Below are 56371 nucleotides of genomic sequence, written 5' to 3' on the forward strand. Positions count from 1 at the left end.
AGGACACGGAGGACTCCAAGGACGGCACGTACATCGTCGGCGAGGACGGCAAGGGCGACGACAAGGACCCCGAGGACCACGCGAACCGGAGCGACGGCGCCGCCCGGCACCTCGCGCGGGACGGCAAGCAGTACGCGAACAAGCTGCGGCAGGGCGGCCCGCCGGCCGGGGCCTACGCCCCCAAGGGCACCCCCGCCCCGGCGAGCGCGGCGACCAAGGTGCTGGCCAAGAACGGCAAGGCGCTGGCACTGCGGTTCGTGCTGCCGTCGGGCCCGGGCTCCGAGACCCTGCGGACCGTGGCCGGCCGGATCTCCTCGATGCTCGCGAAGATCGGCATCCGCACCGAGATCTCCAAGGTGTCCGACGAGAGCTACTTCAAGGACCACATCGCGTCCGGCCAGTACGACCTGGCGCTGTACTCCTGGCCCGCCTCCGCGTTCCCCGCGACCGACGCCCGGCCCATCTTCGCCAAGCCGGTGCCGGCCGCCGACGGATCGCTGAACGTGGAGCAGAACTACACCCGGGTCGGCACCGACCAGGTGGACCAGCTCTTCGACCAGGCCGTCACCACCCTGGACGCTGCGGAGAGCCGGAGCCTGATCCGCAAGGCCGACTCCCGGATCTGGGCGGCCGCCGGGTCCATCCCGCTGTACCAGCGGCCGCAGCTGACCGCCGCGAAGAAGAACCTGGTGAACGCCGGTGCCTTCGGCTTCCAGACGCCGGTCTACGAGGACATGGGCTTCCTGAGGAAGGGCGCGAAGCCCGCCTCCGGACCGTCCGGGAACTGAGCCCGGCGAGCCCCGACCCGGCGGGCACCGTACGATGGGGTGAGGCCGTGGCGTGTTCAGCCCGGCAGGGTCCGCGTAACACAGACGTACGCGTCGGCCTTCCTCACACTCCAGGAGTACGCCTTCATGGCCACGCGCCACGACATCCGCAACGTCGCCATCGTCGCCCACGTCGACCACGGCAAGACGACCATCGTCGACGGAATGCTGAAGCAGGCCGGTGCCTTCGCCGCCCATCAGCTCGACTCGGTCGACGACCGCATGATGGACTCGAACGACCTGGAGCGTGAGAAGGGCATCACGATCCTCGCCAAGAACACGGCGGTGAAGTACCACCCCAAGGACGGGGGGGACGTCATCACCATCAACATCATCGACACCCCCGGTCACGCCGACTTCGGCGGCGAGGTCGAGCGCGGTCTGTCGATGGTGGACGGTGTCGTCCTCCTCGTCGACGCCTCCGAGGGCCCGCTGCCGCAGACCCGCTTCGTGCTGCGCAAGGCCCTCCAGCAGCGGCTGCCCGTCATCCTGTGCATCAACAAGACGGACCGCCCCGACTCCCGCATCGACGAGGTCGTCAACGAGACCTACGACCTCTTCCTGGACCTGGACGCGGACGAGGAGCAGATCGAGTTCCCGATCGTCTACGCCTGCGGCCGGGACGGCATCGCCTCGCTGACCAAGCCGGAGAACGGCACGGTCCCCGCGGACTCCACCAGCCTGGAGCCGTTCTTCTCCACGATCCTCCAGCACATCCCGGCCCCGACGTACGACGAGGAGGCCCCGCTCCAGGCGCACGTCACCAACCTGGACGCCGACAACTTCCTCGGCCGTATCGCGCTGCTCCGCGTCGAGCAGGGCGAGCTGCGCAAGGGCCAGACGGTCGCCTGGATCAAGCGCGACGGCTCGATCAGCAACGTCCGCATCTCCGAGCTGATGATGACCGAGGCGCTGACCCGCAAGCCCGCCGAGAAGGCCGGCCCGGGTGACATCTGCGCCGTCGCCGGTATCCCCGACATCATGATCGGCGAGACCCTCGCGGACACCGAGAACCCGATCCCGCTGCCGCTGATCACGGTCGACGAGCCCGCGATCTCGATGACCATCGGCACCAACACCTCCCCGCTGGTGGGCCGTGGCGGCACCGGCAAGGGCGCCGACGCCAAGTCGGCCGTCAAGGACCGCAAGGTGACCGCCCGTCAGGTCAAGGACCGCCTCGACCGCGAGCTCATCGGCAACGTCTCGCTGCGCGTCCTGGACACCGACCGCCCGGACGCCTGGGAGGTCCAGGGCCGTGGTGAGCTCGCGCTCGCCATCCTGGTCGAGACCATGCGCCGGGAGGGCTTCGAGCTGACCATCGGCAAGCCCCAGGTCGTCACCAAGGACGTCGACGGCAAGGTGTACGAGCCCGTCGAGCGCATGACGATCGACGTGCCCGAGGAGCACATGGGCGCGGTCACGCAGCTCATGGGTGTCCGCAAGGGCCGTATGGACAACATGTCGAACCACGGCTCCGGCTGGGTGCGCATGGAGTTCGTGGTGCCGTCCCGCGGTCTCATCGGCTTCCGGACCGAGTTCCTGACGCAGACCCGCGGCACCGGCATCGGGCACTCCATCCACGAGGGCTTCGAGCCCTGGTTCGGCACCCTGCAGACCCGCAACAACGGCTCCCTGGTCGCCGACCGCTCCGGTGCCGTCACCGCCTTCGCGATGACGAACCTTCAGGAGCGCGGTGTGCTCTTCGTGGAGCCCGGCACCGAGGTGTACGAGGGCATGATCGTCGGCGAGAACTCCCGCTCCGACGACATGGACGTCAACATCACCAAGGAGAAGAAGCTCACCAACATGCGGTCGTCCACGGCCGACGTGTCCGAGTCGATCGTCCCGCCGCGCAAGCTCTCCCTGGAGCAGTCCCTGGAGTTCTGCCGCGACGACGAGTGCGTCGAGGTGACCCCGGAGGCGGTCCGCATCCGCAAGGTCAACCTGGACGCCCGCGAGCGCGCCCGCGCCGCGAGCCGCGCCAAGCACGGCTGATCCGATCGCAGCTGAGCCCGGTTCTCCGAGTGGCGGGGAACCGGGCCTTCGGCATGCCGTCGAGCCGGGCTCTGGAACGCGGGTAAGAAGCCTGTCCGTGACCTATGCGATACCGTCCGGTAATCGGTAATCCGTCCATCGTGTTTCGGACATGTGAACAGAAATCCATTGCGGTATGTCCGTTTTGACGGTCTGTCGGTTCACGCGTCAAGCGCGCGCAGGTGTCAATCTTTGCAATTTTTCCTCAAAATATGGTCGGTAGGGAGATCCCTATGCCTTCCGCCCTTGACGCGCGTTGAACACTTTGGCGAAAGTTCCCCCAAACCACAGAACCTGCCGGTATCTGTGCTGCGCTCAACTCTCCAACCCCCCGGGGGAAGTACACACATGACCAGTCCAGTCGCCTTGGACCCCGAGCTCGAGTCGAACGCCGAGCCTGTCAAGGCCGAGCAGAAGCTCGAGGGTCGTTCTCCCGGCCAGTTGATGTGGCAGCGCTTCAAGCGTGACCGTACCGGTGTCATCTGCGCCGTGGTAGTGATTTTGTACTTCGTGATCTCGCTGGCCGCGCCCCTGCTGACCAAGATCAGCGGCACCGACCCGTACACGCTGTACGGACAGGACCCGACCTACGCCGACCAGCCCGTCCTGGACCAGTTCGGACTGCCCCTCGGCTACTTCGGCGGTGTCTCGGCCGACCACTGGTTCGGTGTGGAGCCGCAGTACGGCCGCGACCTGTTCGCCATGCTCGTGTACGGCATGCGGACCTCGCTGTTCATGGCCCTCGGCGTGACCGTCCTGCTGATGGCCACCGGCGTCGTCATCGGCCTCATCGGCGGCTACTTCGGCGGTCGTACGGACTACTGGATCGGCCGGGTCACCGACTTCTTCCTGTCCTTCCCCCAGCAGCTGTTCTTCATCGCCTTCATGCCCGTGGTCACCGCGTTCTTCGTCGACCCGCGGGAGGAGACCCCCACGTACTTCCGCGCACTGGCGATGCTGATCGTGCTGTGGCTGCTGGGCTGGATGGGTATGGCACGACTGGTCCGCTCCACCGTGCTGTCCCTGCGTGAGCGGGAGTTCGTCGAGGCCGCCAAGGTCTCCGGCGCCTCCCCCTGGCGGATCGTCCGCAAGGAGATCCTGCCGAACGTGGTGACGCCGATCCTGGTGCAGTTCACGTTCCAGCTGCCCAGCACCATCCTCACCATCGCCTTCCTCTCGTTCGCCGGTGTCGGTTTCGTCGAGCCGACTCCGGACTGGGGACGACTGTTCGCCGCCGCTGCCAACTACACCGAGCAGGACCCGGCGTTCCTCTTCTTCCCCGGCCTGGCGCTGGTGATGTTCGTTCTGGCCTTCAACCTCCTCGGAGACTCGGTCCGGGACGCTTTCGACCCCAAGTCCGGGCGGTAACTCGTCCATTGGTGGGGGGTGGCTGCCGCCCCCGCGTCGGCCTACCAGCCGCGTCAGGCAGTACTCATGGATAACAACCGACAGGTAGGTAATCGCCTCATGAAGCCCATCAGCTCGCGCAGAGCGCGCGCGATCGTCGTCGCCCTCGCGGCCGGTTCCCTGGCTCTCACGGCCTGCTCCAAGAACGAGGGCGGCGACTCCGGCGCCGACTCGAAGAAGGACCAGAAGGAGGCCTCCGTCCAGTCGAAGGCGGTCACCTACGCCGACGCCGCGGGCTCGACGGGTCCTGCCGAGGAAGTTCCGGGCGCCAAGCCCGGCGGCACGATCAACGTGTACCAGGAGGCGGGCCTCTCGCACCTGGACCCGGGCCAGATCTACGTCTCCGACGCCGGCCAGGTCGCCAACCTGCTCTTCCGTCGCCTGACCCAGTTCAAGGAGGACGGCAAGGGCGGCGTCTCGGTCGTCGGTGACCTCGCCACCGACGCCGGCAAGTCCTCGGACGGCGGCAAGACCTGGACCTTCACGCTGAAGGACGGCATCAAGGACCAGAACGGCAGCCCCATCACGTCCGCCGACGTCCGCCACACCGTCGAGCGCCAGTACGCGAAGTTCATCTTCGACGGCCCGACCTACCTGCAGACCTGGCTGAGCGGCGCGGACTACCGCAAGGCGCTCCCGGACGGCGGCTTCGGCAGCAAGCACCTGCCCGACTCGGTCCTGGCCACGCCGGACGACAAGACGGTCGTCTTCCACTTCGACACCGCGCGCCCGGACCTGCCGCAGACCCTGGCCATGGCCGGCTACGCCATCGTCCCGGAGAAGACGGACACCAAGGAGAAGTACGACAAGGCCCCGGTCGCCACGGGCCCGTACAAGATCGCCTCCAACAAGGTCGGCAAGGAACTCGTTCTCACGAAGAACACCAACTGGGACCCGAAGACCGACTCCGTGCGCCACCAGTACGCGGACAGCTTCGACATCCAGTTCGGCATCACCGAGTCGACCCAGACCAAGCGTCTGATCGCCGACCAGGGCGCCGACAAGAACGCCATCCAGCTCACCGGCAGCGTCGAGTCCACGCAGATCCAGGACGTCGTCGGCAACGCGGCGGTCAACAAGCGCACGGTCAAGGGCTACCAGCCCTACGTCATGCAGCTGTCGTTCAACCTGGACCGGGTCAAGGACATCAAGGTCCGCCAGGCCATCACCTACGCGGTCAACTCCAAGTCGCTCATCGCCGGTGAGGGCGGTGCCTACGGCGGCGACGTGGCGCCGAACTACTTCGCCCCGACCCTGCCGGGCTACGAGGCGAACTACGACCCGTACGGCCGTCTGAAGGCGCCGCAGGGCAACATCGCGAAGGCCAAGGAGATCCTCAAGACGGTCCCGGCCGCCGAGAAGAAGGTCGTCTTCGCCTACTCCAACAGCGAGCAGGGCCAGAAGCGCAAGGTCGCCATCGAGGACGCCCTGACCAAGGTCGGCTTCGACGTGGTGTCCAAGGAGGTCGACTCCGCGAGCTACTACGAGCAGATCGGCAAGCTCGACAACCCGTACGACATGTACATCTCCGGCTGGGGCCAGGACTGGCCGTCGCCGGGCACGGTCGTCACGCCCGTCTACGACGGCACGCAGGTCGCCGACGGTTCGCCGAACTACTCGCACGTGAAGGACCCGAAGGTCGACGCCCTCATCAAGAAGGCGCTGTCCGAGGACCCGACCGCGGCTGCCGCGACCTGGAAGGAAGCCCACCACTACCTTCTGGAGAAGATCATCCCGGCCGCCCCGCTCTGGTACACCAAGCAGTTCCAGCTCTCCGGCTCGAACATCGGTGGTGCCCGCTACGGCTCGGTGTCCAGCCTCATCGACATCAACCGTCTGTTCGTGAAGTCGTAACTCTCTACGGCTGATCGCGGGGGTGCGCACCAGGCGGAGCGCACCCCCGCACCTCCGTGAAACCTCCCACCGTCTCCGCAGAGAGCAGCCCTCCCGCCATGTTTCAGTTCATCATCCGGCGCACAGTCGGTGCCCTCGTCACCCTGATCCTCATCGGCGCCGCCACGTTCTTCCTGTTCGTCGCCGCGCCCTCCGACTACGCCTCCCTGGCCTGTGGCAAGGACTGCTCGCCCGCGAGACTCGAGGACATCCGTCAGGCGCTCGGCCTCAACCTGCCGATCCACCAGCAGTTCTGGGACTTCATGTCCGGCATCGTGATGGGCCGTGACTTCCCGACCGGACACTGCAGCGCCCCGTGCCTCGGCCAGTCGTTCTACTCGGGCGACATGGTCTGGTCGACGATCATGGACCGCTTCCCGACGACCCTCACGCTCACCGCGGGCGGTGCGGTCGTCTTCATCATCGTCGGCGTCGGCGCCGGCATGATCGCCGCCTACCGTCGCGGCACCCTGGTCGACAAGGTCGCCACCGGTGTGTCGATGGTGCTCAGTTCGTTCCAGATCTACGTGCTCGGCCCGATCGTCCTGCTGATCTTCGTCTACAGCACGGGCTGGATGGACAACCCGGCGTACCACCCGATCACCGAGGACCCGTGGAAGTGGTTCACCGGCCTGCTGCTGCCGGTGCTGGTGATGGCCACCATCTTCACCGCGCAGTACACGCGTATGGCGCGCTCTTCGATGATCGAGCAGCTCGCGGAGGAGCACGTCCGCACCGCACGCGCCAAGGGCATGTCGAACAGGTACGTGTTCTTCCGCTACGCCTGGCGCGGTTCGATGATCCCGATCGTCACCGTCCTCGGCATCGACATCAGCTCGATGCTCGGCGGCGCCGTGGTCACCGAGCTGACCTTCTCGCTCCAGGGGATCGGCCGTCTCGCCGTGGACGGCGCGGTCCACAAGGACCTGCCGCTCACCATGGGTGTCATGCTGTTCGGTGCCTTCTTCATCCTGATCGTCAACATCCTCACCGACATCGCGTACGCCTACATCGACCCGCGCGTCCGGCTCTCCTAGGAAGAACGAACCACCGTGACCACACTGACCAAGACCGAGGACGCGCCGGCCCCGACCGGTCCGGAGAGCTTCCTCTCGGTGCGTGATCTGAAGGTGCAGTTCTCCACCGAGGACGGCATCGTCAAGGCGGTCGACGGCCTCTCCTTCGACGTCGAGCGCGGCAAGACCCTGGGCATCGTCGGCGAGTCCGGCTCCGGGAAGTCCGTCACCAACCTGACGATCCTGGGCCTGCACAACCCCCGCAGCTCCTCCATCGACGGCGAGATCGTCCTCGACGGCAAGGAACTCGTCACCGCCACCGAGCGCGAGCTCGAGCAGCTCCGCGGCAACAAGATGGCGATGATCTTCCAGGACCCGCTGACCGCCCTGTCGCCGTTCTACACGGTGGGCCGGCAGCTGTCCGAGCCGTTCATGAAGCACCGCGGCGCCTCCAAGAAGGACGCCAAGGACCGGGCCGTCCAGATGCTGGAGAAGGTCGGCATCCCGCAGCCCAAGGCGCGCTTCGACGATTACCCGCACCAGTTCTCCGGCGGTATGCGCCAGCGCGCGATGATCGCCATGGCGCTGATGTGCGACCCCGAGCTGCTGATCGCCGACGAGCCGACCACCGCGCTGGACGTCACCGTGCAGGCCCAGATCCTGGACCTGCTCAAGGACCTCCAGCAGGAGTTCGGCTCCGCGATCATCTTCATCACGCACGACCTCGGCGTCATCTCCAACATGGCCGACGACCTGCTGGTGATGTACGCCGGCCGGGCCGTGGAGCGCGGTTCCGTCCGGGAGGTCCTGGGCGCGCCCAAGCACCCCTACACCTGGGGCCTGCTGAGCTCCATGCCCCGCCTGGACGGCGACATCAACGAGGCGCTCGAGCCGATCCCCGGCTCGCCGCCCTCGCTGCTCAACCCGCCCTCCGGCTGCCCGTTCCACCCGCGGTGCGCCTTCAAGGACGAGGTGCCGGGCACGCTGTGCACCGACTCGCGTCCGCCGCTCGGCGAGGGACGCGCCTCCGCGTGCCACCTGACGGCCGAGCAGAAGCAGACCATCTTCATCGACAAGATCCAGCCCCGGCTGCGCTAGGGAGATCCGAGACATGAGCGACAACCTCACCCTCCCCGCCCAGCAGGGTTCGACCGGCACCTCGACCGAGGAACTCCTCAAGGTCGAGGGCCTGACGAAGCACTTCCCGATCTACGGCGGCTTCCCGATCAAACGCAAAGTCGGCGCCGTCCAGGCCGTCGACGGGGTCGACCTGACGGTCGGCGTCGGCGAGAGCGTCGGCCTGGTCGGCGAGTCCGGCTGCGGCAAGTCGACGACGGGCCGGCTGATCACGCGGCTCCTGGAGCCCACCGCCGGCAAGATCACGTACTCCGGTCAGGACATCACGCACGCCTCACGCCGTCAGCTGGCGCCGGTGCGGTCCGAGATCCAGATGATCTTCCAGGACCCGTACTCCTCGCTGAACCCGCGCCAGACCGTCGGCTCGATCATCAAGTCGCCGATGGAGGTCAACGGGATCGAGCCGGAGGGCGGCCGGGAGAACAAGGTCCGCGAGCTCCTCGAGCTGGTCGGCCTCAACCCCGAGCACTACAACCGCTTCCCGCACGAGTTCTCCGGCGGTCAGCGTCAGCGCATCGGCGTGGCCCGGGCGCTGGCCCTCCAGCCGAAGCTGATCGTGGCGGACGAGCCGGTGTCCGCACTGGACGTGTCGATCCAGGCGCAGGTCGTCAACCTGCTCAAGAAGGTCCAGGACGAGCTGGGCATCGCGTTCCTGTTCATCGCCCACGACCTGGCCGTCGTACGGCACTTCTCGCAGCGGGTCGCGGTCATGTACCTCGGCAAGGTGGTCGAGGTCGGCGACCGGGACTCGATCTACAACCGGCCCCGGCACCCGTACACGCACGCGCTGCTGTCGGCGGTGCCGGAGGTCGACATCGACGGCACGGGCCCGAGCCGGGAGCGGATCCGGCTCTCCGGTGACGTGCCCTCGCCGATCCTGCCGCCGTCGGGCTGCCGCTTCCGTACGCGGTGCTGGAAGGCGCAGGACAAGTGCGCCACCGACGAGCCGCCGCTGGTCCAGATCTCCGGCAACAAGGTCGGCCACCTCACGGCCTGTCACTTCCCGGAGGACCCGACCACCGAGGCCCGCGACGAGGACGTCATCATGGATCCGGCGCTGAAGGCGCTGGAGGACGCGGCGGAGCCCGAGGACGCGCCGACGAAGGACTGACGGCCCCCTGTACGGCCCTGTACGACCCCTCGGCCGGGAACGGAGACACCAACTCCGCTCCCGGCCGTCGGCGTTCGGGGCGGTGAGTGAAGGGGCCGGCCGGTAATGCCGAGGCCCCCCTCCCCCAAAGGCCTACCAAGGCGTGCGGAATGCCCTTCAAGATCCGATATTGGCCGGTAACGGATCTTGTCTTGAGGAGGCACTCCATGCGGGGAGTCACGCACGCCAGATGGGTCGCATGCGCGGCGGCGACAGCGTTCGCGGTGACGGGCTGCGGGGGTGGGGACAGCGGCGGCGGCAGCGGCAGCAGTGACGGCGGCGCCGTGCTCAGCTCCTCCTGGGGCGACCCACAGAACCCGCTGGAGCCCGCCAACACCAACGAGGTGCAGGGCGGCAAGGTCCTCGACATGATCTTCCGCAGCCTCAAGAAGTACAACCCGGAGACCGGCAAGGCCGAGGACATGCTCGCCGAGAAGATCGACACGAGCGACTCGCAGAACTTCACGATCACCGTCAAGGACGGCTGGACCTTCAGCAACGGCGAGAAGGTCACCGCCAAGTCCTTCGTGGACGCCTGGAACTACGGCGCCTCCCTCAAGAACAACCAGAAGAACGCCTACTTCTTCGGCTACATCGACGGCTACGACAAGACGCACCCCGAGGACGGCAGCAAGCAGACCGCCGACACCCTCTCCGGCCTGAAGGTCACCGGCACCAACACCTTCACCGTCAGGCTCAACCAGAAGTTCTCGACCTTCCCCGACACCCTCGGCTACCCCGCCTACGCCCCGCTCCCGCAGGCCTTCTTCACCGACCACGCGGCCTGGGTGCAGAAGCCGATCGGGAACGGGCCGTACACCATCGACTCGTACACCAAGGGCTCCCAGATGGCCCTGAAGAAGTGGGACGGCTACAACGGCCCCGACAAGGCGCAGAACGGCGGCGTGACCCTCAAGGTCTACACCGACAACAACACCGCCTACACCGACCTCATGGCCGGCAACCTCGACCTGGTCGACGACGTCCCGGCCGCCCAGCTCAAGAACGTCAAGACCGACCTCGGTGGTCGATACATCAACACTCCCGCCGGCATCATCCAGACCCTCGCGTTCCCGTTCTACGACAAGAACTGGAACAAGGCCGGCATGGAGAAGGTCCGCACCGGCCTGTCCCGGGCCATCAACCGCGACCAGATCACCGAGACCATCTTCCAGAAGACCCGCACCCCCGCCACCGACTGGACCTCCCCGGTCCTCGGCAAGGAGGGCGGCTTCCAGGACGGCCTGTGCGGGGACGCCTGCGACTACGACCCCGCCGCCGCCAAGAAGCTCATCAAGGAGGGCGGCGGCCTCCCCGGCGGCGCGATCAAGATCACGTACAACGCGGACACCGGCTCCCACAAGCAGTGGGTCGACGCCGTCTGCAACTCCATCAACAACGCGCTCGACAACGACAAGGCCTGCGTCGGCAACCCCGTCGGCACCTTCGCCGACTTCCGCAGCCAGATCACCGCGAAGAAGATGAGCGGCCCCTTCCGCGCCGGCTGGCAGATGGACTACCCGCTCATCCAGAACTTCCTCCAGCCGCTCTACTACACCAACGCGTCCTCCAACGACGGCAAGTGGTCCAACAAGGACTTCGACAAGCTCGTCAACGAGGCCAACGCCGAGACCGACACCGCCAAGGCCATCGAGAAGTTCCAGGACGCCGAGAAGGTCGTACGGGACAACATGGCCGCCATTCCGCTCTGGTACCAGAACGGCAGCGCCGGCTACTCCGAGCGGCTCTCCAACGTGAAGCTCAACCCCTTCAGCGTCCCCGTCTACAACGAGATCAAGGTCGGCTGACCCGGCCATGGGACGGTACGTCGTCCGGCGTCTGCTCCAGATGATCCCGGTGTTCATCGGGTCGACCCTGCTGATCTTCCTCATGGTGAACGTGATGGGCGACCCCATCGCGGGCCTGTGCGGCGACAAGGAGTGCGACGCGGCGACGGCCGCCCAGCTCAAGCGGGAGTTCGGCCTCGACAAGCCGGTCTGGCAGCAGTACCTGACCTACATGGGCAACGTCTTCACCGGCGACTTCGGCACCGCGTTCAACGGCCAGAAGGTCACCGAGCTGATGGCGACGGCGTTCCCGGTGACCATCAGGCTCACGATCGTCGCGATCCTCTTCGAGATCGTCATCGGCATCACCCTGGGCGTGCTCACCGGCCTCAAGCGGGGCCGGCCGGTGGACACCTCGGTGCTGCTGCTCACCCTCGTCGTGATCTCCGTCCCCACCTTCGTCACCGGCCTGCTGCTCCAGCTGCTCCTCGGTGTGGAGTGGGGCTGGATCAAACCGTCGGTGTCCGCCGACGCCACCTTCGGCGAGCTGATCGTGCCCGGCCTCGTCCTCGCGTCCGTGTCGCTGGCGTACGTCACCCGCCTGACCCGCACCTCGATCGCCGAGAACAGGCGCTCCGACTACGTCCGCACCGCGGTCGCGAAGGGACTGCCCAGGCAGCGTGTCGTCGTACGGCACCTGCTGCGCAACTCGCTCATCCCCGTGGTCACCTTCATCGGCACCGACATCGGCGCCCTGATGGGCGGCGCGATCGTCACCGAACGCATCTTCAACATCCACGGCGTCGGCTACCAGCTCTACCAGGGCATCCTGCGCCAGAACACCCAGACCGTGGTCGGCTTCGTGACGGTCCTCGTCCTGGTGTTCCTGGTGGCCAACCTGCTCGTCGACCTCCTGTACGCCGTCCTCGACCCCAGGATCCGCTATGCCTGAACCCCAGGAACCGCAGGGAGCGATCGCCGGGACCGGCGCGGGCGGAGCGATGGACCTCGCGGTGAGCGAGGCGACCACATTGGAGGGGGGCCGCCCGGACGGCCCGGGCCCCGCGGGCAAGCCCCGCTCCCTGTGGTCCGACGCCTGGCGCGACCTGCGCCGCAACCCCGTCTTCATCATCTCCGCCCTGGTGATCCTCTTCCTGGTCGTCATCTCCCTGTGGCCGTCGCTGATCGCGTCGGGCAACCCCCTCAAGTGCGACCTCTCCAAGGCCCAGGAGGGCTCCCAGCCGGGCCATCCCTTCGGCTACGACGGTCAGGGCTGCGACGTCTACACGCGCACGGTGTACGGCGCCCGTACGTCGGTGACGGTCGGCGTCTGCGCCACGCTCGGGGTGGCCCTGCTCGGCTCGGTCCTCGGCGGCCTCGCGGGCTTCTTCGGGGGCTTCTCGGACTCCATCCTGTCCCGCCTCACCGACATCTTCTTCGCCATCCCGGTGGTGCTGGGTGGCCTGGTCCTGCTGTCGGTGGTCACCAGCAGCACGGTGTGGCCGGTGATCGGCTTCATGGTGCTGCTCGGCTGGCCGCAGATCTCCCGCATCGCGCGCGGCTCGGTCATCACGGCCAAACAGAACGACTACGTCCAGGCGGCGAGGGCCCTGGGCGCCTCCCATACCCGGCTCCTGCTGCGGCACATCACCCCGAACGCGGTGGCCCCGGTGATCGTCGTGGCGACCATCGCGCTCGGCACGTACATCTCGCTGGAGGCCACCCTCTCCTACCTCGGCGTGGGCCTGAAGCCCCCCACGGTCAGCTGGGGCATCGACATCTCCGCCGCCTCCGCCTACATCCGCAACGCCCCGCACATGCTCCTGTGGCCCGCCGGCGCCCTCGCGATCACCGTCCTCGCCTTCATCATGCTCGGCGACGCGGTCCGCGACGCCCTCGACCCGAAACTGAGGTGAGCGGGCGTGACGAGGGGAGTGGGGAGCGCCGGCGGTGCGGCCCACCGAGTCCACGGTCCGCCCGGGGGCCCGGGGTGGCGCGTGCTCCGCGAGCGGATGCCGGGTGGGGTGGCCGGAGCCCGTGCCTCGGCCGGGGCGTGTGCGGGTTCCGGTCGGAGACGCCGTCGCCCCCCAGCACCTCTGCCGCCCTGCCGAATCGCTCCCGCCGTACCGCACCGCAGCTCTGCTGTCCCGCCGCACCGCAACCCTCCCGCCGCGCCGCACCGCGCCCCTCTCGCCCACCGTCCGTTCCGCCACCCCCGGGGTCGCGCCGCACCCCCGCCCGAAGCCGAGGTGAGTCGCCGTGCTGCTCGAAGTGCGTGATCTGCATGTGGAGTTCAGGACCAGGGACGGGGTCGCCAAGGCCGTCAACGGGGTCGACTACGCCGTCGACGCGGGGGAGACCCTCGCGGTGCTGGGGGAGTCCGGGTCGGGGAAGTCGGTGACCGCGCAGGCGATCATGGGGATCCTCGACATGCCCCCCGGAAAGGTCACCGGCGGGGAGATCGTCTTCCAGGGCAAGGACCTGCTCACGCTCAAGGAGGACGAGCGGCGCAGGATCCGCGGCGCCGAGATGGCGATGATCTTCCAGGACGCGCTGTCCTCCCTGAACCCGGTCCTCTCCGTCGGCGACCAGCTCGGCGAGATGTTCGTCGTGCACCGGGGGATGTCGAAGAAGGACGCCCGGGCCAAGGCCGTCGAGCTGATGGACCACGTGCGGATCCCCGCGGCCAAGGAACGCGTCAAGGACTACCCGCACCAGTTCTCCGGCGGCATGCGCCAGCGCATCATGATCGCGATGGCTCTCGCCCTGGAACCCGCGCTGATCATCGCCGACGAACCGACCACCGCCCTCGACGTCACCGTCCAGGCCCAGGTGATGGACCTGCTCGCCGAGCTCCAGCGCGAGTACAACATGGGGCTCATCCTCATCACCCACGACCTCGGTGTCGTCGCGGACGTCGCCGACCGGATCGCCGTCATGTACGCGGGCCGGATCGTCGAGCAGGCGCCGGTCCACGACATCTACAAGGCGCCCGCCCACCCCTACACGCGCGGACTCCTGGACTCCATCCCCCGTCTCGACCAGAAGGGCCAGGAGCTGTACGCGATCAAGGGGTTGCCGCCCAACTTGATGAACATCCCGCCGGGTTGCGCGTTCAACCCCCGCTGCCCGATGGCCCGGGACGTGTGCCGGACGGATGTACCACCCCTGTACGAAGTGGACGGTGTTGACGGCATGGATGGCATGGACGGCAGGCGGACCAGTGCCTGTCACTTCTGGACGGAGTGCCTCCATGGTTGAGCCGATCCTGGAAGTGGGTGGACTGGTCAAGCACTACCCGTTGACCCAGGGCATCCTGTTCAAGAGACAGGTCGGTGCCGTCAAGGCCGTCGACGGTGTGGACTTCACGCTCGACAAGGGCGAGACCCTCGGCATCGTCGGGGAGTCCGGCTGCGGCAAGTCGACCGTCGCCAAGATGCTGGTCAACCTCGAGCGGCCGACGCAAGGGTTGATCAAGTACAAGGGCGAGGACATCACCAAGCTGTCCGGCAAGGCCCTCAAGTCGGTCCGCCGCAACATCCAGATGGTCTTCCAGGACCCGTACACCTCGCTCAACCCCCGTATGACGGTCGGCGACATCATCGGGGAGCCGTACGACATCCACCCCGAGGTGGCCCCCAAGGGCGACCGCCGCAGGAAGGTCCAGGACCTGCTGGACGTCGTCGGCCTCAACCCCGAGTACATCAACCGCTATCCGCACCAGTTCTCCGGCGGCCAGCGCCAACGCATCGGCATCGCGCGCGGGTTGGCCCTGCGCCCCGAGGTGATCGTCGCCGACGAACCGGTCTCCGCCCTCGACGTCTCCGTCCAGGCCCAGGTCATCAACCTCCTCGACCGGCTCCAGAGCGACTTCGAGCTGTCGTACCTCTTCATCGCGCACGACCTGTCGATCGTCCGGCACATCTCGGACCGGGTCGGGGTGATGTACCTCGGGCGGATCGTGGAGATCGGCAGGGACGCCGAGATCTACGACCATCCCACGCACCCCTACACGCAGGCGCTGCTGTCCGCCGTGCCGGTGCCCGACCCCGAGGCCAGGGAACACCGGGAGCGGATCATCCTGGCCGGCGACGTCCCGTCCCCGACGAACATCCCCTCCGGGTGCCGCTTCCGCACCCGCTGCTGGAAGGCACGGGAACGCTGCGCCCTGGAGGTGCCGGCGCTCGCGGTCCCCGCGGAGTTCCGGCACACCACCGGTCCGGCCGCCCATGACTCGGCCTGCCACTTCGCGGAGGAGAGGCAGGTCGTGCCGGCGGAGGGGGCGGAGTAACACGGCGGCAACTTGGCCGACCCGTTTCCGATATACGGACGCGTCAGGCTGAGGAACGTACGGCCGTGCGGGTGCCGTAAACGGGCCGGAGCGCGCCATGTCGCTCCGGCCCGTTGCCGTGCCTACGCCAGGCCCAACGACCGCTGCAGGAAGTCCAGTTGCAGCAGCAACAGGTTTTCGGCGACCGTCTCCTGCGGGGTCATGTGGGTCACCCCGGACAGCGGCAGCACCTCGTGCGGGCGGCCGGCGGCCAGCAGGGCCGAGGACAGGCGCAGGGAATGCGCGACGGCCACGTTGTCGTCCGCGAGGCCGTGAATGATCATCATCGGGCGGTGCGGCCCGACCGCGTCGACCAGACCCTCGTCGTCGACCAGGGAGTTGCGCCGGTAGACCTCCGGCTGCTCGTCCGGGAGGCCGAGGTAGCGCTCCTCGTAGTGGGTGTCGTACAGGCGCAGGTCGGTGACCGGGGCGCCGACCACGGCCGCGTGGAAGACGTCCGGACGGCGCAGTACCGCGAGGGCCGCCAGATAGCCGCCGAAGGACCAGCCGCGGATCGCGACCCGGTCCAGGTCCAGCGGGAAGTCCCCGGCGACCGCCTGGAGCGCGTCCACCTGGTCCTGGAGGACCACCGCCGCGAGGTCGTCCCGGATCGCCTTCTCCCAGGCGGGGGAGCGGCCCGGGGTGCCCCGGCCGTCGGCCACCACGACCGCGAAACCCTGGTCGGCGAACCACTGCGAGGTGAGGTACGCGTTGCGCGCGGCAACCACCCGCTGAGCGTGCGGACCCCCGTACGGGTCCAGCAAAACCGGAAGGGGGCTGTCACCGGCGTAGTCCTGCGGCATAAGCACGGCGCACGGGATCTTTCGTGCGCCCCCCTCGATGAGCGTCACGCGCGGGGACAAACCAGGATCTTCCGCATACGACATGACAGTCGCCGTCTCCTTGCCGTCGCGCAGCACCCGCGCGCGGGTCCCCGGCCGGTCGAGGCTCGCGGACACCAGCACGGTCACACCCCCGGCGCGCACCGCCGAATGCACGCCGGGCTCCTGCGACACGCGCTCCACTCCGAGCTCGTTCACCCGATAGACGTGCACCTCGCCGGTCTCCGGTGACTCGGCGGCCGTACCCGCCGACGCCGAGACCAGCACGTCGTCCGCGGTGACGTCCAGCACCGCGCGGACGTGCAACTGCGGTCCGGTCAGCGGGCGTTCGCCGACCGCGAGGACCCGCGCGCCACCCTCGTCGGCGATCCGCACCAGCCGTCCCGCAGGGCTCCAGCAGGGCACTCCAGGGAAAAGATCCAGCCAAATAGGATCTTCGTCCGCGTGCACCATCCGGGTCGCACCGGACTCCGGGTCAACCGCGAGATACAGCTGACTGCGCTGGTCGCGCGCCTGTACGAGCAGCAGCGGGGCACCCGCCGCTGACCAGTGCACATGGGCCAGATACGGATACCGCTTCCGGTCCCAGGAGACCTCCGTGCGCGTCCCGTCCAGGCCGATCACGAACAGCCGTACGTCCGCGTTGGGGGTGCCCGCCGCCGGGTATGGGACGTGTTGTGGATCACGCTCCGGGTGGGCCGGATCGGAGATCCACCAGCGCTGCACCGGCGTGTCGTCCACCCGTGCGACCAGCAGTCGGTCCGATTCCGGCGACCACCAGAAACCCCGCGTGCGGCCCATCTCCTCGGCCGCGACGAACTCCGCCAGACCGTAGGTGACCTGATCCGACTCCGGGCCGGCGAGCACCCGGTCGTTCTCGCCCTCGGCGCCCACGATCCGCAGGGCGCCCCGCGCGACGTACGCGATGTGCCGTCCGTCCGGCGCCGGACGGGGGTCGATCACCGGTCCGGGAACCGGCAGTTCACGGGCCGTACCGGCCCGCAGCTCCGCCGTGAAAAGCCGCCCTGACAAGGCGAAAGAGGCCAACTCGACGGCCGCGTCGGTGGCGTGGCCGACAATGCCCGCGCCCCCCTCCCGGCTGCGCTCGCGGCGCGCCCGCTCCTCGGGCGACAGCCGCTCCTCGGCGCCGCCCAGGAGGGCGCGCGGGTCGGCCGCCACGCGCTCCCGGCCGTCCGCCGTGTCGAGCACCCACAGTGAACTGGCTCTGTCGGTACCGGAGTTCGAGCGCAGGAACACGACACGCGACCCGTCGGGCGCCACGGTGAACGCGCGCGGCGCGCCGAGCGTGAAGCGCTGGGTGCGGGCGTGCCGACGGGGAAAGGAGTCAGGCTCGGTCGTCATGCCCCGACCATATTGGCCATGCGCCCCCTTGTGCGGCCGTGCGCCGACCGATGCGCAGGCACGGATAGTTATGATCACTACCGCATAGTGGGTATGAACCTGCTGGCTGACGTATGGATTTATCTGCCCCCCTGGTCCGACCCCCCGCGTCCCTGGGATCTTTGGAGGTGAGCCGCCGTGGCACTCTCGATTTCGGCGGTGGTGCTGCTGGCGATCATCGTCTTCTTGTTGATCAAGAAGTCGGGTCTGAAGGGCGGGCATGCGGTCGTCTGCATCCTGCTCGGGTTCTATCTGGCGGCATCCTCGATCGCCCCGACGATCAGCGAACTGACGACGAACATCGCGGGCATGATCGGCAGTATCAAGTTCTGACCTGTGCCTCGTAGGCTGGGGCCATGACGGAACAGCCCGCTCGGCGTCTGCTCCTGGTGCACGCGCACCCGGACGACGAGTCGATCAACAACGGCGCGACCATGGCCAGGTACGCGGCCGAGGGTGCCCGGGTGACCTTGGTCACCTGCACCCTCGGTGAGCTCGGCGAGGTCATCCCGCCCGAGCTGAGGCACCTGTCCGGCCCCGCCCTCGGCGAGCACCGGCGGGGCGAGCTCACCACGGCCATGCGCGAGCTCGGCGTCACGGACTTCCGGCTGCTCGGCGGCGCCGGGCGCTACCAGGACTCCGGAATGATGGGCCTCCCGGACAACGACGACCCCGCCTGCTTCTGGCAGGCCGACGTCGACCAGGCCGCCGCAGACCTCGTCGAGGTGATCCTGGAGGTACGCCCCCAGGTCCTCGTCACCTACGACGACCACGGCGGCTACGGCCACCCCGACCACATCCAGGCCCACCGCGTCGCCATGCGGGCCGTCGAGCTCGCCGCCGACGCCGGCTGGGAGATCGCGAAGGTCTACTGGAACCGCGTCCCGCGCACGGTCGGCGAGCAGGCCTTCGCCGAGCTCCACGTCGACCTGCCCGGCCTCCCCTTCAGCAAGGCCGGCGTCCTCGACGACGTACCGGGCGTGGTCGACGACGAGCGGATCACCACGGAGATCGACGGCACGGCGTACACCGCCGCCAAGAGCGCCGCGATGGCCGCGCACGCGACCCAGATCGAGGTGTCGGGGTCGTACTTCGCACTCTCCAACGAACTCGCGCAACCTCTCTTCACCACCGAGTACTACGAATTGGTCAGAGGGGAACACGGCACCACCAGGGAGACCGACCTGTTCTCCGGGATCGAGGGCGCGTCATGAGCGACCGTACGTCGATGCTGGCCCAGCCCCTGCAGCGCCCGTCCGCGGGCCGGGCCGCCGCCTACCTCGGGCTCTTCGTGCTCGGCGCGCTCGTCGGGCTCGCCGGATCACTGGTGCAGGGCGGATGGTTCCCGGGCGGACTGCTGCTCGCGCTGCTCGGCGAGGCCGGACTGCTGCTCGGCGGGGCGCGCGCCGCCGGCAGCCGGGCCGGGGCCGTCGCACCCGCGGGCGGCTGGATGGTCGCCGTCATCTTCCTCACCGCCAGCCGTCCGGAAGGCGACTTCGTCTTCGCCGCGGGAAGCGGCTCCTATCTCTTCCTGCTCGGCGGTATGGCAGTAGCTGTGATCTGCGCCACCCTTGGCCTGGGGCGGCAACCGGGCGGCGACGCCGTCCGACTTGGCAAGTGACGTACCACTTCTCCGTATCGCATGCGTGCGAGTCCCGTGTGGGTTTCCACGGCGGTCGTGGGATACGGGCCAGAAGTGGCCAGTATGGTGGTGCGCGCCGCCGACGCCCGAAGCAGTGAGGTCGAAACGGGCGGCGGAGCCAACCGGGAGAACCTGCCTTGAGTCGTGAAACTGACAGTCCGTCCTCCGGGCCCAACGGGCGCGGCGGAGCCGCCTACCCCTCGGGCACGCCGCCGTACGGGACGCCCCAGGTGTCCGACGGCGGTCCGGACGCGGGCCGTTCGGGCGCGCAGCCGGAGGAGCGCAAGACCGAGACCACGCTGACGACCCGGATCCGGATCAACATCCCGGGGTCGCGGCCCATTCCGCCGGTCGTCGTGCGCCAGCCCGTCGGTGAGACGGACGGCTCCGTCGACAGAGGCGCGGACACCGAGGCGTCGGCGCCGAGTTCCTCCTCGACCACGGGCACCGTCGAGCTGCCCGCCGAACCCGCCCCGCCCGCCGAGGAGAAGGCGAGCGACTGGTTCGCGCCCCGCAAGTCCGGCCCCGCGAAGGGCGGTCCGGGCGGCGGCGCGAGCAACGGCGCGGGTCTGCCGGGTGGTTCGGGTGCGGGTGCCGCGCCGGGTGCGTCCGGTGCGGCGCCGGGTTCCGGTGGGCCGGGTGGCGCGGGTGGTGCCGGTGCGGCCGGTCCCCGTCACGGCGGCTCGGGTGCGGCCGCGTCGGGCGGTGCGCGTCCCGGTGGCCGGCCGGGTGGAGTGGTCGGTTCCATGAGCATGCCGGGCGGATCGCGCTCCGGCGGTACGAACGGCGCCGGGCTCCCGGGCGCCACCGGCGGTCCGGTGGCCCCCGGCCACGGCGGCGGCACGGGCTCCTTCGACGTCACCGAGGCCCTCAACGCCGGTCCCCTCGGCCCCGGCCAGCGCGGCGGCCAGGAACCCCGCCGCGACGACCTCCCGTACTTCGCGGAGAACGGCAACGGCACGGCCGGACCGAACGGCCAGGGCGGCCAGGGTGGCTTCGGCGGCCAGGCCGGGCAGGACGCGCTGAACGGCCAGGGTGGCCTCGGTGGTCCCGGCGGTCAGGACGGCTTCGGCGGCCAGGCCGGGCAGGACCCCCTGAACGCGCAAGGCGGCTTCGGCGGGCAGAGCGGTCCCGGCGGTCAGAACGGCCAGAGCGGCTTCGGCACGCAGGGCGGCTCCAGTGGCCCCGGCGGTCAGAACGGCGGGATCGACTACGGCGGCCAGGGCGGCCAGGGCGGCCAGATCGACTACGGCGGCGGCTTCGGCGGGCCGCAGGGCCCCGCCGGACCGGGTGGATCCCAGGGCCCCGCGGGCCCGACCGGCGGCCCCGTCACCGGCGACGGACCGGTCGTGCCGCCCGCCGGACCGGACCCCTTCGCCAGGGCCGAGTCCTTCGGCGGCGAGTCCTTCACCGGTTCCGACGGCTTCGGCGGTCAGGGCGGACCCGGCGGCGGCCAGGGAGGCCCCGTCGGCCAGAGCGCTCCCAACGGTCAGCGCGGTCCGGGCGGCTCCCGCGGCCCCGCAGGCCCCGGCGGCCCCCGAGGCAGGAGCGGACCAGGTGCGTCCGGCGGTCCCGGCGGCCCCGGAACCGCAGCGACCCCCGGCACCCCCGGCCTCCCCGGCACCCCCACAGGAGCCGGCGGCCCCGCCACCCTCGGCGGCCCCGGCACTCCCGGCGGTCCCGGCGGCACCCCCACGCTCGGCGGCGCCCCCGGCGCGGGCCTCGGCGCCGGCCCCGGCCTGGGCGCAGGACCCGGCGCCGGCCTCGGCCCCGGTGGCGGTCTGAGCGACGACACCGCGATCCTCACCCCGCAGAAGCCGGCCCCCGGACCGGGCGCCCCCGGCTTCGGCAACCCGGACAACGTCTCCGGGCACACCGTCACCAGCGGCATCCCGGTCGTGCCCCCGGGCACCCAGGGACCGGGCGGCGCCGACGCGCGCCCCGCCCCGAAGGCACCCGACACCGCCTCGCAGGGCACCTCGGCCGGCTCGTCGAAGAAGAAGAAAAAGAAGGGCCGCAGCAAGCTGGCGATGGTCGGCGGCACCGTGGTCCTCCTCGGCGTCTGCGCCTACGGCGCCGGTCTGCTGATGAACCGTTCCGACGTCCCCAAGGGCACCACCGTGCTCGGTGTGGACATCGGCGGCGGCACCCGCGACGACGCCGTCAAGAAGCTCGACGACGCCCTCGGCAAGCGGGTCAACGAACCGTTGAAGCTGTCGGTCGGCGGCGACACCGTCTCCCTGAAGCCGGACCAGGCGGGCCTCCAGCTCGACGACCAGGCCACGGTCGCCGCGGCCGCGAAGAGCGACTACAACCCGGTCTCGGTGATCGGCTCCCTCTTCGGCAACCACCGGGTCGTCGACCCGGTCATGCCGGTGGACGAGGAGAAGCTCCAGGCGGCCCTGGAGAACGCCTCGGGCGGCGCCGGATCGGCCACCGACGGAACCATCAAGTTCCAGAACGGCAAGGCCGTCGCCGTGTACGGCAAGGCGGGCAAGGGCATCGACGTCGCCAGGTCGACCACCGCGGTCGAGGAGGCCTACCGCACCCAGGTGGAGACCGGCACCGCCGGCGCGGTCACGCTCCCGACCACCACCAAGGAGCCGTCGGTCTCGAACGCCGAGGTCGACCGGATGATGAAGGAGTTCGCCGAGCCCGCGATGTCCAACGTCGTCACCATCCAGACCGACGCGGCCCACAGCATCAAGTTCGGCGCCCTGTCCCTGCCGAAGATCCTCGGGTTCAAGGCGGTCGGCGGCAAGCTCGTGGAGACGTACGACCTCGAAGCGCTCAAGGAGGCGTACGGCACCACGTTCGCCGGCGTGCAGATCAACGGCGCAAGTGGCAAGCGTGACGTGCTGCCGCAGGACGTCGCCTCCGCGCTGGGCAAGGCGCTGCGCGCGAAGTCGGCGGCGGACCGCACCGTGGTCATCGACACCGACCCCAGCTGAGCACCCACGCATCAGCGGAAACCGCACCGGAGTGCCGCTGACATGACATCTGTCATGCGGCACTCCGGACGGCCGACACTGCCCGCCGCCGCACCCGCGCGGCCACCATGGCCGTATGACAACGACAGCCCCGGTGGTCGCGTTCGACCAGGTGAGCAAGGCATACGGCGAGGTACGGGCCGTGGACGGGCTGTCCCTGACCCTGCGGCCGGGGGAGACCGTGGCGCTGCTGGGTCCCAACGGCGCCGGCAAGTCGACCACCCTCGATCTGCTGCTCGGCCTCAAGCAGCCCGACGGCGGCAGTGTCCGGCTCTTCGGCACCACCCCGCGTGAGGCGATCGTCGCCGGTCGTGTGGGCGCCATGCTGCAGAGCGGCGGACTGATGGACGAGGTCACGGTCGCCGAGCTGGTCCGGCTCGCCTGCGCCCTGCACCCGAAGCCGTACAAGGCGAACGACGTCCTCGCCCGCGCCGGGATCGCCCAGATCGCCGACCGCAAGGTCAACAAGCTCTCCGGCGGCCAGGCCCAGCGCGTCCGCTTCGCCCTCGCCACCGCCGGTGACAGCGACCTGATCGTCCTGGACGAGCCGACGACCGGCATGGACGTCACCACCCGCCAGGCCTTCTGGGCCACCATGCGCGAACAGGCCGACCAGGGCCGTACGGTCCTCTTCGCCACCCACTACCTGGAGGAGGCGGACGCGATCGCCGACCGGGTGCTGGTGCTGCACCGGGGCCGGCTCCTCGCCGACGGCACCGCCGCCGAGATCAAGGCCAAGGCGGGCGCCAGGAGGGTCTCGTTCGACCTGGAGGGCACGATCGACGAGGCGCCCCTGCGCCAACTGCCCTTCCTGACCGGCATCGACATCTCCGGCCACACCGTCCGCATCCAGTCCACCGACGCCGACGCGACCGTCCACGCCCTCTACGGCCTCGGCGTCTACCCCCGCAACCTCGAAGTCGCCGGGCTCGGCCTGGAGCAGGCCTTCGTCGCCATCACCGCCGCCGAGGAGGCCAAGCAGTCATGAACAGCCTGATCAAGCTGGAACTCACCCGCGCCCTGCGCAACCGGAAGTTCCTGTTCTTCTCGGTGATGTACCCGTCGCTGCTGTTCCTGATCATCGCGGGCAACGCCGACAGCACGAGCAAGGTCGACGGCACCGGCCTGACCCTGCCGACCTACATGATGGTCTCGATGGCGTCCTTCGGCGCCCTGACCGCCGTCCTGATGGGCAACAGCGAGCGCATCGCGAAGGAACGGGAGGGCGGCTGGGTACGGCAGTTGAGGCTGACGACCCTGCCGGGGCGCGGCTATGTCCTCGCGAAGACGGCGAGCGCGGCCGTGGTGAGCCTGCCCTCGATCGTGATCGTGTTCGTCGTCGCCGCGGTCGTGAAGGACGTACGCCTGGACGCCTGGCAGTGGCTCGCCCTCACCGGCGCGATCTGGGCCGGCAGCCTCGTCTTCGCCGCGCTCGGCGTCGCCATCGGCTACCTCGCCACCGGTGACGCGGTCCGCCCGATCACGATGATCACCTACTTCGGCCTGTCGATGCTGGGCGGCCTGTGGATGCCCACGACGACGTTCCCGCAGTGGCTCCAGGACATCGCCAAGTGGCTGCCCACGCACGCGTACGCTGCCCTCGGGCAGGCCATCGAACAGAGCCGCGCCCCGCACGCACAGGACATCGCCATCCTGGTCGTCTCGTTCGCCCTGTTCGCGGGCGGCGCGGCCTGGCTGTACCGGAAGGACACGTTGAAGGCGTGAGCGGCACCGGCGTCGGGATCGGGCAGCGCCCGGAGACCCGCAAGCAGATGATGGTCAAGATGCTGTGGACGGGCATCTGGCTGGTCTATCTGAGCGCGCCCGTCTCGGACCTCCTGCACGGCGGCCACGGCCTCGTGGCCGTCGTGCTCGGCTGGCTCGGCCTCGCGGGCTTCGTCGCCTGGTACCTGGCCCTGCTGTTCAGGACCGGCCGCCGCAACGCCCAGGAGTTCGTGCTCACTTCGCTCGCGGTCCTCTCCGCCGAGTCGACCCTGCTCGCCCTCACCCTGGGCCGCGAGTGGCTCGTCCTCTTCGTGTACGTGTCGATCGCGTCCGGCGCGGCCCTGCCGCTGCGGCTCGCCCGCTGGACCATCCCCGCCGCGTCCGCCCTGATGGCGGCCCTCGCCCTGATCGTCGCCGACGGCACGGACTACATCGGCGCCCTGCTCATCCCGGCCCTGCTCGGCGGCTTCGCGATGACCGGCGTACGCGAACTGGTACGGACGACCATAGAGTTGCGGGAGGCGAGGGCGCGGGTCGCCCAGCTCGCCGCCAACGAGGAACGCCTGCGTCTGGCGAGGGACCTGCACGATCTGCTCGGCCACTCCCTGTCCCTCATCACCCTGAAGAGCGAGCTGGCGGGCCGGATGCTGCCCGCCCACCCGGACAAGGCGGCCCAGCAGGTCGCCGACATCGAACAGGTCAGCAGGCAGGCCCTGGTGGACGTCCGCGAGGCCGTCTCCGGCTACCGGCGCGCCCGCCTGGCCGCGGAACTCGCTGGCGCTCAGGTCGCGTTGGCGGCCGCCGGAGTCACCGCCACCCTGCCCGCCGAACCCGACCTCACCGGCGTCCCCGAGGAGAGCGAAGCGGCCCTGGCCTGGGCGCTGCGGGAGGCGGTCACCAACGTCGTACGGCACAGCGGTGCCCGCGGCTGCACGGTGGAGTTGCTGCACCGCCAGACCCTCGACGGACCGACGCTCGAACTCACCGTCGAGGACGACGGATCCGGAGGAGCGGGGGCGGGCCCCGGCAACGGCCTCACCGGACTCACCGAGCGCCTGGAGAAGGCCGGCGGCACCCTGGAGGCCACCGGCACCCGGCACGGCTTCCGGCTGGTCGCCCGTGTGCCCGCCGGTTCCGCGGCCGACGTAGGATCCGCCCCATGACGAGCCGCACGATCAAGGTCCTCCTCGCCGAGGACCAGTCGATGGTCCGCGAGGCACTGGCCGCACTGCTCGGCCTGGAGGACGACATCGAGGTCGTGGCCCAAGTGGCCCGCGGCGACGAGGTCCTGGCGGCGGCCCGCGCCCACGACGTCGACGTGGCTCTGATGGACATCGAGATGCCGGGCGCCACGGGCATAGAGGCGGCGGCCCAGCTCCACAAGGAACTCCCGGCGGTCAAGCTGGTCATCCTCACGACCTTCGGCCGCCCCGGCTACCTCCGCAGCGCGATGGAGTCGGGCGCCGACGCCTTCCTGGTCAAGGACGCCCCCGCGGCCCAACTGGCCGAAGCGGTACGCAAGGTGCTCGCGGGGGAGCGCGTCATCGACCCCACCCTGGCGGCAGCGGCCCTGGCAGAGGGCGCGAACCCCCTGACGGACAGGGAGCGCGAGGTCCTGCGGGCGGCGGCCGACGGCTCCACAAATGCCGAGCTGGCCAAGGCACTTCACCTCTCCCAGGGCACGGTCCGCAACTACCTCTCGACGGCGATCCAGAAGCTGGCGGTGAGAAACAGGGCAGAGGCGGTAAGGATCGCGCGTGAGAAGGGGTGGCTCTGATCGCCGTTCAGGGCAGCGGACCCAGGGGCGCGGGGAACTGCGCGACCAGCCACGACGCACCCGCACACGCCCACGGCCGTCAGTTCAACATCGCTCGCGCGGCATGAGCCTGCTGACGAACTTTTGCCGCCGCAGCCTCATCCACCGCCGCCACCACCCCCGCATACGCCTCCAACTCCCCGGCCCCCGCGACGAAGTCCCCCCGCTGCACCAGCAACTGCGCCCGCTCGTACCGCAGTCGCGCCGGATGCGAGGGCAGCAGCAGGGCGAACTCCACGGCCCACAGCCCCACATCCGACCGCTCCGGCCGGGCCGCCGCCCACGCCCGCACGTTGTTCAGGATCCGCTGCACCACGTCCAACGGATCCGCGGGCCGCAACATCGACGGCTCCAGAGAACCCCCCGTCGCCCCCGCCACCAACAACTCGGCGTCGGCCCCCGCCAGCACCCGCCCCCCGTCGAAGGGATCGGCCAGCACCTGTTCCTCCGGCGGCCCGAAGCCCACCACGAAGTGCCCCGGCAGAGCCACCCCGTACACCGGCGCCCCCGCCCGCCGGGCCACCTCCATCCACACCACGGACAGCAGGATCGGCAGCCCCCTGCGCCGCCGCAGCACCTCGTGCAGCAACGAGGACTCCAGCCGCTGGTAGTCCACCGGCAACCCACGGAACCCGCACCGGTCCCCGAGCAGTTCCCGCAGCGACACGGCCCAGGACCGCGGTCCGCCCGGCCGGAACGGCAACCGCCCGGCCAGCTCGTCGAGTGCGATCTGGGCCGTGTCGATCCCGGCGTCGTCGAGCGTCCCGTCCGCCTGCGCCGCCACCAGCAGGCACAGCGCGGACAGGTCCGGCCGCTCGGACCGCGCCTCTTCGGCGAACCGCCCGCGCAGCTCGGCGGAACGTTCGGGCGGGGGCGGGTGCGGGGAGTTCGGGGGACGCATAGCTGGCTCGTGCCCTTTCGCGGCGATCGCTACTACCGCGCCGCGCCGGAGACATCCGGCTCGCGGTAGTGGTGGTAGGCGTGGTGCGCGGCGAAGCCCAGCCGCTCGTAGAGCGTCCGCGCACCGGCGTTGTCCGATTCGACCTGGAGCCACGCGGCCGACGCGCCCTCCTCCAGCGCCCGCTGCGCCAGCGCCGCCATCACGGTCGAGGCCAGCCCCCGTCGCCGTAGCGCGGGATCCACCTCGACCGCGGCGAACCCGGCCCAGCGCCCGTCGACGACACAGCGCCCGATCGCGGCGGGCGCCCCGCCGGTCCCGGAAGGGACCGTGGCGAACCACACCGAGGGCCCGCTCCCCAGCACCCGCAGTGCCACCTCGCTCACCCCCTTGCGTTGGTACCGCGCCAGCCAGTCCGCGTCGGCCTCCCGGGACAGGACCACACCGTCACCGGAACGGTCCGCGACCGGGGCCAGCGCCCCCGTCCACAGCTCAGCCGTCACCTCCCGCGTCCACCCGCGCGCCTCCAGCTCCGCGCACAGCACCTCCTGGGTGCCCGCGGCGCCGGTCGCGGTCTGTATGTACGCCGGGAGCCCGCGCTCGCCGTACCACCGTCGTACGGCGGCCAGGGCCTCGTCGAGCGGCAGACCGGGGTCGCCGAGCGGGAGGGCGGAGTTGGCGCGGCGGGTGAAGCCGGACGCGGCGCGCAGCTCCCACTCGCCCAGCCGCTCGCTCTCCACCGGCCGCCAGCCGCGCGCGGCGATCCGGGCCAGTTCCCGGTACGAGGTGGCGGGCCCCCGGCGGCGGGCCGGCTCGGCGGGGACGACCTTGCCCGCCACCAGCGCGGATTCCGGAATGCGGACGCCCTGGCCGTCCCGGCGCGTGATCATCAGCACACCGTCGTCCCATGATGTGAGAACACCCACCGTGTCGGTGAACTTCTCGTGCGTGACGGCGGTTTCGTCCAGGCACCGTACGGATACCCGTTTCCCCACGTCAGCTGCGGAGATACGGACGACGAGGCGCCCCGCGGCGGAGATTTCCACAGGTCAGTTCACCCCTCCTGTTCGGATCATGCCCAAGAACGGAGATACTAGGGGCGGGCATCGACGACGCCGCGCTCCCGCGCGCGAGGCGGCGGAGCCTGAGGAGGCCCGCCAGCGCCCTATGGAGGAGGAACGACAGCGTGACCTACGTCATCGCGCAGCCTTGTGTCGACGTGAAGGACAAGGCCTGCATCGAGGAGTGCCCGGTCGACTGCATCTACGAGGGCTCCCGGTCCTTGTACATCCACCCGGACGAATGCGTCGACTGTGGTGCCTGTGAGCCGGTGTGCCCGGTCGAGGCGATCTTCTACGAGGACGACACCCCGGATGAGTGGAAGGACTACTACAAGGCGAACGTCGAGTTCTTCGACGAGCTCGGTTCGCCCGGTGGCGCCAGCAAGCTCGGCCTGATCGAGCGGGACCACCCGTTCATCGCCGCGCTGCCGCCGCAGGCCTGATCATCCGGCACCCCCAGGCGTGCCGCCTCGGTCCCGTACGGCCTGATCGCTCCTGATCACGGCCGTACGGGACCGAGGTGTTTGCCGTCCGGCACGCCGGACCCCGTACGACCCGAAAGCGAGCCCGACAGCCGTGTCCGCAGTCTCCGACCGCCTTCCCACCTTCCCCTGGGACAAGCTGGAGCCGTACAAGAAGACGGCTGCCGCGCATCCCGGAGGCATCGTCGACCTGTCGGTCGGCACCCCCGTCGACCCGGTCCCCGACCTGATCCAGAAGGCCCTGATCGACGCGGCGGACTCGCCGGGCTACCCGACGGTCTGGGGCACCCCGGCGCTGCGCGACGCGATCACCGGCTGGGTCGAGCGGCGCCTGGGCGCCCGTGAGGTCACCCACCGGCACGTCCTGCCGATCGTCGGCTCCAAGGAACTCGTCGCCTGGCTCCCCACCCAGCTGGGCCTGGGCCCCGGCGACCGGGTCGCCTACCCGCGCCTCGCCTACCCGACGTACGAGGTCGGCGCCCGCCTGGCCCGCGCGGAGTACGAGGTCTACGACGACCCCACCGAGCTGGACCCGGCGGGCCTGAAGCTCCTGTGGCTCAACTCCCCGTCCAACCCGACCGGCAAGGTGCTCTCCAAGGACGAGCTGACGAGGATCGTCGCCTGGGCCCGCTCCCACGGCGTCCTGCTCTTCTCCGACGAGTGCTACCTGGAGCTCGGCTGGGAGGCCGACCCGGTCTCGGTGCTGCACCCGGACGTCAACGGCGGCTCCTACGACGGCATCGTGGCCGTCCACTCGCTCTCCAAGCGGTCCAACCTCGCGGGCTACCGCGCGGCCTTCCTGGCGGGCGATCCGGCCGTCCTGGCGCCCCTCCTGGAGATCCGCAAGCACGGCGGCATGATGACGTCGATGCCGACGCAGGCGGCCGTGGTGGCGGCCCTGGGCGACGACACGCACGTGCGTGAGCAGCGCGAGCGGTACGCGGCCCGGCGCACGCTCCTGCGCGAGGCACTGCTCGGACACGGCTTCCGCATCGAGCACAGCGAGGCCAGCCTCTACCTCTGGGCGACCCGGGACGAGTCCTGCTGGTCCACGGTCGCCCACCTGGCCGAGCGGGGCATCCTGGTGGCGCCCGGCGACTTCTACGGCGAGGCCGGCGAGAAGTTCGTCCGCGTGGCGCTCACGGCGACGGACGAGCGGGTGCGGGCGGCCGTGGAGCGTCTGTGACCGCCGTCGTGGCATGAGGAAGGGGCCCAGGGAGATCCCCGGGCCCCTTCCTCGTCCGCGCGAACCGCTAGCCGAGCGGGAGGCTCTTCACCGGCAGGGTGTCCGCCGCCGGCAGGCCGCCGCCCTTGGCGAGGGAGTCGGTCGGCAGACCGCCCTTCGTCGCCGTGGACGTCGTGTCGCCGAGCAGGCCCCCGGCCGAACCGGCGGCCTCGCCCGCCGTCTTCTGCGCGACCGGAGTCGCCTTCTTCACGGCCTTGCCACCGGTCTTGCCCGCGGACGGCACGGCCTTCTCGACCGTCTTGCCACCGGTCTTGCCCGCGGTCCCGGCCAGGTTCTGCGCCGCGCCGTCCACCGTGTTGCCGACGTGCGCCCCGTCCAGAGCGGTCAGCCCGCCGAGGTTGGGGGCGGCCGGCAGCTGCGCGGGGGCCGCACTGGCGGCGCCGGCCGCACCGACCCCGGCTGCCGCTCCCGCAGCGACGAGCAGCGCGGCACGGGCGATCCTGCGGGTCAGGGGGAGGGACATGTTGCTCCTTCGACGGAGGAAACGTTGCTAGGACGCCGTGACTACCGCTCGAAGCCGACGAAGGTTGCGGAGGGCCAACGTAAAGAGTTGGCAATGCGTCGCATTATCACCTCCGGATAAAAACGGGCAAAAAGCTACCGGTCTGAAAGTCCGCCGAATCCTTGGAGCCCTTTGTTCTCAAGGGTTCTGGCGGATACGGGGGTGACGTGACGAAAACCTGCGCACACCCGCTCCCGCAGTGGGCGGACGTGACCCCTCCAGGTGATCTTCCGAACTACCGTGCCGTGAGTATCCGCACCGTGTCCGTGGCGCTCTCGCCGCCCGCCGGGCGCCACCGGCTGTCCGTGTTGCCCGCGGTCCACTGCCGGCCCGCGTACGAGACCCGCTCGATGCGCAGCGCGGAGGAGTTGGCGACGGCCCAGTGCGCGAGCTGCCAGCCGCGTTCGGTGAGACTGCGGCCGGCACCCGGGCTGGTGTCCTTCCGCACCGGCAGCGTCACCGTCCGCCCGTCCCCCGGGGTGGGCGTCGGGCTCGGCGACGCCTTGCCGCCGACCTCGGCCGCGGTCGTCTCCAGCGCGTCCCGCCCGAAGTCCCGTACGAGGGCGGACCGCACCGCGTCCGGGCCCGTCTCGGCCTCCTGGACGCCCGTGGCGCCGGCCCCGGAGCCCGTCGCGGCGGCCCGGGTGGACTCCTGGCGGCCGTCACAGGTCAGGGTGGCCGCCGAACTGCCGGTGAGGGCAGCCGCGAGCACCTCGGCGTCCGGCTCGTGCTTGGCGTACGCCTCCGGATAGCCGCTGCGCTGCACGCGCTGCGCGGCGACGGTCAGCGGGAGCTTCTCGTAGTCGTCCACCTTGACCAGGTGCTTGTAGAACTCGGCCGCCGCGTAGGTCGGGTCCAGGATCTCCTTCGGGGTGCCCCAGCCCTGCGAGGGCCGCTGCTGGAACAGGCCGAGCGAGTCGCGGTCGCCGTGCGAGATGTTGCGCAGCCCCGACTCCTGGAGGGCGGTGGCCAGCGCGATGGTCACGGCCCGCTCGGGCAGCCCGCGCCCGGTCCCGACGGCGGTGATCGTCGCCGCGTTCACCGCCTGCTCGGGCGTGAACTCGTACGACGGCCCGCCCGCCCTGCCCGAGACGACTTTGCAGCCCGGCCCGTCCGGGCCTCCGGTGACGTACTGCACCACGAGGTAACCGGCGACCGCGCACAGGACCACGAGGGCCGCCGCGAAACGGAGGAGGCGGCCACGGCGTTTGCGAGTAGGGGGCAACGGCTCTGGCATCCGGACAAGATACTGGAGAGTACTGAGGAGCCCGAGCCGGATGGGGACAGAGGGGGCGGGCAGCGGGGGCGTTAGGGTCGACAGCATGGCCGACACCCCTCTTGACCTCTCCCTCGACGCGGCTCAGCTCACCGCGCAGCTCGTCGACTTCCCCTCCGAGAGCGGCACCGAGAAGCCCCTCGCGGACGCGATCGAGACCGCCCTGCGCGCCCTGCCGCACCTCACGGTCGACCGCCACGGCAACAACGTCGTCGCCCGCACGAACCTCGGCCGCTCGGAACGCGTCATCCTCGCCGGCCACATCGACACCGTGCCCATCGCGGGCAACGTCCCCTCCCGCCTCGACGACGAGGGCTACCTCTGGGGCTGCGGCACCTGCGACATGAAGTCCGGCGTCGCGGTCCAGCTGCGCATCGCCGCGACGGTCCCCGAGCCCAACCGCGACCTCACCTTCATCTTCTACGACAACGAAGAGGTCGCCGCCCACCTCAACGGCCTGGGACATGTGGCCGAGGCCCACCCGGAGTGGCTGGAGGGCGATTTCGCGGTCCTGCTGGAGCCCACGGACAACCAGGTCGAGGGCGGCTGTCAGGGAACCCTGCGGGTCTTGCTGACGTTCAAGGGAGAGCGTGCGCACTCCGCGCGCGCGTGGATGGGGTCCAACGCGATCCACAAGGCCGCGCCCGCCCTCGCGAAGCTGGCGGCGTACGAACCCCGCAAGCCGGTCGTCGACGGCCTCGAATACCACGAGGGCCTCAACGCGGTGGGCGTACAGGGCGGCGTGGCCACCAACGTCATCCCCGACTCCTGCGTCCTGACGGTCAACTTCCGCTACGCGCCCGACCGCAGCGAAGCCGAGGCGGAGGCCTTCGTGCGGGACTTCTTCGCGGACTGCGGGGTCGACGAGTTCACCGTCGACGACCACACCGGCGGCGCCCGCCCCGGCCTCACCCACCCCGTCGCCCAGGCCTTCATGGCCGCGGTCGGCGGTGTCGCCCGCCCCAAGTTCGGCTGGACCGACGTCTCCCGCTTCAGCGCGCTCGGCGTGCCCGCGGTGAACTACAGCCCTGGTGAGCCGCTGCTCGCGCACAAGGTGGACGAGCGCGTGAAGGTCTCGCTGATCCCGGAGGCGGAGGCGAAGCTGCGGGCCTGGCTGACCTCGTGAGGAGGCGGTGGGGCGGTGGCGCTTCATGGCGGACACGCGTACGTCCCCCCTCCGTAACCCGCGTAGATCTACGCTGAGATGGAAAGACCAGGCAAGCGGAGGGAGCGCACATGGCTACCGGGAACCCCGAGGGCAAGAAGCAGCCGCCGGAGGAGCAGCGCCTGGGACCGGTCCTCCGCAGGCGGGGACAGGTCACGGCGAGCACGACCGACCAGCGTCTGCTGGACGCGGGCGGCCCCTCGGACTGGGTCCACACCGACCCCTGGCGCGTGCTGCGCATCCAGTCGGAGTTCATCGAGGGCTTCGGCACGCTCGCCGAACTCCCGCCCGCGATCAGCGTGTTCGGCTCGGCGCGGACACCGGCCGACTCCCCGGAGTACGAGGCGGGCGTGCGGCTCGGGCGAGGCCTGGTGGAGGCCGGCTTCGCGGTCATCACCGGCGGTGGCCCGGGCGCCATGGAGGCGGCCAACAAGGGCGCGTGCGAGGCGAACGGCACGTCGGTGGGGCTCGGCATCGAGCTGCCCTTCGAGCAGGGGCTCAACCCCTACGTCGACATCGGCCTCAACTTCCGCTACTTCTTCGTCCGCAAGATGATGTTCGTCAAGTACGCGCAGGGCTTCGTGGTCCTGCCGGGCGGCCTCGGCACCCTCGACGAACTCTTCGAGGCCCTGACCCTGGTCCAGACCCAGAAGGTCACCCGCTTCCCGATCGTGCTGTTCGGCAGCGAGTACTGGGGCGGCCTGGTCGACTGGCTCAAGAACACCCTGGTCGCCCAGGGCAAGGCCTCCGAGAAGGACCTGCTGCTGTTCCACGTGACGGACGACGTGGACGAGGCGGTGGCGTTGGTGTCGAAGGAGGCGGGCCGCTAGCGCGGGCCTCGGTCCGGGTTTCGGAGGGGCTGGTCTTCCAGCCCCTCCGGCGAAGCTTCCTACGCCAGCCCCCGCCGAGCCACCGCCGGTGGCCGGTGCCCCGCGATCGACGCCACCATGTCCAGCACCTGCCGCGTCTCCCCGACCTCGTGCACCCGGTACACCTGCGCGCCCAGCCACGCGGACACCGCCGTCGTCGCCAGCGTCCCCACCACCCGCTCCTTCACCGGCTTGTCCAGGGTCTCGCCCACGAAGTCCTTGTTGGACAGCGACACCAGCACCGGCCACCCGGTGGAGACCATCTCCCCGAGCCGCCGCGTCGCCTCCAGACTGTGCCGCGTGTTCTTCCCGAAGTCGTGCCCCGGATCGATCAGCACGGACTCCCGCGGCACCCCCAGCGCGACCGCCCGCTCCGCCAGCCCCACGGTCACCCGCAGGATGTCGGCCATGACGTCGTCGTACGTCACCCGGTGCGGCCGGGTACGCGGCTCCGCGCCCCCGGCATGCGTGCACACCAGCCCCACCCCGTACCGCGCCGCGACCTCCGCGAGCCCCGGATCGACCCCGCCCCACGCGTCGTTGAGGAGGTCCGCCCCGGCTTCGCAGACGGCCTCGCCCACCGACGCCCGCCAGGTGTCCACGCTGATGATCACGTCGGGGAACCGCCGCCGCACCTCCGCCACGAACCCCACGGTCCGCCGCGCCTCCTCCTCGGCGGACACCTCTTCGCCCGGACCGGCCTTGACCCCGCCGATGTCGATGATGGCGGCCCCCTCGGCCACCGCCTGCTCCACGCGCGCGAGGGCGGGCTCGTCGAGGAACGTGGCTCCCTGGTCGTAGAAGGAGTCGGGGGTCCGGTTCACGATCGCCATGATCACCGGCTCGTGCGCGTCGAACACGCGCCTGCCCAGCCTGAGCATCCCCTGTGACCTCACTTCCCACGTCTGTGTCTTCGGCTTCCGCGGCCGCCTGCGACCCTAACTGTCAGACTCGCATGGCACGATCGGACCCTGACACATTCGACGCCGGCGGGCGGCCGCCGGCAGGGACCATGGGGACCTCAGCGATGGTTATGTTCTTGTTCCTGGTCATCGCGCTCGCGGTCGTGGTCGCCGCGGTGACGCTCGCCGTGGTGGGCGGCGGCGACAGCGACGGCCCGCTGCCGGACGTCGCCCCCGAGCGGCTCCAGGACCCCCTGCCGCCGGACCGCCCGGTGGACCGCGCCGACGTCGAGAGCCTGCGCTTCCCGCTCGCCGCCCGCGGCTACCGGATGTCCGACGTGGACGACGCCCTCAGCCGCCTCGGCGCCGAGCTCGCCGAGCGGGACGCGCGGATCGCCGACCTGGAGTCCGCGCTGGCCGGCGCCCAGGCCGCCGCGCACGTCTCCATGCAGAAGCCGGACCACGGCCACGGGGAGCAGCGGTGACCGGCGCCGCCCTGGCAGGCCCGGACGGCGCGCTCCGCTGCCCCTGGGCCCTGTCCACCCCGGACTACGTGGCCTACCACGACGAGGAGTGGGGCCGCCCGGTCCACGGCGACGACGCCCTGTACGAACGCCTCAGCCTGGAGGCCTTCCAGTCCGGCCTGTCCTGGATCACGATCCTGCGCCGCCGCGAGACCTTCCGCGCGGCCTTCGCCGGCTTCGAGATCGCCAAGGTGGCGACCTTCGACGACACCGACCGCGAGCGCCTGCTCCTCGACCCCGGGATCATCCGCAACCGCGCCAAGGTCGACGCGACGCTGGCCAACGCGAAGGTGCTGGCCGACTGGTCGCCGGGCGAGCTGGACGAGCTGATCTGGTCCCACGCGCCGGAGACCCACGCGGTCCCCAGGACACTGGGCGACGTCCCGGCGGTGACCCCGGAGTCGACGGCGCTCTCCAAGGCCCTGAAGAAGCGGGGCCTGCGCTTCGTGGGCCCCACGACGGCGTACGCCCTGATGCAGGCGTGCGGACTGGTCAACGACCACCTGGAGACGTGCGTGGTGCGAGGGGACCGAGCCTGAGCCCTAGCGGCCCAGATACTCGGGCGCCTGCTTGTTCACGAACGCCCGTACGGCGATCGCGTGGTCCTCGGAGGCCCCGGCCCGGGTCTGGAGCTCGTCCTCCTTGTCCAGCGTCTCCGACAGGGTGTGCGTCGACGCGTACGCCAGGGACTCCTTGATCGCCCCGTACGCCACCGTCGGCCCCGAGGCCAGCGCCCGCGCCACCTTCTCCGCCTCCGCGGGCAGGTCGGTGGAGGGCACCAGACGGTTCACGATCCCGAGGTCGTGCGCGTCCCGGGCCGACATGGTCCGGGGGAAGAGCAGCAGGTCGGCGGCGCGGCCCGGCCCCACCACCCGCGGCAGGGTCCACGAGATGCCGGAGTCCGCGGTCAGCGCCACCCCCGCGAACGACGTGTTGAACGCGGCGGTGTCCGCCGCCACCCGGTAGTCGGCCGCGAGCGCGATCCCGAAGCCGGCGCCCGCCGCGACCCCGTTCACCCCCGCCACCACCGGCTTGGGCATCTCCGTCAGGGCCCGCACGACCGGGTTGTAGTGCTCCTTGACCGTGCTCATGACCTTCGTCGAGCCCTCGGCCAGCAGCCCGATGTGTTCCTTGAGGTCCTGGCCCACGCAGAACGCCCGCTCCCCGGCGGCGGTCAGCAGCACGGCTCGTACGGCGTCGTCCTGTGCCGCCGACTCGACCGCCTCCCGCAGCGCGACCTTCGTGGCGATGTTCAGCGCGTTCATCGCCTCGGGGCGGTTCAGCGTGATCGTCGCGAGTCCGTCGCTCACCTCGTAGAGCACGGTGTCGGTCATGGCGTATCCCCTCCGCAGCGTCCGGTGGACCCGATGTCCGAAGGACAGCATGGCGGAGATCGCCGTCCGAGGACCGGACCGGACGTGTGACCTGCGTCAAAGAATTCGGGAGCGTTCCCAGCGGGCCGGGATCGTCGCGGTGGCGGAGTATCGCAGCCACATCGCCGAATTGAGTGGTTTTGCTCGCGCGCGTTGCCCAAGCGATGCCGACTGATGTTGGTCATCGGGTCCCGCGATGCGGGATAATGGCCTGGAAGCAATGTGTTCGATGCCGGTGTCGCGTGTCCCACTTTGACGCGCGTGCCCTCCCAGGGCCGTCGGCTTTGGCGATGAGCTGGTTTCAGGAAGGGGAACGAGCATGGCGGCCATGAAGCCGCGGACGGGCGATGGCCCGCTCGAGGTGACCAAGGAGGGGCGGGGCATTGTCATGCGCGTTCCGCTCGAAGGCGGCGGTCGGCTCGTCGTCGAGCTGACCCCTGACGAGGCCGACGCGCTCGGTGACGCCCTCAAGAAGGTCGTCGGCTGACGCGGAAGCGACCATACCCTTTCGGCTGCCCCGGCATCTCATGAGGTGCCGGGGCAGCGGTCTGCCGGGGCGGGACACCCGGATGGCCGTACGGGACGACAGCGGCTCCCGGAGCCGTCGCTACCGCTTGACCGCGCACAGCAGGCCGTCGCCGACCGGCAGGAGGGACGGCACCAGCTCCTGGCTCTCGCGCACGGCCCGCAGCAGCTCCCTCAGGCGTACGACTTCCGTGGGCTGCGGTCCCGAGTCCACCGTGCGGCCGTTGGCGAAGACGCCCTCGAAGACCACGAGCCCACCCGGACGCAGCAGGCGCAACGATTCAGCGAGGTAGTCCATGACCTCCTGCCGGTCGCCGTCGCAGAACACGAGGTCGTAGCCGGCGTCGGCGAGGCGGGGCAGGACGTCCAGCGCGCGGCCCGGGATGAAGCGGGCCCGGTTGCTGGCGAAACCGCAGGCGCGGAAGGCCTGGCGGGCGAACTGCTGGTGCTCGGGCTCGGGGTCGACGGTGGTCAGCACCCCGTCGGGGCGCATGCCGTGCAGCAGATGGATGCCGGAGACACCGGTGCCGGTGCCGATCTCGGCGACCGCCTTGGCGTCCACGGAGGCCGCCAGCAACCGCAGCGCCGCGCCCGTGCCGGGCGACACCGAGCGCAGCCCCGCCTCACGGGCCCGGTCGCGGGCCCAGAGCAGCACTTCGTCCTCGGCGACGTAGGCGTCGGCGAACGCCCAGCTCGTCTGCCGGTTGCCGGTAATGGCCCTCTCCTTGCCCCGTGGTTGCCTGGGCGTGACTGTATCCGTTGGCGTCGGGAACCCGCAGATGGGACCGGGCGTTTAGAGGGATGGAGACGCACCCGGGGGGACACAGTTGGATCACGAAGCCGAGCGGGCCCTCGAGCAACTGCTGACGCAGGGGACCGAGTGGTATCAGCCCAGATCAAATTCTCGTAAAACCGCTTATCCGGAGCTAACGGGCGAGGTGGCTATGGTAGGGGCTCCACTGGAGACAACCAGAGCCGACAGGGGAGGTGCGGCCGCGCCTGGAGATCGTGGGGGAGTGCTGCGGCGCTTCCTCGGATCGGCGGGCAGGCCGAAATCCGTGAACGACACCGCTGACCACAGCCACGCCGGCGACTACGCCCAGACCGCGACCTTCGCCACCGACGCGGACGGGCAGGCGTGGACTCCGCCCACCTGGGAGGAGATCGTCAGCACGCACAGCGGCCGCGTCTACCGCCTCGCGTACCGCCTCACCGGCAACCAGCACGACGCCGAGGACCTCACGCAGGAGGTCTTCGTCCGCGTCTTCCGCTCGCTGTCCACCTACACACCGGGCACCTTCGAGGGCTGGCTGCACCGCATCACCACCAACCTCTTCCTGGACATGGTCCGCCGCAAGCAGCGCATCCGCTTCGACGCCCTCGGCGAGGACGCGGCCGAGCGACTGCCCAGCCGCGAACCGTCGCCCCAGCAGGTCTTCAACGACGCCCACTTCGACGCGGACGTCCAGCAGGCCCTCGACACCCTCGCGCCGGAGTTCCGTGCCGCGGTCGTCCTGTGCGACATCGAAGGGCTGTCGTACGAGGAGATCGCCGCGACTCTGGGCGTCAAGCTCGGGACCGTCCGCTCCCGGATCCACCGCGGTCGGTCCCAGCTGCGCAAGGCCCTCGCGCACCGCTCCCCGGAGGCCCGCGCCGAGCGCCGCTCCTTCATGTCCCGGGTCCCCGCGCTGGGGGGAGGGGGCGCGACCGCGTGAGTGGATCACTGCCCAAACCCGGCGAGGGAAGCCTCGCGGACCAGCATCTGGGAGACCGACTCGCCGCCCTGGTGGACGGCGAGCTCGGTCATGCCACGCGCGAGCGTGTCCTCGCACATCTCGCCACCTGCCCGAAGTGCAAGGCGGAGGCGGACGCCCAGCGCCGCCTGAAAAACGTCTTCGCGGAGGCCGCCCCGCCGCCGCCCTCCGAGAGCTTCCTGGCCCGCCTCCAGGGGCTGCCCGGAGGTGATCCGGAGGACGGCGACAGCTCGCCGTTCGGCGGGGGAGGGTTCGGAGGACTGTCGGGACGACCCGGCGCAGGGGTCTTCGGCGTGAGACGTGGCGAGCGCTTCGAGTTCGACTACGTTCCCGCGGGCCCGCACGCCGGAGTGCTGCCGCCGTCCACCGGCCGGGGCTTCCGCATCCATGACGTCAGCCGCCATGAGGCCGAGCGCTCCGCCTCGCGCGGTATGCGGTTCGCGTTCGTCGCCGCAGGGGCGGTGTCGCTGGCCGCGATCGCCCTGGGCGGCGTCACCACGGGCGCGCCCGGCGACACCGAGGCCCGCGGAGCCGGCAGCAATGTCACCCCGGCGCGCACTCCCAGCACGGGAGCGGCGGTGCCGGAGAACCAGCGCCGTCGCGGCGAGGGTCCGCTGCTCGCGCAGGAACAGGGACAGCGGGCGCTCGGCGACACCCCGGTCGCCCCGACCGAGATCTCCGCTCCGCTGCTGCCCGGTATACCGGCCCAGGTCCAGCAGGCGGCGCTGCACACCCTCACGGCCCCCGTGGTCGCGGGTGCCGCCGCCATGTCTCCTCTCATACGACCGCTCAGCACCACCCCGCCGCTCAGCCTGACGTCCCTGTCCACCACGCCGGACCTCACCACCTCCGGCCTCCTCGCCGCACCCGTCCCCCACACCACGTCAGCGCCGACGCCCCCCGCCACCGCCCGCTGACCGGCGCCCTGCTCCGGGGCGCGTGAACCTGGTTGAATCCACAGAGAGGTCGACGTGCCGCGCACGCGGCCGGTCAGCTGTGGGGAGAGCTGGGGAGCGCATGGACGAGGGCAAGTTCACGAGGTCGACATGGTGGAGCCGACCTCGGCCGCGGGAGTCTTTTGGGCCGGGGGAGCCGGAGGTGCCCGGGGACACGCCGGGGTCCGGCACGGCGTCCCTCTCTTCCGACGGGGACTTCTCGTTGCGGGCGCCTGGGGATGCCACCGGTTCGGCCTCGGGTGGGCCGACCTCCGAGGGGGACTTCGAGCTCGCGCCCCCGAAGGATGCGGTGGAGGACTCCATCGTCCCGACTCCGGGGAACGGGACCTCCGAGCGGGACACGGAGGGCGACTATGAGCTTGCGGCTCCTCAGGGGCACGCCGGCGTGGACCAGACCCCCGGGCTCGAAGCGACGGACGGCAAGGTCCGACAGCTGCCCGTAGAGCCCGCCGTGGACCGGTCCGAACCCACGCCCGTCTCCGACTCCACCGGCACCCCGCCCTACGGAGTACCGGGCCCCTGGTCCCCGGCCCCGCCGGTCCAGCACCCGGCGACCTCCTCCGCAGAAACGCGCGAGCCGGTGCCGCCCGAGTCGGCACCGAGAGCACCGGCTACGCCCGACGCCGGGCCCCCTGCCCCAACGGCCCCTGGTACCCACGTAACGCCCCCACCTGCCCCCACCCCCTGGCAGAACTACGACCCCTGGGCCCCCGCCCCCCTCCAGCAGACCGGCGCCGCTTCCCAGACCAAGGACCAGCGAAGTCGGCGGACCCGGCAGGCGCTGCTCGCAGGTGCCCTGCTGCTCGCGCTCGTGGCAGGCGGCACCGGTGGGGTCGTAGGGGCGTATCTGGAGCGGCACGGGGCCGGCGACGACGTCGTGGAGTTGCCGCAGGCCGGGCGGGAGTCCGGTGAGCGCGCGCCCGGGACCGTCGCCGGGATCGCCGCGAGGGCTCTGCCCAGCGTCGTGACCCTGCACGTGAGCGGCGCGGCGGAGTCCGGCACCGGAACCGGCTTCGTGCTGGACGATGCCGGGCACATCCTGACCAACAACCACGTCGTGGAGCCCGCCGGAGCCGACGGCGAGATATCGGTGACCTTCCACAGCGGCGACACCGCCAAGGCCACCCTCGTGGGGCGGGACAGCAGCTACGACCTCGCCGTCGTCGAAGTGAGCGGGGTGCACGGCCTGCGGCCCATGGCCCTCGGCAACTCCGACAACGTCCAGGTCGGCGACCCCGTGGTCGCCATCGGCGCCCCCTTCGACCTGGAGGGCACCGTCACCTCCGGCATCATCAGCGCGAAGGAACGGCCCATCACCGCCGGCGGCGAGCGCGGGGACGGCAGCGACGTGTCGTACGTGGACGCCCTCCAGACCGACGCCCCCATCAACCCCGGCAACTCCGGCGGCCCCCTCCTCGACTCGCGCGCCCGCGTCATCGGCATCAACTCCGCCATCCGTTCCGCCGACAACGGCTCCGGATCGGACGGCGCCCAGGCCGGCTCCATAGGTCTCGGTTTCGCCATCCCCGTCAACCAGGCCAAGCGGGTCGCCGAAGAGCTGATCAACACCGGCACCGCGACCCACCCGGTCATCGGCGTCACGCTCGACATGGACTACACCGGGGACGGCGCCCGCGTCGGGACCAAGGGCAACGGCGGCGAGCCCGCCGTGCGCGAGGGCGGCCCGGGCGACAGGGCCGGGCTGAAGGCCGGTGACGTGATCACCGCGGTCGACGGCCGCCGTGTCCACTCCGGCGACGAACTCATCGTCAGGACCCGCGCCCACCGCCCCGGCGACCGCCTCCGGCTCACTCTGGAGCGGGCCGGCAAGGAGGTCACGGTCACACTGACCCTCGGTTCCTCGGACGGCAGCTGACGCACACGGATCGACACGAACCTCACAGGGACGGCTGCGAATCCCGCTCCACAGGGCAAACAACCCGGAAAACCGTTCAGCGATCCGCGCTCGGAGCCCTCGGGACAGTACCGGTCATACGGGAACGCCAGGTACCGTGGTCCTGGCCCGGACCCCAAGGAGCTTCAGGTGTTCAATGACATAGGACCGCTCGAGCTGATCACGCTCGTTGTCCTCGCCGTGCTCGTCTTCGGTCCGGACAAGCTCCCGAAGGTCATCCAGGACGTCATGCGGACCATCCGGAAGATCCGCGAGTTCTCGGAGAGCGCCAAGCAGGACATCCGCTCGGAGCTGGGCCCGGAGTTCAAGGACTTCGAGTTCGAGGACCTCAACCCCAAGACGTTCATCCGCAAGCAGCTGGACAACGACGAGCTGGGGCTCAAGGAGATCCGCAACGGCTTCGACCTGAAGAAGGAGATGGCCGAGGTCACCGACGCCGTGCACAGCACGGACACCTCGTCGTCGGCCTCCTCGTCGTCCTCGTCCGGTGGCCGGATCGACATGTCCAAGAAGCCCGAGGAGGACGGCAAGGACGACCGCCCGCCCTTCGACGCGGACGCCACCTGAGCCGTACCCCCCACCAGCAGGCGCCTGCCGAGCCGTTCAGCTCGCGGGCGCCTTTCGCTGTCGTACGGCCGCCACGTGACGCGTTTCATACCGAGCGGGCAGGTCGCGAGGCCTGAACCCGCCCCCCGTATGCCTCGCGCGCCGGGCGGTTTCCCGGCAGCTCGGAGCGGTGTGGATATGCTGCCGAGTTGTTGTGCGGGCCGTACGCGAACCAGCGACGCCGCCCGAAGGGGGGCGGGCCGGTCCGGTCCGACGAGAGCTAGTAGGAGGCGTCCGGCACATGGAGACGACGAGCGGGACGGTCGCGCAGGCGCCGGCCGCGGAGGGTGCACAGCAGGTCCCCTCCGCCCGGCGCACGGTCGACGGCTACCTTCAGGCGCCCTTCCCCTGGTACGGCCTCGACGAGGCCTTCACGGGGCCGCGCTGGCTGATGCAGGTCGGCACGTCGGCCGACGGGGCCGTCGAGCACGGGTCGATCGGACACGGTGACGAGCCCTCCGTGAAGAACGAGGCGGGTTCCACGGGGGAGCCGAAGGAGAAGTTCGCGGTCGTGGTGACCGTCGCCGCCAACCCGTCCCGCAGGAGCGCGGACGGCACCGGGCTGCTGGAGGCCACGTCGGTCTCCTCCGCCGCCTGGCTGGCCGGGGTGGGCCTGTTGTCGTTCACCTGGCCCGGGCAGATGGACCACTCCCTGCGCGACGACTGGCTGGACCAGCAGACCGAGACGGCCTGGGTCCTGGCGGACGACCTGGAGGGATCCGACTGGTCGACCCTGTCCCTGCCGGTGGACGGCGTGCCCACGCCCTTCCACTACCGGGAGTCGGAGTTCGGCTGGGTCCTCGCGGGCTCCACCCAGGAGGGGGTGCACGTGGGGGCGTACGGGAGAGGCATGAGCGCGTACGGCCTCGGGTTCGCGATGATCAAGGACATCTCGGCGTACGCCTAGCAGGACGAAGGGGCACCGCAGACCCGAGCGGTGCCCCTCAAGTGTCCTGGACGGCAAGTGTCTGGACATCAAGTGTCCTGAACGGCTGTTTTATCGGCCCAGTCGCCGCCGTACCCGCCGGACCTGGCGGTTGTCGGCGACCGCGTCGAGCAGCCGGCGCCCGGTGCCGGCCTCGTGGGCCGGGCCCTCCAGCCGCAGCAGGGTGCCGTCGCGGACGACGGCGTGCGCGACGGGGGTGTCGGTCTTCGGGAGCGTGACCGGGTGACGGCCCGCGGGGAGCTTGAGACGGGCGGGCAGCCGCAGGACGGCCGTCGTACCGCCGTCGCCGGGAACGAGCTCGGCCTCCACCGTCAGCGCGGACACGCTGACCTTGACGCGGGCCGGGGCCCCGCCCGCGGTGGCCGCCACGTACGGCAGCGGCAGCGACCGCTCACCGCGCGCGGTGTTCGCGGCAGCCGCACCGGCCGTGTCGGAACCGAGCCTGCGCTGACGCTGGTCCACGTCGAGGGCGAGCTGACCGCTGCCCGTCCAGTACGGCAGCGAGAGCCGCCCGCCGGTCAGCGCCGGGCCCGCGGCCGGGGTGCCCGGGGTGCCGTCGCCGGTCAGGCGGACCATCCGGTCGATGCCCAGCAGCTGGACGAAGGCCCACACGTCGTGCACGCCGCGCTCCAACGGCCGCCCGCCCGCGAGCCGTTCGGGGTCCAGGCTCAGCCGCCCGGACGCGACCAGCCGCGACCGCCCCTCGCCGGCGGGCTCGAGCCGCACCTCCAGCTCACCCTCCGGGTACCACCAGTCCTCGCGGTCCCGGTCCTTGACGACCAGTTCGGCGTACGCCAGCCGGAACGGATCGCGGACCTCCCAGCCGCCCTCGGTCCCCGGCACCCCGGCCAGCAGCTCCGGGTCCAGCCACCGCTTCCCGTCCCGCTCGACGAGCACCAGCGGCTCACCGTCCCCGCGCAGCAGCTCCAGCGTGACGTCGGCGACGAGCCGCCCGTCCGCCCACCGCAACTCCCCGACGGTACTGCGGGCCTTGACCTCACGAACCCGCTCCGCGAGGGCCACGGCCCCGTCGAAGTCCCCGGCCTCCAGCAGCTCGGCCCGCAGCCGCGACACGACGGGCAGCCCCTCCCGTACGGCTGCGGGGAACTCCTCGACAGCCAGCCGCCGAGCCGCCTCGAACCGCTCCCGCTGCTGGACGGGGTCTTCGCGGAGGATCTCGGGCTCGCGGGTCCGGGACAGGACCTCGACGTGGTAGAGGCGGTGGAGGAGGCGGTTCTGGAGCGCGTCGACGTCCTCGGACGCGCTCGTGCCGTCCTTGATCTGGCGCACGATGGTGCGGCAGTTGTCCCAGAAGCCGTGGCGCGGGTTGAACCGGTGCTGGGTGTTGTTGCCGCCGTCGTCCCGCTTCATCCAGTAGTAGCAGGGGTAGTCGGCGAGGATCGAGATGCGCTCGGCCTTCAGGTAGGCGGCGCTGACGAAGGCCAGGTCCTCCAGGATCCAAGGGCCTTCGGGGAACCGGAGACCGTGCTCCTCGACGAAGGCCCGCCGGAACATCTTGTGCGGGGACATGCTCTGCATGAGCTCGTCGTTCTCGATCGTGCAGGCGCCCACCGTGTGCCGGAAGAGCCGCCGGGGCCGCACCATCGTGCTGGACATCTTGCCGAGCACCACGTCGGCGTCATTGCTCTCGGCGTGCGCGTACAGCCGCTCCAAGGCCTCGGGCCCGAGCATGTCGTCGTGGTCGACGAACTGGATGTACTCGCCCTTGGCGTGCCGCATGCCGAGATTGCGGGGCGCGCCCGGCCAGCCGGAGTTCGGCCGGGTGTGCACCTGGACGTTGGGATGTGCGGACGCGATCTTCTGGAGCCGGAGCAGCGTGTCGTCCGTCGACCCGTCGTCGACGTAGATGACCTCGTACTCGTCGGCGGGCAGACTCTGCCCCAGCAGCGACGGCGCGCACTCGTCGACGTACTTCCCGGTGTTGTAGACGGGGACGATGACGCTGACTTTGACTCTCGGCATTCCACGGACCCTACCCGGCCCATGGAATGCCTTCAGTCACGTACGTCTCAGAACTTGTTCCTCGGCGTGATCCCCAGCGAAAGCCCCGAAAGCCCCCGCTGACGCCCCCCCAGCTTCCCCGCGATCCCCCGCAGCGCGGCCCCCGCCGGGGAGTCCGGGTCGGAGAGCACGACCGGCTTGCCCTCGTCGCCGCCCTCGCGGAGGCGGACGTCGATGGGGATGGAGCCGAGGACCGGGACCGTGGCCCCGATGGTGCGTGTCAGGCCGTCCGCGACCGTCTGGCCGCCGCCCGTGCCGAAGACGTCGACCATCTCGCCGCAGTGCGGGCAGGGCAGGCCGGACATGTTCTCGACCACGCCGACGATCTTCTGGTGGGTCTGGACCGCGATGGAGCCGGCCCGTTCCGCGACCTCCGCCGCCGCCTGCTGCGGGGTCGTCACGACCAGGATCTCCGCGTTCGGGACCAGCTGGGCCACCGAGATCGCGATGTCGCCCGTGCCCGGGGGCAGGTCCAGCAGAAGGACGTCCAGGTCGCCCCAGTACACGTCCGCCAGGAACTGCTGGAGGGCACGGTGGAGCATGGGCCCCCGCCACACCACCGGCGCGTTGCCCGGGGTGAACATGCCGATCGAGATGACCTTCACGCCGTTCGCCGACGGCGGCATGATCATGTTCTCGACCTGGGTCGGGCTGCCGTCCGCGCCCAGCATCCGCGGCACCGAGTGGCCGTAGATGTCCGCGTCGACGACCCCGACCTTCAGACCGTCGGCCGCCATCGCCGCCGCCAGGTTCACGGTGACGGAGGACTTGCCGACGCCGCCCTTGCCGGAGGCGACCGCGTACACGCGCGTGAGCGAGCCCGGCTTCGCGAAGGGGACCTCGCGCTCCGTCTGGCCGCCCCGCAGGGCCGTCGCCAGCTCCTTGCGCTGCTCGTCGCTCATCACGTCCAGCGTGACGTCGACGCGCGTGACGCCGCCGACCGCCGCGACCGCGTCCGTCACGCGCTGCGTGATCGTCTCGCGCATCGGACAGCCGGAGACCGTCAGGTACACGGTGACCGCGACCGCCCCGTCCGCCCCGATCTCGACCGACTTGACCATCCCGAGTTCCGTGATGGGCCGGTTGATCTCGGGGTCGTTCACCGTCGCCAGTGCCTCGCGCACCGCGTCTTCGCTAGCCATACAGACGATGGTACGGCGGCCACGGGCACCCCCCGCACCCCCGTCAATGGTCGTCTACGTCACGCCCGTGCGGCCGTTCTGCCGGGAATACGACCTGCCCGTCGTGCTGCCTCGCCTCCAGCTCCTTCATCAGGTCCTGGAGCTCGGAGCGGATCCAGTCACGGGTCGCCACCTCCCCGAGGCCAATCCTGAGCGCGGCGATCTCGCGGGTCAGGTACTCCGTGTCCGCGATCGACCGCTCGTTCTGCTTGCGGTCCTGCTCCAGGTTGACCCGGTCCCGGTCGTCCTGCCGGTTCTGCGCGAGCAGGATCAGCGGGGCGGCGTAGGAGGCCTGGAGGGACAGCATCAGGGTGAGGAAGATGAACGGGTAGTTGTCGAAGCGCAGGTCGCCGGGCGCGAAGATGTTCCACAGCACCCACGCGATGATGACGACCGTCATCCAGACGATGAACCGGCCGGTGCCGAGGAAGCGGGCGATCCGCTCCGACAGGCGTCCGAAGGCCTCCGGGTCCCATTCGGGCAGCAGCCTGCGCCGCGGCGGGCGCGGCTGGTCGAGGCGGGCGCGGGTGCGGGTCGTCGCCGTGGCTCCGGCCGGCCCTCCGCGCTCGCGGTTCGAGCTCTCGCGCTCAGGCGTCATGGTGCGCCGCCCCCTCCGCGTCGAACTCCGTCTCCCGCCAGTCCTCGGGCAGCATGTGGTCGAGTACGTCGTCCACGGTCACCGCGCCGAGCAGCGAACCCGAGTCGTCGACCACGGGCGCCGCGACCATGTCGTACGTCGCGAAGAACCCCGCGATGACCGGCAGGGTCGCGTCCGGGTCGAGCGCCTGGAGGTCGTCGTCGACGAGCGAGCTGACCAGGGTGTACGGGGGGTCCCGCAGGAGCCGCTGGAAGTGGACCGTGCCGAGGTACTTGCCGGTCGGGGTCTCGTCGGGCGCCCGGCACACGTACACCTGGGCGGCGAGCGCGGGGGACAGGTCGGGGTTGCGGACGCGGGCGAGCGCGTCGGCGACGGTCGCGTCCGGCCGTAGGACGATCGGTTCCGTCGTCATCAGACCGCCGGCCGTGTGCTCCTCGTAGGCCATCAGGCGCCGCATGTCGGCCGCGTCGCCGGGCTGCATCAGGCTCAGCAGCCGCTCCTGCTCCTCCGGGGGGAGCTCGGAGAGCAGGTCGGCCGCGTCGTCCGGGTCCATGGCCTCCAGGACGTCGGCGGCCCGCTCCTCCTTCAGCTTGCCGAGGATCTCGATCTGGTCGTCCTCGGGGAGCTCTTCCAGTACGTCGGCCAGGCGGTCGTCGTCGAGGGCGGCCGCCACCTCCGCGCGCCGCTTGGCGGAGAGGTGATGCAGGACGTTGGCGAGGTCGGCCGCGCGCAGCTGCTCGAAGGTGGCCAGCAGGCTCTCCGCACCCTGTCCCTGCTCCTCCAGCGTGAAGCCGGTGACGGCGGACCACTCGACGGTCAGCGTCTCGCCCTTGCGCCGGAACGCCCCGCCCTTGCCGCCCTTGCGCACGAAGACCCGGTCGATCTCCCAGTCGCGGCGGGCCGGCAGCTGCTGCACCGAGATGTCGAGCACGGTGACCTGCTCGCCGTGTTCCACGAGCGTGACCCGCCGGTCCAGCAGTTCGCCGAAGACCAGGCGCTCGGTGGGGCGTTGCTCGAAGCGCCGGACGTTGAGCACGCCGGTGGTGATGACCTGGCCCGACTCGATGCTCGTCACCCGGGTCATGGGCAGGAAGATGCGGCGCCGCGTGGACAGTTCGACGACCAGGCCGAGCACCCGGGGCGGCCTGCGCCCGACGCGCAGCACGACGACCAGATCGCGTACGCGGCCCACCTGGTCGCCGTTGGGATCGAAGACGGCGACGCCCGCGAGATGCGAGACGAAGATCCGGGGGGCTCCCGCTGCCATGGCTGTGCTTCCTTTGTGTACGGGGTGGTGTACGAGGCCGCTGACCCGTCCGCGTACGAGGTGTTTCGTTCGTCGTTCGTTGTCCGGATTGCCCGCTCGGGAGGGCTTAAGGCTAGCCCGTACCGATCGGATCCGCCCTGGTGAGCGGTCCGGACGGTCCGGCTCCGTCCGGGGGCCCGGGCCCCGGTACGCTGCCGTACCACGCTCAAGGACCGTCGTCGGAAAGGCAGCCCCACCTGTGACCGCGATTCGCCCGGGCCGTACCCGCAGGGCCGTACTGGTGGGCGCGGTGTGCGCCCTGGTCGTGACGGGGACGGCGCTCACGGGGTGCAGCGAGGACCCGGACGCGGGCACCAACGGGGTCGGCAAGCTGTCCGCCGAGCAGATCCAGGCCAGGACGCGGGCGGCGGCCGGGTCCGCGGAGGCGCTGCGGCTGTCGGGGAACGTGGTCACCAGTGGCCGTACGTACAAGCTCGACATGCGCCTGAGCGCCGACGGCGGCTCCGGGTCGGTCACCGCCGAGGGAACGACCTTCCAGCTGCTGCGGATCGGCGAGGAGCTGTATCTCAAGGCCGGCGCGGGCTTCTGGACCCAGGCCGACGGCAAGGGCGAGGACACGGACGCGGCCGCCGACAAGCTCGACGGCAAGTACGTCAAGGTGCCCGCGGGCGACCCGGCGTACAAGAAGTTCAGTGGTTTCACGGACAAGGACGTTCTCCTCGACGGGCTTCTGACCCTGCACGGCACGCTGGGCACCGCGGGCCATCACGAACAGGCGGGTACCCGCACGATCCGGATCACCGGTGACGAGGGCGACGGAGGCACGCTGGACGTCTCCCTGGAGGGGCAGCCCTATCCCCTGCGGCTGGCCCGGGCGGGCGGCGCGGGCACGCTGACCTTCTCGGCCTGGGGCAAGAGCTTCACCCTGACCGAGCCGGAGAAGGACGAGACGGTGGACTACGGCAAGCAGTTGCCGTCGTCCTAGCCGCGCGGCCAGCGAAGCTATCCGCGTTTGCGGCGCCTCAGGAGCAGCCGGGGCAGCCCGGCCGGGATCGGTTCCCGCGTGGTCGCCGGTGTGGGCAGCGGTGCCGACGCCAGGTCACCGTCGGGCAACGGCACGGTCGTTCCCGTCGGCTCCAGGCGCAGCACCCGGCACTCACGCGCCCAACGGTCCGTCATGGCCTCGCCGTCGGGGGCGTTCAGCCGCTTCCCCTTGAGCTCGCCGACCGCCGCCTCCCAGGCCTCGGACCCGGGCGCCGGCTCCACCACCCGTGCCGTCCAGGAGACCAGCCGGCCCCCCTTGTCCTTGCTGCGGACGGTCACCTCGGCGGTGCCTCCGTCGGCCAGCCCCGGCAGCGGCTGCTCCCCGGGCCCGTCGCCGACCAGGCACGCGGCACCCTCGTGCCACACGTGCCACAGCGCACGGGCCGGAACTCCGGGACCCTTGACCCAGACCAGGCCGGACTTCTTGGTGGCCTCTTCCACAAGGGCGCGGTCGAGCAGCTCGCTGGTCATGGCGCCCACTCTAGAGCCAGCCGTTGCGCTTGAGGGTGCGGTGGATGCCCAGGCAGATGACACCGGTGATCGCCATGATCACGGGGTAGCCCAGCTTCCAGTGGGTCTCGGGCATGTAGTCGAAGTTCATGCCGTAGACCCCGCACACCATCGTCGGTACGGCGATGATCGCGGCCCAGGACGTGATCTTCCGCATGTCCTCGTTCTGGGCGACCGAGGCCTGCGCGAGGTTGGCCTGGAGGATCGAGTTGAGGAGCTCGTCGAAGCCGAGGACCTGCTCCTGGACGCGGGCGAGGTGGTCGGCGACATCGCGGAAGTACTTCTGGATGTCGGGGTCCACCAGCCGCATCGGCCGCTCGCTGAGCAGCTGCATCGGCCGCAGCAGCGGGGCGACCGCGCGCTTGAACTCCAGCACCTCGCGCTTGAGCTGGTAGATCCGCGCCGAGTCGACACCGCGCGAGACCTTGCCGCCGCGTCCCGGGGTGAACACCTCGGTCTCGACCTCGTCGATGTCGTCCTGGACCGCGTCGGCGACCGCGACATAGCCGTCGACGACATGGTCCGCGATGGAGTGCAGCACCGCCGAGGGGCCCTTGGCGAGCAGCTCGGGGTCGTCCTGGAGGCGGTGGCGCAGTGCGCGGAGGGAGCCCTGGCCGCCGTGCCGGACGGTGATGAAGAAGTCCCGGCCGGTGAAGCACATGACCTCGCCGGTCTCGACGATCTCGCTGTTGGCGGTGAGCTCGTCGTGCTCGACGTAGTGGATCGTCTTGAACACGGTGAACAGGGAGTCGTCGTAGCGCTCCAGCTTGGGCCGCTGGTGGGCCTGGACGGCGTCCTCGACGGCGAGCGGGTGCAGCCCGAACTCGCTTGCGATACCGGAGAATTCGGCCTCGCTCGGCTCGTGCAGACCGATCCACACGAATCCGCCGTCGCGGCGCACCTGGCGCATCGCCTCGTGCGGGCTCAGCTGGCAGTCGGTCTCCACGCGCCGGCCGTCGCGGTAGACGGCGCAGTCGACGACGGCGGAGGGCGTCGAGGGGTCGCGCGTCGCGTCGTACGCGCCGGTGTCCTTGCGCAGCGAGGGGCGCGACGGGCGCACGGCGGCACGCAGGTCACGGATCATCGACATGGCAGGCTCCTTCGTGACGGGCAACAAAGGGCCCCGGCGACGGGTGGAACTACCCGGAATGAGGACGTCCTGCGGTGGGTGTTTGGCACGTCCACAAAGCGGGGAGCACCGCACCATCGCGGTGGCGAACTTCGTTACTGACTCAGCTACTGCTGGCGATCAGAGTGATCAGAGAGATCAGGCAAAACGAACGAAGTGCTCTTCCGCACGAAGACGCGAACGTGAGAGGCGGCGGTTGCCGAACGTCACAGGGCTGCATCAGCGGCCGGAAGAACGAGTGGTACTACCAGGTCGACTTCGATCCATGACAGCCCCACCTCCTCCGGCCGGTCCCTCGTAAGGGACGATCCATTCCCGCAAGGGAGTCTCACAAGGCGTCGGGACTTGATCGCGACGCTTCTGCGTGCTGCCCCTACGACCGGGCCAGACTAGCAGGAGCCCGAAGTGTCAAGGCGCTGCTTTGCCCGGTACTGACGAGTTCTATGCTCGCCGCATGGCAGATGTTCTTCCTCTGGTCGAGGCCCGGTTGCGTGGCGCGCTGGGCGAGCCGGACGCGCGCGCGGCGGTCACCTTCCTCGGTACGGACCGCATCGAGGTGCTCCGCTTCACCGACGGGGACGTCGTCCGCTACGCCACCCTCGGCATGTCCGCGCAGCCGATGAGCGACCCCACCGCCATGCTCGCCGACCCCGTCAAGGGCCCCCGCGCCGAGCTGGTCATCTCCGTACGGGCAGGGCTCGCCGAGACCGACAAGGTGCTCCGCCCGCTCGCCGTGCTCGCCGCGTCCCCGCAGGTCGAGGGCGTGGTCGTGGCCCCGGGCGCCTCCCTCGACGTGGGCGAACCCCTGTGGCCCGGCGCCCCGTTCACCTCGGTCCTGGTCGCCGAGCCGGGCGGCCTGGTCGAGGACCTGGAGCTCGACGGGCCCCTCGACCCGGTGCACTTCCTGCCCTTGCTCCCGATGACCCCGAACGAAGCGGCCTGGAAGCGCGTCCACGGCGCCCAGGCCCTCCAGGAGCGCTGGCTGACGAACGGGACGGATCTCCGGGATCCGTCCCGGAAATCCGTCCCGCTGGAGTGACTGATCTCACCAACCGGTGGCCGGAAAGCGTCAGTTGGCGAACACCGCGACACTGTCCTCGACGGCGTGCTTCGGCTCCAGCTCCTCGGCGTCGTGCGTGAGCGCCTTCCGCCGTACGACGACCACGAGCGCGCCCAGCACCGCGGTCACCGCCGCGACCACGAACGGGACGTGGACGTCGGTCCACTCCTCGATCTTCGGCGCGAAGAAGGGCGCCGCCGCGGCCGCGAACCAGCGCACGAAGTTGTAGCCGGCGCTCGCCACGGGCCGCGGGGCGTCCGACACGCCGAGCGCCAGCTCCGTGTAGACCGTGTTGTTCACGCCGATGAAGGCGCCGGACAGGATCGTGCAGACGATGGCCGCGGTGTGGTTGCCGTAGCCGAGAACGAGCACGTCGAGCGCGAGCAGCACCAGCGAGCCGCCGAGCACCTTCAGCGAGCCGAACCGCTCCTGGAGGCGCGGCGCGGCGAACACCGAGAACACGGCGAGCAGCACACCCCAGGCGAAGAACACTGCACCCGACTTGTACGGGGTCATGTCCAGCACGAACGGGGTGAAGGCCAGCACGGTGAAGAACGTGTAGTTGTAGAAGAACGACGAGACCGCGGCCGAGGCGAGACCGCCGTGGCCGAGCGCCCTGAGCGGGTCCAGCAGGGACGTCTTGCGGGCCGGCTTCGGCTGCTCCTTCAGGAACGCCGTGATGCAGAGGAAGCCGACGGCCATCAGGAAGGCCGTACCGAAGAACGGGTAGCGCCAGCTGGCGTCACCGAGCAGGGCGCCGAGCAGCGGGCCGCACGCCATGCCGAGGCCGAGGGCGGACTCGTACAGCAGGATCGCCGCCGCGCTGCCGCCGGCCGCCGCGCCCACGATGACGGCGAGGGCCGTCGAGACGAACAGGGCGTTGCCGAGGCCCCAGCCGGCCCGGAAGCCGACCAGTTCGCCGACCGAGCCCGAGGTGCCGGCGAGTCCGGCGAAGACCACGACGAGGGCGAGGCCGAGCAGCAGGGTCCTCTTGCCGCCGATGCGGCTGGAGACGAAGCCGGTGACCAGCATCGCGATCGCGGTGATCAGGAAGTACGAGGTGAACAGGAGGGAGACCTGGCTCGCCGTGGCGTCCAGGCCCTTGGCGATCGACGGCAGGATCGGGTCCACGAGTCCGATGCCCATGAAGGCGACGACGGACGCACCCGCCGTCGCCCACACGGCCTTCGGCTGGCGCAGGATGCCGCCGGCTCCCGCATCGAAGGGGTCCATGGTCTTTCCTCCACTCTCGGCGAAGCTCAGCTGTTAGTTGGTATATACACATACTAAGTTAGGGCAGCTAATAAATGCAAGCTACATCTAAGTCGGTGGGTGGTGCCGGGACGATTCGCTTCGGTCCGGACGGGTGATCGTCCTTGACGTGGCGGAGCGAGGGTAGGACCGTGGGGCCCTATGAGGGGCGAACCCAGTTGCCCGAAGTGTGGTGGCCGGGTCAGGGCTCCCGGACTCTTCGCCGATTCCTGGCAGTGCGATGTGCACGGGACCGTGCATCCGCTGCAGCCCGTGATCCCGCCCAGCGTCGAGGCCCTCGGTGTCGTGGTGCATCGCACACAGGTACCGGTGTGGATGCCGTGGCCGCTGCCGGTGGGCTGGCTGTTCACGGGCGTGGCCTGCGCGGGCGACGACCGCAGCGGAGGCCGTGCGACGGCCGTGGCGTGCACGGGACCGGGCCCGCTCGGGGGTGTCGGCGAGCTGATTCTCGTGGCCGAGGAGCTCGGCGTCGGGCTCGGGGCGCGCTACGCGGGGATCGACGGGCCGGACCCGGGGCCGTACATGAGCGTCGAGAAACCACCGCAGGCGAAGGTGCTGGCCGCCGGTCGGCCGACGCCCCTGTGGCATGTCGCCGGTGTGCCCGACGACCGGGCGGTCTTCGCCGGGGAGGCGCTCGGCATGTGGCTGTGGGCCGTCGTCTGGCCCGAGCAGTCCGGCCTGCTCATGTACGACGAGCTGGTGCTGACGGATCTGCGGGACGCGGGGGCCGAGGTGGAGCTGGTGCCCTGCGGGGCGCTGTCGCCGCGCTTGCTGAAGCCGTAGCGCGTCAGCGCCGGGGGCGTGCGGTCCGGAGGCGGGTGCGGGCCCGTTGTGGCTGGTCGCGCCCACGCGGCGGAGCCGCATATCGACACACCCGCGCGCCCCTGGGTTGGTTACCCTAGGGTGTCCTTTCCTGTTTCAGTCCGTTGGAGTTCCCCCTCGTGCGTATCGATCTGCACTGTCACTCCACGGCATCCGACGGCACCGACACCCCCGCTGAGCTGGTGCGCAATGCTCGCGCCGCCGGGCTGGACGTCGTCGCCCTCACCGATCACGACACGACCCGCGGGTACCGCGAGGCCGTCGCCGCGCTGCCCGCCGGGCTGACGCTCGTCACCGGGGCCGAGCTGTCCTGCCGGATCGACGGGGTCTCCATGCACCTGCTGGCCTATCTCTTCGACCCCGAGGAGCCTGCGCTGCTCGCCGAGCGGGAGCTGGTGCGGGACGACCGGGTACCGCGGGCGCGGGCCATGGTCGCGCGGCTCCAGGAGCTGGGCGTGCCGGTCACCTGGGAGCAGGTCGCGCGGATCGCCGGGGACGGGTCCGTGGGGCGGCCGCACGTCGCCACCGCACTCGTCGAGCTCGGGGTCGTGCCGAGCGTGGACGCCGCCTTCACGGCCGACTGGCTGGCCGACGGCGGCCCGGCCCATGTGGCGAAGCACGAGACCGACCCCTTCGAGGCGATCCGGCTGGTCAAGGCGGCCGGTGGAGTCACCGTGTTCGCCCACCCGGGCGCGAGCAGGCGCGGCCGCACCGTCCCTGAGCCCGCGATCGCCGAGATGGCCGCCGCCGGTCTCGACGGCATCGAGGTCGACCACATGGACCACGACACGGACACCCGTGAGCGGCTGCGGGGGCTCGCCAAGGAACTGGGACTGCTGACCACCGGGTCCAGCGACTACCACGGCAGCCGCAAGACGGTGGCGCTCGGCGAGTACACGACCGACCCCGAGGTGTACGGGGAGATCACGCGGCGGGCGACGGGGGCGTTTCCCGTCCCGGGGACCGGCGGGGCCTGAGATCGGTCCCGGCCCCTTCGTCCACCCTCTTCTCCCGCAAGGCCTCTCATGTTCGACGTCGCCGTCTTCGGCTCGCTCTTCCTCACCCTGTTCGTCATCATGGATCCCCCCGGGATCACCCCGATCTTCCTCGCCCTGACCGCCGGCCGGCCCGGCAAGGTGCAGAAGCGGATGGCCTTCCAGGCCGTCTGCGTGGCGGGCGGTGTCATCGCCGTCTTCGGTGTCCTGGGCCACCAGATCCTGAACTACCTGCACGTCTCCGTGCCCGCGCTGATGATCGCGGGCGGACTGCTGCTCCTGCTGATCGCCCTGGACCTGCTCACCGGCAAGACCGACGAGCCGAAGCAGACCAAGGACGTGAACGTGGCGCTCGTACCGCTGGGCATGCCGCTGCTGGCCGGGCCGGGGGCGATCGTCTCCGTGATCCTCGCCGTGCAGAAGGCGGACACCGTGGCCACGGAGGTGTCCGTGTGGTGCGCGATCCTCGCCATCCATGTCGTGCTGTGGCTGGTCATGCGGTACTCGCTGCTGATCATCCGGGTCATCAAGGACGGCGGGGTGGTGCTGGTGACCCGGCTCGCGGGCATGATGCTCTCCGCGATCGCCGTGCAGCAGATCATCAACGGCGTGACCCAGGTGATCCGGGCAAGCTGAAAGGGCCCCGGTCGGTGACCGGGGCCCTGAAGCGTGTGAAGGTGATCCGTGTCCGTTACGAGGCCGTGGTGTCGGCCGGACGGATCCACAGCCGCTGCCCTATGGCGGCGGCCTGCTGAACGATCCGGTTGACGGAGGCGGCGTCCACGACGGTGCTGTCCACGGGCGTACCGTCGACGTCGTCGAGTCGCATGATTTCGAAGCGCACAGGCTTCTCCCTTCGTCTGGTCATCCTCCTGCGGAGAATTGCTGCGTACGTAGGTAGTCAACGGGGTGCGTGTTACAAACATTCCCTACGCTAAAGAAATTTTTCGAACGACTAACTACTGACCGGTAAGTGAGTCTTCGGAGACTCCTTGGGACCGGTTGTGTTCGCAGCGTGACCGCCGGGACAATGGAGGCGATGAACGACGACCTCGCGCCCCTGAGCGCCCGCATCGACCGCACGAACGAGCTGCTCCAGCGCATGCTCGCCGAGGTGGCGAAGACCCCCTCGACGCATGCGATCTTCGTCGACGCGGGATACCTCTACGCGGCCGCGGGACGACTCGTCGCCGGCACCGAGGACCGCCGCGCCTTCGACCTCGACGCCGAGGGGCTGATCGAGGCCCTCATCGACCGGGCCCGCACCATCTTCGCGGACAGCAGACTGCTGCGCGTCTACTGGTACGACGGCGCCCGACGCCGTATCCACACCGCGGAACAGCAGTCCATCGCCGAACTCCCGGACGTGAAGGTCCGGTTGGGCAACCTCAACGCCAACAACCAGCAGAAGGGCGTCGACTCGCTGATCCGCACCGACCTGGAGTCCCTGGCCCGCCACCGCGCCATCAGCGAC

The 56371-nt window shown here is 70.4% G+C and carries 54 protein-coding genes (2 of these 54 cut by a window edge); 38 read left to right on the plus strand and 16 right to left on the minus strand.

The genetic code is table 11. The features are described from left to right. The 12 genes from AC2XR2_RS29060 to AC2XR2_RS29115 form a co-directional block, all read left to right on the plus strand. A protein-coding gene (locus AC2XR2_RS29060) for an ABC transporter family substrate-binding protein (RefSeq protein WP_449351680.1) crosses the window boundary here: on the plus strand, positions 1-788 show its end. Its footprint begins 1465 nt before the window's first position; 788 of the gene's 2253 nt are visible here — the last part of the coding sequence; the start codon falls outside the window, past its left edge; its stop codon occupies positions 786-788. A gap of 126 nt (positions 789-914) precedes the next feature. Next, on the plus strand, positions 915-2822 hold the full coding sequence (gene typA / locus AC2XR2_RS29065) for a translational GTPase TypA (protein WP_123762864.1): 1908 nt from the start codon (positions 915-917) through the stop codon (positions 2820-2822). A gap of 387 nt (positions 2823-3209) precedes the next feature. Further along, the gene (locus tag AC2XR2_RS29070; RefSeq protein ID WP_330264633.1) at positions 3210-4229 is read left to right on the plus strand and encodes an ABC transporter permease; all 1020 of its coding nucleotides are present in this window, start codon (positions 3210-3212) and stop codon (positions 4227-4229) included. 99 nt (positions 4230-4328) lie between these two features. After that, the gene (locus AC2XR2_RS29075; RefSeq protein WP_330264632.1) at positions 4329-6122 is read left to right on the plus strand and encodes an ABC transporter substrate-binding protein; all 1794 of its coding nucleotides are present in this window, start codon (positions 4329-4331) and stop codon (positions 6120-6122) included. Positions 6123-6220: 98 nt separating this feature from the next. Continuing rightward, positions 6221-7198, plus strand: coding sequence for an ABC transporter permease (locus AC2XR2_RS29080; RefSeq protein ID WP_330264631.1), 978 nt, complete (start codon positions 6221-6223; stop codon positions 7196-7198). Between the two features lie 15 nt (positions 7199-7213). Continuing rightward, complete coding sequence (locus tag AC2XR2_RS29085; protein ID WP_381303032.1) at positions 7214-8275, plus strand: ABC transporter ATP-binding protein; 1062 nt, start codon at positions 7214-7216, stop codon at positions 8273-8275. Between the two features lie 13 nt (positions 8276-8288). Continuing rightward, entirely contained in the window at positions 8289-9425 is a 1137-nt protein-coding gene (locus AC2XR2_RS29090; RefSeq protein ID WP_381303031.1) for an ABC transporter ATP-binding protein, read from the plus strand. Between the two features lie 206 nt (positions 9426-9631). Then, on the plus strand, positions 9632-11272 hold the full coding sequence (locus AC2XR2_RS29095; RefSeq protein WP_491516704.1) for a peptide ABC transporter substrate-binding protein: 1641 nt from the start codon (positions 9632-9634) through the stop codon (positions 11270-11272). Positions 11273-11279: 7 nt separating this feature from the next. Further along, positions 11280-12203, plus strand: a complete 924-nt coding sequence (locus AC2XR2_RS29100) for an ABC transporter permease (protein ID WP_330264627.1) — start codon at positions 11280-11282, stop codon at positions 12201-12203. Further along, positions 12196-13167: an ABC transporter permease gene (locus AC2XR2_RS29105; protein WP_381303029.1), complete on the plus strand. Its 972-nt coding sequence runs from the start codon at positions 12196-12198 to the stop codon at positions 13165-13167. Before AC2XR2_RS29100 ends, AC2XR2_RS29105 begins: the two co-directional genes overlap by 8 nt. Positions 13168-13510: 343 nt before the next feature. Further along, positions 13511-14512, plus strand: coding sequence for an ABC transporter ATP-binding protein (locus tag AC2XR2_RS29110; protein WP_381303028.1), 1002 nt, complete (start codon positions 13511-13513; stop codon positions 14510-14512). After that, entirely contained in the window at positions 14505-15542 is a 1038-nt protein-coding gene (locus AC2XR2_RS29115; RefSeq protein ID WP_381303027.1) for an ABC transporter ATP-binding protein, read from the plus strand. Before AC2XR2_RS29110 ends, AC2XR2_RS29115 begins: the two co-directional genes overlap by 8 nt. Before the next feature lie 122 nt (positions 15543-15664). On the opposite strand, the gene AC2XR2_RS29120 is transcribed toward AC2XR2_RS29115, so the two are convergent. Beyond that, positions 15665-17785 carry a S9 family peptidase gene (locus tag AC2XR2_RS29120; RefSeq protein ID WP_381303026.1) on the minus strand — a complete coding sequence of 707 codons (2121 nt, stop codon included), beginning with the start codon at positions 17783-17785 and terminating at the stop codon, positions 15665-15667. Between the two features lie 177 nt (positions 17786-17962). Between AC2XR2_RS29120 and AC2XR2_RS29125 the strand changes: the two genes are divergently transcribed. The 8 genes from AC2XR2_RS29125 (at position 17963) to AC2XR2_RS29160 (ending at position 25958) form a co-directional block, all read left to right on the plus strand. Continuing rightward, entirely contained in the window at positions 17963-18157 is a 195-nt protein-coding gene (locus AC2XR2_RS29125) for a hypothetical protein (protein ID WP_031041890.1), read from the plus strand. A gap of 23 nt (positions 18158-18180) precedes the next feature. After that, positions 18181-19038 (plus strand): N-acetyl-1-D-myo-inositol-2-amino-2-deoxy-alpha-D-glucopyranoside deacetylase, encoded by an 858-nt coding sequence (mshB, locus tag AC2XR2_RS29130; protein ID WP_381303025.1) that lies wholly within the window; start codon positions 18181-18183, stop codon positions 19036-19038. Beyond that, positions 19035-19445, plus strand: coding sequence for a DUF6113 family protein (locus AC2XR2_RS29135; protein WP_381303024.1), 411 nt, complete (start codon positions 19035-19037; stop codon positions 19443-19445). Before mshB ends, AC2XR2_RS29135 begins: the two co-directional genes overlap by 4 nt. A gap of 158 nt (positions 19446-19603) precedes the next feature. After that, positions 19604-22417: a hypothetical protein gene (locus AC2XR2_RS29140; protein WP_491516705.1), complete on the plus strand. Its 2814-nt coding sequence runs from the start codon at positions 19604-19606 to the stop codon at positions 22415-22417. A 115-nt stretch (positions 22418-22532) separates the two neighbouring features. Further along, entirely contained in the window at positions 22533-23444 is a 912-nt protein-coding gene (locus AC2XR2_RS29145) for an ABC transporter ATP-binding protein (RefSeq protein WP_449351674.1), read from the plus strand. Next, a complete protein-coding gene (locus tag AC2XR2_RS29150) occupies positions 23441-24181 on the plus strand; it encodes an ABC transporter permease (protein ID WP_391191351.1) in 741 nt (246 codons plus the stop codon). Before AC2XR2_RS29145 ends, AC2XR2_RS29150 begins: the two co-directional genes overlap by 4 nt. Further along, positions 24178-25344: a sensor histidine kinase gene (locus AC2XR2_RS29155; protein ID WP_491516706.1), complete on the plus strand. Its 1167-nt coding sequence runs from the start codon at positions 24178-24180 to the stop codon at positions 25342-25344. Before AC2XR2_RS29150 ends, AC2XR2_RS29155 begins: the two co-directional genes overlap by 4 nt. Next, positions 25341-25958: a response regulator gene (locus tag AC2XR2_RS29160; RefSeq protein ID WP_449351673.1), complete on the plus strand. Its 618-nt coding sequence runs from the start codon at positions 25341-25343 to the stop codon at positions 25956-25958. The genes AC2XR2_RS29155 and AC2XR2_RS29160 overlap by 4 nt, the downstream gene beginning before the upstream one ends. 79 nt (positions 25959-26037) lie before the next feature. Here AC2XR2_RS29160 and AC2XR2_RS29165 read toward each other — a convergent pair whose 3' ends face one another. Both AC2XR2_RS29165 and AC2XR2_RS29170 read right to left on the minus strand, forming a co-directional pair. Beyond that, positions 26038-26898 (minus strand): transglutaminase-like and tetratricopeptide repeat-containing protein, encoded by an 861-nt coding sequence (locus AC2XR2_RS29165; protein ID WP_491516707.1) that lies wholly within the window; start codon positions 26896-26898, stop codon positions 26038-26040. A gap of 32 nt (positions 26899-26930) precedes the next feature. Then, positions 26931-27941, minus strand: coding sequence for a GNAT family N-acetyltransferase (locus AC2XR2_RS29170; RefSeq protein ID WP_491516708.1), 1011 nt, complete (start codon positions 27939-27941; stop codon positions 26931-26933). A 140-nt stretch (positions 27942-28081) separates the two neighbouring features. Here AC2XR2_RS29170 and fdxA point away from each other — a divergent pair, with 140 nt between their 5' ends. Both fdxA and AC2XR2_RS29180 read left to right on the plus strand, forming a co-directional pair. Continuing rightward, positions 28082-28399: a ferredoxin gene (gene fdxA, locus AC2XR2_RS29175; RefSeq protein ID WP_007384503.1), complete on the plus strand. Its 318-nt coding sequence runs from the start codon at positions 28082-28084 to the stop codon at positions 28397-28399. Between the two features lie 133 nt (positions 28400-28532). Further along, a complete protein-coding gene (locus tag AC2XR2_RS29180; protein WP_381303017.1) occupies positions 28533-29624 on the plus strand; it encodes a bifunctional succinyldiaminopimelate transaminase/glutamate-prephenate aminotransferase in 1092 nt (363 codons plus the stop codon). A 67-nt stretch (positions 29625-29691) separates the two neighbouring features. On the opposite strand, the gene AC2XR2_RS29185 is transcribed toward AC2XR2_RS29180, so the two are convergent. Further along, complete coding sequence (locus tag AC2XR2_RS29185) at positions 29692-30147, minus strand: ATP-binding protein (RefSeq protein WP_491516709.1); 456 nt, start codon at positions 30145-30147, stop codon at positions 29692-29694. A 274-nt stretch (positions 30148-30421) separates the two neighbouring features. Further along, positions 30422-31423 (minus strand): VldE C-terminal domain-containing protein, encoded by a 1002-nt coding sequence (locus AC2XR2_RS29190; RefSeq protein ID WP_491516710.1) that lies wholly within the window; start codon positions 31421-31423, stop codon positions 30422-30424. 85 nt (positions 31424-31508) lie between these two features. Between AC2XR2_RS29190 and dapE the strand changes: the two genes are divergently transcribed. Together dapE and AC2XR2_RS29200 are read left to right on the plus strand one after the other, a co-directional pair. Beyond that, positions 31509-32588 (plus strand): succinyl-diaminopimelate desuccinylase, encoded by a 1080-nt coding sequence (gene dapE, locus AC2XR2_RS29195; RefSeq protein ID WP_330264610.1) that lies wholly within the window; start codon positions 31509-31511, stop codon positions 32586-32588. Positions 32589-32698: 110 nt separating this feature from the next. Further along, on the plus strand, positions 32699-33457 hold the full coding sequence (locus AC2XR2_RS29200) for an LOG family protein (RefSeq protein WP_123762884.1): 759 nt from the start codon (positions 32699-32701) through the stop codon (positions 33455-33457). 59 nt (positions 33458-33516) lie between these two features. On the opposite strand, the gene folP is transcribed toward AC2XR2_RS29200, so the two are convergent. Beyond that, entirely contained in the window at positions 33517-34377 is an 861-nt protein-coding gene (folP, locus tag AC2XR2_RS29205; protein WP_381307787.1) for a dihydropteroate synthase, read from the minus strand. 152 nt (positions 34378-34529) lie between these two features. Here folP and AC2XR2_RS29210 point away from each other — a divergent pair, with 152 nt between their 5' ends. Next, positions 34530-34883, plus strand: a complete 354-nt coding sequence (locus tag AC2XR2_RS29210) for a DivIVA domain-containing protein (protein WP_330269616.1) — start codon at positions 34530-34532, stop codon at positions 34881-34883. Further along, positions 34880-35461 carry a DNA-3-methyladenine glycosylase I gene (locus tag AC2XR2_RS29215; RefSeq protein WP_381307788.1) on the plus strand — a complete coding sequence of 194 codons (582 nt, stop codon included), beginning with the start codon at positions 34880-34882 and terminating at the stop codon, positions 35459-35461. Before AC2XR2_RS29210 ends, AC2XR2_RS29215 begins: the two co-directional genes overlap by 4 nt. Positions 35462-35464: 3 nt before the next feature. Here the strand turns inward: AC2XR2_RS29215 and chcB are convergent, their stop codons facing one another. Continuing rightward, positions 35465-36256: a 2-cyclohexenylcarbonyl CoA isomerase gene (gene chcB / locus AC2XR2_RS29220; protein WP_330264607.1), complete on the minus strand. Its 792-nt coding sequence runs from the start codon at positions 36254-36256 to the stop codon at positions 35465-35467. A gap of 358 nt (positions 36257-36614) precedes the next feature. Here chcB and AC2XR2_RS29225 point away from each other — a divergent pair, with 358 nt between their 5' ends. Beyond that, a complete protein-coding gene (locus tag AC2XR2_RS29225; RefSeq protein WP_003966491.1) occupies positions 36615-36782 on the plus strand; it encodes a DUF3117 domain-containing protein in 168 nt (55 codons plus the stop codon). 120 nt (positions 36783-36902) lie between these two features. Here the strand turns inward: AC2XR2_RS29225 and AC2XR2_RS29230 are convergent, their stop codons facing one another. Beyond that, entirely contained in the window at positions 36903-37535 is a 633-nt protein-coding gene (locus AC2XR2_RS29230) for an O-methyltransferase (RefSeq protein WP_330269615.1), read from the minus strand. Positions 37536-37836: 301 nt separating this feature from the next. Between AC2XR2_RS29230 and sigE the strand changes: the two genes are divergently transcribed. From sigE to AC2XR2_RS29255, 5 genes are all read left to right on the plus strand, one after another. Next, positions 37837-38535, plus strand: coding sequence for an RNA polymerase sigma factor SigE (gene sigE, locus AC2XR2_RS29235; protein ID WP_123762890.1), 699 nt, complete (start codon positions 37837-37839; stop codon positions 38533-38535). Further along, positions 38532-39491, plus strand: coding sequence for an anti-sigma factor family protein (locus AC2XR2_RS29240; protein ID WP_381307793.1), 960 nt, complete (start codon positions 38532-38534; stop codon positions 39489-39491). Before sigE ends, AC2XR2_RS29240 begins: the two co-directional genes overlap by 4 nt. A 100-nt stretch (positions 39492-39591) precedes the next feature. Continuing rightward, the gene (locus tag AC2XR2_RS29245; protein ID WP_491516711.1) at positions 39592-41406 is read left to right on the plus strand and encodes a S1C family serine protease; all 1815 of its coding nucleotides are present in this window, start codon (positions 39592-39594) and stop codon (positions 41404-41406) included. Between the two features lie 168 nt (positions 41407-41574). After that, positions 41575-42012: a sec-independent translocase gene (locus AC2XR2_RS29250; protein WP_330264603.1), complete on the plus strand. Its 438-nt coding sequence runs from the start codon at positions 41575-41577 to the stop codon at positions 42010-42012. 280 nt (positions 42013-42292) lie between these two features. Beyond that, positions 42293-42958, plus strand: coding sequence for a hypothetical protein (locus AC2XR2_RS29255; RefSeq protein WP_330264602.1), 666 nt, complete (start codon positions 42293-42295; stop codon positions 42956-42958). A gap of 90 nt (positions 42959-43048) precedes the next feature. Here the strand turns inward: AC2XR2_RS29255 and AC2XR2_RS29260 are convergent, their stop codons facing one another. The 4 genes from AC2XR2_RS29260 to AC2XR2_RS29275 are packed head-to-tail and all read right to left on the minus strand — an operon-like array spanning position 43049 to position 48065. After that, positions 43049-44980, minus strand: coding sequence for a glycosyltransferase family 2 protein (locus AC2XR2_RS29260; protein WP_491516712.1), 1932 nt, complete (start codon positions 44978-44980; stop codon positions 43049-43051). Between the two features lie 47 nt (positions 44981-45027). Continuing rightward, entirely contained in the window at positions 45028-46161 is a 1134-nt protein-coding gene (locus AC2XR2_RS29265) for an Mrp/NBP35 family ATP-binding protein (RefSeq protein WP_491516713.1), read from the minus strand. A 43-nt stretch (positions 46162-46204) separates the two neighbouring features. Further along, positions 46205-46798: a DUF1003 domain-containing protein gene (locus AC2XR2_RS29270; RefSeq protein WP_491516714.1), complete on the minus strand. Its 594-nt coding sequence runs from the start codon at positions 46796-46798 to the stop codon at positions 46205-46207. Further along, entirely contained in the window at positions 46788-48065 is a 1278-nt protein-coding gene (locus AC2XR2_RS29275) for a magnesium transporter MgtE N-terminal domain-containing protein (RefSeq protein WP_381307801.1), read from the minus strand. Before AC2XR2_RS29275 ends, AC2XR2_RS29270 begins: the two co-directional genes overlap by 11 nt. A 238-nt stretch (positions 48066-48303) precedes the next feature. Between AC2XR2_RS29275 and AC2XR2_RS29280 the strand changes: the two genes are divergently transcribed. Beyond that, positions 48304-49050, plus strand: coding sequence for a hypothetical protein (locus tag AC2XR2_RS29280; RefSeq protein ID WP_381307804.1), 747 nt, complete (start codon positions 48304-48306; stop codon positions 49048-49050). A 17-nt stretch (positions 49051-49067) separates the two neighbouring features. Here the strand turns inward: AC2XR2_RS29280 and AC2XR2_RS29285 are convergent, their stop codons facing one another. Together AC2XR2_RS29285 and AC2XR2_RS29290 are read right to left on the minus strand one after the other, a co-directional pair. Further along, complete coding sequence (locus tag AC2XR2_RS29285) at positions 49068-49580, minus strand: hypothetical protein (RefSeq protein WP_330264596.1); 513 nt, start codon at positions 49578-49580, stop codon at positions 49068-49070. Between the two features lie 10 nt (positions 49581-49590). Continuing rightward, complete coding sequence (locus tag AC2XR2_RS29290; protein WP_330264595.1) at positions 49591-50709, minus strand: magnesium and cobalt transport protein CorA; 1119 nt, start codon at positions 50707-50709, stop codon at positions 49591-49593. 493 nt (positions 50710-51202) lie between these two features. On the opposite strand from AC2XR2_RS29290, the gene AC2XR2_RS29295 reads away from it, so the two are divergent. After that, positions 51203-51787, plus strand: a complete 585-nt coding sequence (locus AC2XR2_RS29295; protein WP_491516715.1) for a suppressor of fused domain protein — start codon at positions 51203-51205, stop codon at positions 51785-51787. A 30-nt stretch (positions 51788-51817) separates the two neighbouring features. Here AC2XR2_RS29295 and AC2XR2_RS29300 read toward each other — a convergent pair whose 3' ends face one another. After that, the gene (locus AC2XR2_RS29300; RefSeq protein ID WP_449349748.1) at positions 51818-53041 is read right to left on the minus strand and encodes an MFS transporter; all 1224 of its coding nucleotides are present in this window, start codon (positions 53039-53041) and stop codon (positions 51818-51820) included. A 180-nt stretch (positions 53042-53221) separates the two neighbouring features. On the opposite strand from AC2XR2_RS29300, the gene AC2XR2_RS29305 reads away from it, so the two are divergent. The 3 genes from AC2XR2_RS29305 (at position 53222) to AC2XR2_RS29315 (ending at position 55533) form a co-directional block, all read left to right on the plus strand. Beyond that, the gene (locus tag AC2XR2_RS29305; RefSeq protein ID WP_330264592.1) at positions 53222-53863 is read left to right on the plus strand and encodes a DUF6758 family protein; all 642 of its coding nucleotides are present in this window, start codon (positions 53222-53224) and stop codon (positions 53861-53863) included. Between the two features lie 158 nt (positions 53864-54021). Further along, positions 54022-54879: a PHP domain-containing protein gene (locus AC2XR2_RS29310; RefSeq protein ID WP_491516716.1), complete on the plus strand. Its 858-nt coding sequence runs from the start codon at positions 54022-54024 to the stop codon at positions 54877-54879. 48 nt (positions 54880-54927) lie between these two features. Next, positions 54928-55533 carry a MarC family protein gene (locus tag AC2XR2_RS29315; RefSeq protein WP_330264590.1) on the plus strand — a complete coding sequence of 202 codons (606 nt, stop codon included), beginning with the start codon at positions 54928-54930 and terminating at the stop codon, positions 55531-55533. A 55-nt stretch (positions 55534-55588) separates the two neighbouring features. Here the strand turns inward: AC2XR2_RS29315 and AC2XR2_RS29320 are convergent, their stop codons facing one another. Then, positions 55589-55741, minus strand: coding sequence for a DUF8834 family protein (locus AC2XR2_RS29320; RefSeq protein ID WP_020136747.1), 153 nt, complete (start codon positions 55739-55741; stop codon positions 55589-55591). 195 nt (positions 55742-55936) lie between these two features. Between AC2XR2_RS29320 and AC2XR2_RS29325 the strand changes: the two genes are divergently transcribed. Beyond that, a protein-coding gene (locus AC2XR2_RS29325; protein ID WP_381307816.1) for an NYN domain-containing protein crosses the window boundary here: on the plus strand, positions 55937-56371 show its beginning. The gene runs 459 nt beyond the window's last position; only the first 435 of its 894 coding nucleotides appear in the window; its start codon is at positions 55937-55939; the stop codon falls past the right edge of the window.

Source organism: Streptomyces sp. LS-MS-L19, assembly GCF_058382285.1.

What these genes read in the sequence shown, in the direction of transcription:
- typA (WP_123762864.1), top strand. Translation starts at nt 915, where the DNA reads ATGGCCACGCGCCACGACATCCGCAACGTCGCCATCGTCGCCCACGTC.
- AC2XR2_RS29070 (WP_330264633.1), top strand. Translation starts at nt 3,210, where the DNA reads ATGACCAGTCCAGTCGCCTTGGACCCCGAGCTCGAGTCGAACGCCGAG.
- AC2XR2_RS29075 (WP_330264632.1), top strand. Translation starts at nt 4,329, where the DNA reads ATGAAGCCCATCAGCTCGCGCAGAGCGCGCGCGATCGTCGTCGCCCTC.
- AC2XR2_RS29080 (WP_330264631.1), top strand. Translation starts at nt 6,221, where the DNA reads ATGTTTCAGTTCATCATCCGGCGCACAGTCGGTGCCCTCGTCACCCTG.
- AC2XR2_RS29090 (WP_381303031.1), top strand. Translation starts at nt 8,289, where the DNA reads ATGAGCGACAACCTCACCCTCCCCGCCCAGCAGGGTTCGACCGGCACC.
- AC2XR2_RS29095 (WP_491516704.1), top strand. Translation starts at nt 9,632, where the DNA reads ATGCGGGGAGTCACGCACGCCAGATGGGTCGCATGCGCGGCGGCGACA.
- AC2XR2_RS29100 (WP_330264627.1), top strand. Translation starts at nt 11,280, where the DNA reads ATGGGACGGTACGTCGTCCGGCGTCTGCTCCAGATGATCCCGGTGTTC.
- AC2XR2_RS29105 (WP_381303029.1), top strand. Translation starts at nt 12,196, where the DNA reads ATGCCTGAACCCCAGGAACCGCAGGGAGCGATCGCCGGGACCGGCGCG.
- AC2XR2_RS29115 (WP_381303027.1), top strand. Translation starts at nt 14,505, where the DNA reads ATGGTTGAGCCGATCCTGGAAGTGGGTGGACTGGTCAAGCACTACCCG.
- AC2XR2_RS29120 (WP_381303026.1), bottom strand. Translation starts at nt 17,785, where the DNA reads ATGACGACCGAGCCTGACTCCTTTCCCCGTCGGCACGCCCGCACCCAG.
- mshB (WP_381303025.1), top strand. Translation starts at nt 18,181, where the DNA reads ATGACGGAACAGCCCGCTCGGCGTCTGCTCCTGGTGCACGCGCACCCG.
- AC2XR2_RS29135 (WP_381303024.1), top strand. Translation starts at nt 19,035, where the DNA reads ATGAGCGACCGTACGTCGATGCTGGCCCAGCCCCTGCAGCGCCCGTCC.
- AC2XR2_RS29145 (WP_449351674.1), top strand. Translation starts at nt 22,533, where the DNA reads ATGACAACGACAGCCCCGGTGGTCGCGTTCGACCAGGTGAGCAAGGCA.
- AC2XR2_RS29150 (WP_391191351.1), top strand. Translation starts at nt 23,441, where the DNA reads ATGAACAGCCTGATCAAGCTGGAACTCACCCGCGCCCTGCGCAACCGG.
- AC2XR2_RS29160 (WP_449351673.1), top strand. Translation starts at nt 25,341, where the DNA reads ATGACGAGCCGCACGATCAAGGTCCTCCTCGCCGAGGACCAGTCGATG.
- AC2XR2_RS29165 (WP_491516707.1), bottom strand. Translation starts at nt 26,898, where the DNA reads ATGCGTCCCCCGAACTCCCCGCACCCGCCCCCGCCCGAACGTTCCGCC.
- AC2XR2_RS29185 (WP_491516709.1), bottom strand. Translation starts at nt 30,147, where the DNA reads ATGTCCCTCCCCCTGACCCGCAGGATCGCCCGTGCCGCGCTGCTCGTC.
- AC2XR2_RS29190 (WP_491516710.1), bottom strand. Translation starts at nt 31,423, where the DNA reads ATGCCAGAGCCGTTGCCCCCTACTCGCAAACGCCGTGGCCGCCTCCTC.
- dapE (WP_330264610.1), top strand. Translation starts at nt 31,509, where the DNA reads ATGGCCGACACCCCTCTTGACCTCTCCCTCGACGCGGCTCAGCTCACC.
- AC2XR2_RS29200 (WP_123762884.1), top strand. Translation starts at nt 32,699, where the DNA reads ATGGCTACCGGGAACCCCGAGGGCAAGAAGCAGCCGCCGGAGGAGCAG.
- folP (WP_381307787.1), bottom strand. Translation starts at nt 34,377, where the DNA reads ATGCTCAGGCTGGGCAGGCGCGTGTTCGACGCGCACGAGCCGGTGATC.
- AC2XR2_RS29210 (WP_330269616.1), top strand. Translation starts at nt 34,530, where the DNA reads ATGTTCTTGTTCCTGGTCATCGCGCTCGCGGTCGTGGTCGCCGCGGTG.
- chcB (WP_330264607.1), bottom strand. Translation starts at nt 36,256, where the DNA reads ATGACCGACACCGTGCTCTACGAGGTGAGCGACGGACTCGCGACGATC.
- AC2XR2_RS29225 (WP_003966491.1), top strand. Translation starts at nt 36,615, where the DNA reads ATGGCGGCCATGAAGCCGCGGACGGGCGATGGCCCGCTCGAGGTGACC.
- AC2XR2_RS29245 (WP_491516711.1), top strand. Translation starts at nt 39,592, where the DNA reads ATGGACGAGGGCAAGTTCACGAGGTCGACATGGTGGAGCCGACCTCGG.
- AC2XR2_RS29255 (WP_330264602.1), top strand. Translation starts at nt 42,293, where the DNA reads ATGGAGACGACGAGCGGGACGGTCGCGCAGGCGCCGGCCGCGGAGGGT.
- AC2XR2_RS29260 (WP_491516712.1), bottom strand. Translation starts at nt 44,980, where the DNA reads ATGCCGAGAGTCAAAGTCAGCGTCATCGTCCCCGTCTACAACACCGGG.
- AC2XR2_RS29265 (WP_491516713.1), bottom strand. Translation starts at nt 46,161, where the DNA reads ATGGCTAGCGAAGACGCGGTGCGCGAGGCACTGGCGACGGTGAACGAC.
- AC2XR2_RS29270 (WP_491516714.1), bottom strand. Translation starts at nt 46,798, where the DNA reads ATGACGCCTGAGCGCGAGAGCTCGAACCGCGAGCGCGGAGGGCCGGCC.
- AC2XR2_RS29275 (WP_381307801.1), bottom strand. Translation starts at nt 48,065, where the DNA reads ATGGCAGCGGGAGCCCCCCGGATCTTCGTCTCGCATCTCGCGGGCGTC.
- AC2XR2_RS29285 (WP_330264596.1), bottom strand. Translation starts at nt 49,580, where the DNA reads ATGACCAGCGAGCTGCTCGACCGCGCCCTTGTGGAAGAGGCCACCAAG.
- AC2XR2_RS29290 (WP_330264595.1), bottom strand. Translation starts at nt 50,709, where the DNA reads ATGTCGATGATCCGTGACCTGCGTGCCGCCGTGCGCCCGTCGCGCCCC.
- AC2XR2_RS29295 (WP_491516715.1), top strand. Translation starts at nt 51,203, where the DNA reads ATGGCAGATGTTCTTCCTCTGGTCGAGGCCCGGTTGCGTGGCGCGCTG.
- AC2XR2_RS29300 (WP_449349748.1), bottom strand. Translation starts at nt 53,041, where the DNA reads ATGGACCCCTTCGATGCGGGAGCCGGCGGCATCCTGCGCCAGCCGAAG.
- AC2XR2_RS29305 (WP_330264592.1), top strand. Translation starts at nt 53,222, where the DNA reads ATGAGGGGCGAACCCAGTTGCCCGAAGTGTGGTGGCCGGGTCAGGGCT.
- AC2XR2_RS29315 (WP_330264590.1), top strand. Translation starts at nt 54,928, where the DNA reads ATGTTCGACGTCGCCGTCTTCGGCTCGCTCTTCCTCACCCTGTTCGTC.